The sequence below is a fragment of the Actinospineispora eucalypti genome (assembly GCF_039543365.1).
In the GTDB taxonomy this organism is placed as follows: Bacteria; Actinomycetota; Actinomycetes; order Mycobacteriales; family Pseudonocardiaceae; genus Pseudonocardia; species Pseudonocardia eucalypti.
Map to the genome: position 1 here is coordinate 1 of NZ_BAABJP010000058.1, position 57,671 is coordinate 57,671.

Consider the following 57,671-nt stretch of genomic DNA (forward strand, 5'->3'; position numbering starts at 1 on the left):
CCTCGAACGGCACCACCACCTGGAAGGTGTTGATGTCGTTCAACACCACGAACGCGCCACCACCGGGACGCGTGGCCGACAGGCCACCACCGGCGTTACCCGCCGAGTCCGACGTCGCCGCCGCACCCACACCCGGAATCGCCGCCCCACTACCCGGCGCCAACGCCGACGTCGGCGCCCCATTGCCCACATACTCGCCGACCACACCGGTCAACGCCGACACCGTGCCGGCCACCGGCGAGTACAACGTGGTGTTCTCCACATTGCGCTGCGCGTTCGCCACCTGCGCCCGCGCCGACTCGACCGCGCCTTCCTGCGCGTCGATGTTCGCCTCGCGGTCGGTGTCCTGCAACTCCTCGTTGTTCCGCGCGGTGATCAGGTTCAGCTTCTCCCGCTCCACCGTCACCTTGCCCGCCGCCCGCGCCGAATCCCGCGACGCCACCGCCGCATCGTAGGACTGCTTCGACGCCATATACGTCTGCTTGCGCGCGATGTAGGCGTCGCGGGCGTCCTTGCAGGGGCCGGCCTGCTCCATGAGGCTGCCCTGCTGGCCGGTGACCCCGCTGAGCAGCCCGCCCTGGCTGGGCTGGCCACTGGACGGGTCGTTCGCCGCGTCCGCCGCCGACTGGTCATCCGGAGCGGCCGGCGCCACCGGCATCCCGCAGGCCTTCTTGTAGGCCAGGTACGCCGCCTCCAGCGCCGCCTTGTCCATCTGCAGCTTCTTGCGGGCGTGGAACACCGCCGTGTCGTTCTGGTCGTTGACCGCGTCGACCTGCCGCTTGACCGCGTCGTAGATGTCCTTGGACTGGTTCTCCACCCGGCCGGCACCCTCTGCCTGGTTACCGTTCACGATCTTGTCCAGGTTGGCCTGCGCCTGGTCCAACAACCCCTGCAACCGGTTCAGCTCCTGCTTCGCCGGGAAGTCATCGATCTTGGCCACCAACTGGCCGGGCTGCACCTTGTCGCCCACCTTGACCGCAACCTCAACCAGCTTGCCGCCCGTGGTGAAGCCCAGGTTCTGCGAGGTAACCGCGGCGAGCGCGCCGGAGGCGGACACCTTCGTGGCCACACTTCCCCGCTCCACCTGCGCCGTCGGCGGCGCGGGTGTGTCACCACCACATGCCGTTGCCGCCGAGGCGACCATCAGGGCGAGCGACGCGACGGCTGCCGCGCGCACCCCTGAGCCGCCGCGGACCTTGGTCCGAGCCATGAACTGTCCTGCCTTTCGCGCGGTCCGCGACGTATCGGGGGATCGCGGACTAATTGGGGAGCAATTAGTGGTGGGTCTATGGGGTTGTGCTTGTACCGCTTATCCGTGCACCAAGGTCCGATTCTCCGGCGCGCGATCACTGACGATTGCACCGTCACGCAGCGTGATAATCCGCTTGGCGAAGTTGGCCACGTCGTGCTCATGCGTGATCAGTACGACGGTGCGGCCAGCGTCATTCAGTTCTACGAGCAGCTTCATGATTTCAACGGTTGAGGCGGTGTCCAGGTTACCGGTTGGCTCATCTGCCAGGATCATCACCGGATCGGTCACAATCGCCCGGGCGATAGCTACTCTCTGTTGCTGGCCACCGGAAAGTTCACTCGGCAAATGCCTCGTCCGGTCACTGAGCCCTACCTTGTCGAGGGCGTCGTGGGCTTTGCCCCGGCGATTGCCCATTCCGGCGTAGACCATGGGGAGCTCGACATTGCGCTGCGCCGTGGTGCGGGGGATCAGGTTGAAAGCCTGGAACACGAACCCGATCTTCCGGTTGCGGATGTCCGCGAGCTGGTTGTCGCTCAGCGTGCCGACGTCGATGCCGTCCAGCTTGTAGGTGCCCTCGGTGGGGACGTCGAGGCAACCCAGGATGTTCATCATGGTGCTCTTGCCGGAACCGGAGGGCCCCATGATCGCCACGAGGTCGCCGCCGTCGATCGACACGTTGACCCCGTCCAGCGCCCGCAGCTCTACGGTGCCCATCCGGTAGATCTTCGTGACGTTCTGGAGCTGGATCATCGGGTCCTCGCGCGAGTGGCTGAGCGTGCCTCTCAGGGGCAGAGTGACGCCCCCCTCCTTAGGCTAGGCTAACAGGGTGGACCGGCCAGCCCCAATAGGTAGAGCGGGTTAGGTACTTGTGTTGCGGGTGTTGTGCACTGTATGGAGCGTCCGGTCCCACCTGGTTCCGCTGCTGCCGGCCCTGCGTGCGCTGCTGACCGGCGGCGCGGACGTGCTGGTGGTGACCACCCCGGCGCTGGCCGGGGAGGTGGCGGCGACCGGAGCCCGCGCGGTCCCGATGCTGCGTGACCCGGAGGGTGCCTCGGACGGCCCCGACTACGGCTCGCCGCTGTCCAACGCGCTGGCCGCCGTGCAGGCGGCCGCCGGCCTGCGGCGGCGGGCGGACGAGCTGATCGAGCTGGCCCGGGAGTTCCGGCCGGACGTGGTGATCCGCGACGACACCGAGTTCGCCGGCTACCTGGCCGCCGAGCGCCTGGGGCTGCCGCTGGTCTGCCTGGCCGGCGCGATGAGCAATGCGCTGGACCCGGCGGCCATCTCGGTGGTGATCGACGACTACCGGCGCGACCTGGGCCTGCCGGCTCTGGCGGACCCCGGCGGGCTCTACCCGGGGCCGGTGCTGGACTACCTGCCCGAGGAGCTGTCCGTGGCGGTGCACCCGCCGAAGCGGGCGCTGCGGTTCCGCCAGCCGCAGTGGGACGAGCCGGACTCGGCGCTGCCGGAATCGGTGGCCGCCGCCCCGGCGGGGCGGCCGGTGGTGTTCGCCGCCATCGGCACCGCATGGCGCACCTGGCGGGAGCAGCCCGGCGGTAGCCGGCACGGGTCGGGCGCCCAGTTAGGCGCCCGACGGAAACACGGCGGAAGGCCCGGGGAAAGTCCCGAGGATGCCGTGCGCACCCTGTTGGACGCGCTCTCCCGGGTGGACTGTGCGGCGCTGGTTTCCACCGGTGGGATGGACTGCGCCGGGATGCCCCGCGCCGATCACGTCACGGTGCGCGACCTGGTGCCGCAGCGGCTGGTGCTGCAGGCGTCCGCGCTGTTCTGCACGCACGGCGGCTACAACAGCATCCGGGAGGCGGTGCGGGCCGGGGTGCCGATGCTGGTCCGCCCGTCCACCATGGACCAGCCCTCGAACGCCGAGGCGGTGGCCCGGCTGGGCCTCGGCTCGGTCACCCTGGGCCTGGGCGCCGACGAGCTGGCCGACCGGATCCGTCAGGCGCTGGCCGACACCGAGCTGGCCGAACGCGCCGCATGGGCGCGCCGCCGCACGCTGGCCCTCCCCCCGGTGGAGACCCTCCCCGACGTCCTGCACTCGGAGCTCCTACCCGCCTAACCCCTCCGCCCCACCCGCCATATCGCGGGCCACGCCCGCCCATATCGCTGGTTTCGGCAGCTCGTGTCGCGGGTTTCCCCGCACTCGGCGGACCGAACCCACGGACATGGGGCGGTGAAACCCGCGATATGGGGCGGTGAAACCCGCGACATGGGGCGGTGAAACCCGCGATATGGGTTAGGTGGCGGCGCGGGTGAGGGTGGGGGTGATCTGGTCGACCACCCAAGTCACGTTGAGGACCGAGGGGACGCGGAGGGCGGACAGGAGTGAGATGTCCACCTCCTGGTAGGTGCCTCGGGCTATGGCGGGCAGGGCGCGGACCAGGGGGCTGTCACGCACCGCCGCGGCCAGGTCGGGGGAGTTGGCGCCGACCAGCACGACATCGGCGTCCAGGCGTGACCACTGCTCGGGGGACAGCGACGTGGCCGCGTTGGGCAGCGTGTTGGAGTTGATGTCCCGCAGGCCCGGGGCGACACGCAGGCCCAGGGCGCGCAGCAGGTCGGTGGTGTTGTTGTCGCCGCCGACCACGGCCAGCGATCCCGGCTGGTTGGCCCAGGCGATGCTGATCGTCTTTCCTTCCAGGCCGGGGTGGGAGCCCAGGAAACCGGTGATCCGCCGCTGGGTGTCGGTGATCAGCTGCTCGGCTCGGGGTTCCAGGCCGACGGCCTTTGCGGCCAGGCGAAGCCGTTCCTGCCAGGAGTCGGTGAGCACGCCGCGGGCGTAGGTGACCGTGGGCGCGATCCGGGAGAGCTTGGCGTACTCGTCGGCGATGTTCGGCACCGAGCCGGCCAGGATCAGATCCGGGCGCAGCGCCGCCAGATGCTCCAGGTTGACCGCCTCGGTGGAGCTGAGCACGGCGGTCTGCTTCGGGTCCAGGCGGCCGCGCAACCACGGCGGGATGCCGTCCGCGGTGCCCCGGCCGCCCAGCACCGCGACCGGGGTGACGCCCAGCGCGTAGAGCGCGTCCGCGTCGTTGCCGCCGATCGCCACGATCCGCCGGGGCTGCCGGGGGACGGTGGTGCCGCCGAGGCCGTGGGCCATGGTCACCGGGAACGGCCCGCCTACGGGCTGGCCGGGCTCCGGTGAGGCCTCCGGTGAGGTCGCCGGCGGGGCCTCGCTCGCGCAGCCCGGGAGCGCGCCCGGACCGGCGATCAGGACCAGCACTGTGACGAGCGCCGTGCCGATCACCTGCCGCACTCGCATGGACATCCCTTCGCCGAGCCTGTATGCAGGTAAGCCTAAGCTAACTTGCTCGCCACGGCTGGAAGGACCTCATGCCCGACACGCCGCTCACCCGGCTGCAACGTGCATATGTGGCGGGCCGGCACCCGGCTTATCCGTGGGGCGGGCTGCCCGCGCACGACCACCGGGTCTACGCCGGTCCGCTGGACGTGGCGCGGCTGCGGGAGGCCTGGCGGGCGGCGGTGGCCCGGCACGAGATGCTGCGCGCGGTGATCGACCCGGAGCTGGGCACCCAGCGGGTCCTCGCCGAGGCCCCCGGGGACGGGATCGTGGTGCACGACCTGCGCGGGGCCGCCGACGCCGAGGTGCGCGCGGCGCGGGCCGAGCTCGCGGGGCGGCTGAGCCACGAGGAGCGGCCGCTGGACCGGTGGCCGCTGGTCGGGCTCGAGGTGCTGCTGACCGGCGACGGGGCCGACGAACTGCACGTGTCCTTCGACGCCACGGTGATCGACCTGGCCAGCTGGTGGACAGTGCTGGACGAGCTCACCGCCGACTACCGGGCGACCGGGTCCGCCCAACCCGCGCCGAGGGTGGGTTTCGCGGAGCACGAGCGGGTGCGCGCCGAGCGGGAGCGCACCGGCCGCCCGGCCGAGGAACGGGTGGCCGCGCTGCCCCCGGGGCCGCCGGTGCCGCCTCGGTACGACGCCCCGCCCCGGGTGGAGATCAACCACAGCCGGCTGGAGCCGGCGGAGTGGCGGTCGCTGCGGGATGCCTGCCGGGCCGCCAAGGTCGGCGAGACCGCCTTCGTGCTGGCGGTGCTGGCGCAGGTGATCGCGGCCTGGCGGGAGACGACCCGGTTCACGGTGAGCGTGCCGAGGGCGCACCGCGTGCCGTTCCATCCGGACGTGGCCCGGCTGGTCGGTCCGTTGTCCACGGTGTCGCTGGTGCCCTTCGACCTGCGCGAACGACGTTCGCTACTCGACGTGACCCGGGCAACCCAGCGGGCGCTGTGGGCCGAGCTGTCCGAGCCGGAGACCGACGGCATGGCGCTGGTGTCCGCGTTCACCGCCCGGCACGGCGGGCCCGACCGGGTGGCCGCGCCGATCGTGCTGACCGGCCTGCTCGGCCTGCGTGATCCGGCGAAACCGGTGCTCGGCGGCCTGGTGGAGACCGCCGTGCACACGCAGAACGCCCAGGTCGCGCTGGACGTGCGGTTCGACCGGCCGGCCGGCGCGCTGCGCATGGCCTGGCACGAGCGGGCCGGGGTGTTCGAACCGGACGAGGTCGCCGGGGTGGCCGCGGTGACCGAGCGGGTGCTGTCCGCGCTGGCCGCCGGCGAGCTGGACCAGGCCGGCGAGGACGCCGAGCTGCGCGCGGCGATCGCCCGCCTGCTCGCGCGGGTCTACCAGGTGTTACGCGCCTAACCGCGCGGAAAGCTTTGATCATGGAGGGGACCATGACCGATCAGGAACCGCTGCTGCGGGTGGCCGGGTTGCGCAAGGCGTTCGGCGATCACGCCGTACTGCGCGGCGTCGAGCTGACCGTGCGACCGGGGGAGCTCCTCGGCGTGCTCGGCCCGAACGGGGCCGGGAAGACCACGCTGATCAACATCGTCGCGACGCTGCTGCGCCCGGACGACGGCACGGTCACCGTGGCCGGCGCGGACGTGGTGGCCGAGCCGAAGCGGGTGCGCGCGGCGATCGGCGTCACCGGCCAGTACGCGGCGCTGGACGAGAAGCTCACCGGGCGGGAGAACCTGGTGCTCTTCGGCTCGCTGCTCGGGCTGTCCCGGGCCGCCGCGCGGGACCGGGCGACCGAGCTGCTGGAGCTGTTCGACCTGGTCGACGCGGCCGACAAGCGGGTGGAGGCGTACTCCGGCGGCATGCGCCGGCGGATCGACCTCGCGGTCAGCGTGGTCGTCGAGCCCAAGCTGCTGATCCTGGACGAGCCGACCACCGGCCTGGACCCGCGCAGCCGCCGGATGCTCTGGCGGGTGGTGAAGCGGCTGGCCGCGAGCGGCATCGGCGTGCTGCTCACCACCCAGTACCTGGAGGAGGCCGACCGGCTGGCCGACCGGGTGGTGGTGATCGACCACGGAGTGGTGCTGCAGGAGGGCACCCCGGCCGAGCTGAAGGCGCGCATCGCGGACACCGTCTGCTCGGTGGTGCCGGCCGACCCGGACCAGCTGGACGCGGTGCGCGAGGCGCTGGCGTCGTTGGGGGCCACGGTGGAGGCCGACAGCGGCCGGGTGGTGGTGCCCGCGCCGGACGGCCCGCGCACGCTGGCCGAGGCGATGTCCCGCACCGAGCGGGCCGGCATCGAGCTGTCCGACATCACGCTGCGCCGGCCCAGCCTGGACGAGGTGTTCCTGGCGCTCACCGAGAAGGCCCCGGTTCCGTGACCGCGGCGGTCTTCGCCGCCCCCGCCGGGCTGGGGCGGCAGGTGGCGTTGCATGCCGGACGGCAGGCGAAACGGCTGCTGGCCGACCGGGCCGGGCTGGTCGGCGTGGTGCTGGCGCCGGTCCTGTACTTCCTCGGCTTCTACGTGCCGCTGAGCGGAGCGATGAGCGCGCGCGGCCTGGACTACGGGCGGTACATCGGCCCCGCGCTGGTGGTGCAGTCCTGCATCTTCACCGCCATCGCCTCGGCCACCGCGCTGGCCGACGACGCGCGCGCCGGCCTCTTGCGCCGGGTGGCCAGCATGCCGGTGAGCGGCCAGGGGCCGCTGCTGGGCCGGTTGCTGGTGGACGTGGCCGCCGCGCTGGTCGGCGCGGTGGCGGCGTGCCTGACCGCCGCACTGGTCGGCTTCCGGTTCGCCTCGCTGGCCGGGGTGGTCGGGTTCGCGCTGGTCGTGGTGGCGTTCACGGTGGCCATGTCGCTGCTGTTCGTCGGGGTGGCGCTGCGCGCGTCGGACCCGGCGGGGGCCGCCGAGGCGCTGCTGGTGCCGCAGCTCCTGCTGTTGATGATCTCGACGGCGTTCATCCCGCTGGACGGCTTCCCCGGGTGGCTGCGGCCGGTGGTGGCCTGGCAGCCGGTGTCCCCGGTGCTGGCCGCGTTGCGCGGGTTCGCCGAGGGCGCTCCCGGGGGGTTCCCGGTGCTGGTGGCGTTCGTCTGGTGCGCGGTGCTGGCTCTGGCCGGGCTGTTGTTGGGGGCCGGCCGGCGGGTCGGGGGCTCGGATGCTTAGGGCCGGGTTGTTGCACGCGGAACGGGTGCTGCGCGGGTCGCGCCGGAACCCGGTGCTGGTGGTGCAGTCGCTGCTGTTCCCCGCGCTGCTGCTGGTGATGTTCCAGCTGGTGTTCTCCCGGGGGCTCACCGCGTTCGCGCCGGGGCGGGACGCCGGTGACCTGGTGGCGCTGATCGTGCTGGTCGGCTGCGTGTTCGGCGCGCTGGTGAGCGGCGCGGCGCTGTTCGACGAGCGGGAGTCCGGGCTGCTCGGCCGGTTCGCCACCATGCCGGTGCACCCCGGCTCGATGCTGCTCGGCCGGGTGCTGGCCGAGGTGGCCAGGGTGCTGGTGGCGGCGGTGCCGCTGGTGGCGGTCGGTTTCGCCTTCGGCATGCGGGTGCCGGCCGGCCCGTTCGGGCTGGCGCTGTTCTTCGGGGTGCTGGCGGTGCTCGCGGCGGTGGTCGGGGTGACCGTGTCCAGCCTCGCGGTGACCGGGGCCACCCGGTCCGGGTTGAACGTGCTGGCGCCGGTGTTCCTGGTGTTGATGTTCTTCAGCACCGGGTTCGCGCCGCTGGAGTCGTTCCCGGCCGGGCTGCGGCCGGTGGTCGCGTACCTGCCGTTCACCGCCGGCGTGGACGCGCTGCTGTGGTGCCTGCGCGGCGGGCCGCCGGACGCCCGGGTGGCGCTGGTGCCGCTGGCCTGGTGCGCGGTGGCGGTGGGGTTCTCCTGGTGGCTGTGGCGGGCGCGCGCGGCCGGCCGGATCTCCGGGGAGGACCGGGCATGAGCGCGCTGCGTACCCGCCGACCGGTGGCCCGCCCGGCCGGCCGCCTGCTGTGCTTCCCCTGGGCCGGGGCGTCGGCCAGCGTCTATCGGGATTGGGCGGCGGCCCTGCCGGCCGGGGTGGAACTGACCGCCGTGCAGTACCCGGGCCGGGAGGACCGGGGCCGCGAGCCGTTCGCCACCGACCTGCTCGAGCTGGCCGGCGAGGTGGTCGGCGAGTGGCTGGACCGGGTGGCCGACCCGACGGACGCCCCGCTGGTGCTGTTCGGGCACAGCATGGGCGCCAGCCTGGCCCTGGCCGCCGCGCGGATGTTCCAGGAGGACGCCCCGGGCGCGCTGCGCGGCCTGGTGGTCTCCGGTCGGGTTGCCCCCGGTTCGCCCGTGCGCGGGCGCCCGCTGGCCGACCTGGACGGGGTGGCCCGGGACCGCCGGCTGCTCGACTCGCTGCGCTCGGCGGTCTCCGCCGCCGTGGCTGCTCCGGGCGGTTCCGCGCTGCCACCCCCGGAGCTGGACGACGAGCTGTTGCGCGAGGTCCTGCTGCCCACCCTGCGCGCCGACCTGGAGATGTTGGCCGGGTACGACTCCCGGCCGGGCGAGCCGGTGGCGGCCGACCTGACCGTGTTCGTCGGCGACGCCGACACCTCGGTGCCGGTGTCCGCGACCGATGGGTGGGCCGGCCTGACCACCGGCCGGTTCGACCGGGTGGTGTTCCCGGGCGACCACTTCTACCTGGTGACCGAACGCGACCGGGTGTTGGCCGCCCTGGTCGCGCGCATGTCCCGCTGACCAGTCTGACCAGTCTGTGACCAGCCTGTGACCAGCAAGGAGCGTTGTCTTGAGTGCCCAGCCCACCGCCCCCGAGCACGAGGACGCCTCGGCCCGCCGCCGGGCGTTGATGCGCGAGCTGCTCGCCGAGCGATCCCTGTGCGCGGAGAAGTCGGGCCAGGACCGGATCCCGCGTGCCCCCCGCCCGGCGGACAGCTTCCCGTTGACCAGTACGCAGCGACGCATGTGGTTCGGCCAGCGGCTGAACCCGGACGACACGTCGGCCACGCTGTGCCGGGCGCTGCGGCTGCGCGGACCGCTGGACGTGGACGCGCTGGCCCGGGCCTGCGCCCGGTTGGTGGCGCGGCACGAGGTGCTGCGCAGCACCTTCGACGCCGAGGTGGACGGCGAGCCCCGGCAGCGGGTGCATGCGGCTCCCGGGCAGGTGCTCGAGGTGGTGGAAGGGGTGGGCGCGGCCGAGCTGGCGGAGCGGTTCGCCGGCCGGCCGTTTGACCTGGCCGCCGAGTTCCCGCTGCGGCTGGCGCTGTCCCGGCTGGGTGCTGATGATCACGTGTTGCTGCTGGTGGTGCACCACGTGGCCGCCGATGACGCCAGCTGGACGATTTTGGTCGACGAGCTGGCCGCCGGGTACCGGGCGGAGCGTTCCGGCGACCCGGACCGGCGCGCCGAGCCGGAGCTGCAGGTCGGCGACGTCGCGGTCTGGCAGGCCGGGCGGGCCGGCGGGCCGGACGAGCGGGAGGACCAGCTCTACTGGCGCGAGCGGCTGGACGGACTTCCCGAGCCGGTGGCCCCGCCCCGGGATTTCGAGCCCGAGCCGGTCGTGCCGCCCCGGGACTTCGAGCCTGTGCCGGTCGCGCCGCCCCGGGACTTCGTGCCCGAGCCGGTCGTGCGGCCCCGGGACTTCGTGCCCGAGCCGGGGGTCCTGTCTCGGGACTTTGTGCCCGAGCCCGGGGTCCTGTCCCGGGGCTCCCGGCCCGGGGCGGGGCGTACCTCAAACCCCGACTCGCCGTACCCGAATCCCCGACTCGCCGTACCTGAATCCCCGACTCGCCGTACCCAGATCCCCGACTCGCCGTACCTGGATGTGCGGCTCGGGGTGGCGGGGTGGGTTGGGGTCGAGATGGGCACGCGCGTCGATGAGGCGGTTTCGGGGCATGCGCGGGAGAGGGGGACCACTCCGTTCGCCGTGCTGCTCGGCGCGCTGGCGGTGGTCCTGCACCGGCGGACGGGGGCGACGGACATCTCGGTGGGGTCGCCGGTCAGCGGGCGGGACCGGGCGGAGCTGGCCGGGGTGGTCGGTGACTTCGGCAACACCGTGGTGCTGCGCGTCTCGCTGGCCGGCGACCCCGGGTTCGGCGAGCTGCTGGGCCGGGTGCGCGAGGTGGTGACCGGCGCGCTGGCCCACCAGGAGCTGCCGTTCGACGCGGTGGTGGAGCGGCTGAACCGCGATCGGGCCGGTCGAGTGGCCGCGGACGATCTGTTCCGGGTGATGTTCCTGACCTACGACGACCGGTTCGGTTCGGGTGAACCGTTCGGGCCGGAGATCGCGGTGGCCGAGGAGCGGGTGCCGGCGCACGCCAGCCAGTTCGACCTGACGGTGGCGATGAGCCGGGGCGCCGGCGGGCTGCACGCGGAGTCCACGTACCGGGGCGACCGGTACGCGCCGGAGACGGTGGCGTCACTGTTCCCGCAGGTCGCCGCCGTGCTGCTGGGGGACCCGGAGGTGCCGGTGAGCCGGCTGCCGTTGGGCGAGCCGCCGCCGGTCTCGGTGCCGCCGGCCGCTCCGGGACGCGAGCCCGCGCCGGTGCCGGTGGACGTGCCGCACCTGGCGGAGCGGGTGTCGGCCGAGCTGCTCGGCCGGGCGGCCAACCAGCTGACCAGGGAACTGCTCGCGCGAGGGGCCGGCCCGGAGCGTTCGGTGGTGGTCGCGCTGCCGCCGTCGGTGGCCATGGTCACCGCGCAGCTGGCGATCCACCAGGCCGGCGCGGTGCACGTGCCAGTGGACCCGCGCCACCCGGCGGTGCGCACCGCGCACGTGGTGGCCGGCGCCGACCCGCTGGTGGTGATCACCGAGCGGGCCATCGCGGAACGGCTGGGCGACGCGCTCGGTGACGCCCCGCACCTGCTGGTCGACGGCGCCGACGCGGTCCGGGTGGCCGAGCGGCCGGCCGGGCCGGTCGAGCCGGGCGAGCTGGTCCGCCCGCCGCACCCCGGCGACGCGGCCTACGTGATCCACACCTCCGGGTCCACCGGCCGGCCCAAGGGCGTGGTGGTGACCAGGGCGAACCTGGCCGCCATGCTCGCCGCCACCGACGCCGCCCTGCCCGGGTTCCTGGGGCCGGACGATGTGTGGTCGGTGACCCATTCGGCGGCGTTCGACTTCTCGGTCTGGGAGATCTGGGGCGCGATGTACCACGGCTCCCGCCTGGTCCTGGTGGACCCGGAGACCGTGCGCGAACCGCGCGCCCTGGCCCGGTTGGTCACCGAGCACGGCGTGACCGTGCTCAGCCAGACCCCCTCGGCCTTCGCCGGGCTGGTGGCCGCCGATGCCGAGGACCCCGGGCTGCTGGCCGGGTCGGCGCCGCGGCTGGTGTTGTTCGGCGGCGAGTCGCTCCCGCCGGAGCTGGTCCGGCGCTGGTACTCCCGGCACCCGGACCGGCGGCCTCTGCTGGTCAACATGTTCGGCATCACCGAGACCACGGTGCACGCCAGTGTCGCGGCGCTTTCCAGCGACGGGGTGGCCACGCTGCCCGGCGGCGCGGCGGGCACGCCGATCGGGCAGGCGCTGCCCGGCCAGTGGCTGGACGTGGTCGACCCGGCCGGCCGTCCGGTGCCCACCGGGGTGATCGGCGAGCTGTGGGTGGGCGGCCCGGGGGTGACCCGGGGTTACCTGGGTGACCCGGCCCGCACCGCCGCCCGGTTCGTCGCCGCGCCCGGCGGGCGGCGCCGCTACCGCAGCGGCGACCTGGCCCGGCGCGCCGCCGACGGCACGCTGCGCCACCTCGGCCGGATCGACGACCAGATCAGCCTGCGCGGTTACCGGATCGAGCCGGGGGAGGTGGCCGCCGCCGTCGGCGCGGTGCTGGACATCCCGGCCGCGCGGGTGGCCGTGCTGGTCCGCGAGGTGGCCGGGGACCCGAGGCTGGTCGCGGTCGTGGCCACCGAGGGGCTGGCGCCGGAGACGGTCGCCCGGCTGTCCGGCGTTGACTTATTGCGCGCAGAGCTGGCGGGTCGGCTCACCCAACCGATGGTGCCGTCCGCCTTCGCCACCGCGCCCCGGCTGCCGCTGACCGCCAGCGGGAAGCTGGACCGCCGGGAGCTGGCCGCGCTGCCGCTGGCCGGAGGCGGTTCCGGGGCCGCGCCAACCGCCGGGTCCCGCCCGCCCGAGGGGCCGGCGGAGCAGACCGTGGCCGCACTGTTCGCCGAGCTGCTCGGCGTGCCGGAGGCCCAGGTCGGCGCGGACAGCGACTTCTTCGCCCTGGGCGGGCACTCGCTGCTCGCGGTCCGCCTGGCCGCCGGCCTGCGCGCGGCGTTCCCCGCCGGTGACGGCCGGATCGACGTGCGCACCGTTTTCGACGCCCCCACCGTGGCCGGCATCGCCCGGCTGGCCACCGAGGGCGAGACCGGGCCGGACACGCCGGCACTTCTCGCGCGGGCCAGGCCGGAGCGGGTGCCGGTGGCCGAGCTGGCGCACGGGCTGTGGTTCCTGCACCGGGTGGACCCGGCCAGCCCGGCCTACCACGTGCCCATCGGGCTGGAGCTGTCCGGCGCGCTGGACGTGCCGGCGCTGCGAGCCGCGCTGAACGACGTGGTGGCCCGGCAGGAGAGCCTGCGCACCATCTACCCGCGCGGCCCCCAGGGCGCCGAGCAGGTGGTATTGCCTCGATACGACCTGGAGCTCGCCGAACACGCCGACCTGGCCGAGGAGGAGCTGGACGCGCTGCTGGCCGAGCCGTTCGACCTGGCCACCGCGCCCCCGGTGCGCGCGTTGCTGACCAGGTGCGGCCCCGACCGGCACACGCTGATGCTCTGCCTTCACCACATCGCCGCCGACGAGGGCTCGCTGGGCCCGCTGCTGGCCGACCTGGGCACGGCCTACGCCGCCCGGGCGGCCGGCGGTGAACCGGACTGGGCGCCGCTGCCGGTGCACTACGCCGACTGGGCGCTGTGGCACCGCGAGCTACTGGACACCGGCGAGCGGCGGGCCAGCCAGCGGGACTACTGGACCCGCACCCTGGCCGGCGTCCCGGAGCGCCTCGAGCTGCCGCTGGACCGCCCCCGCCCGGCCACGGGTCGGGCGCCCGGTTCGGCGCCCGATGGCAACACCGCCGGCGCCCGGGTGGACGTGCGGATCGACCCGGAGCTGCGCGCCGGCCTGGCTCGGCTGGCCGCCGAGCACGGGGTGAGCACCTTCATGGTGTTGCACGCCGCGCTGGCCACGCTGCTCACCCGGTTCGGCGCGGGGGAGGACATCACGGTCGGCTCGCCGGTCGGCCGGCGCACCGACGCCGCACTGGCCGGTGTGGTCGGTTACCTGGTGAACACCGTGGTGCTGCGCACCGACACCGGCGGCGACCCGAGCTTTGCCGAGCTGCTCGCGCGGGTGCGGCGGACCGCACTGGACGCCTACGCGCACGCCGACCTGCCGTTCGAGCAGGTGGTGGAGGCGGTCGCGCCGCGCCGCGGTACTTCGAGCACCCCGCTGTTCCAGGTGATGTTGTCCTACGCGGCCGGCGCACTGCCGGAGCCCTCGTTCCCCGGCCTGGTGGCGGAGGTCGCACCCCGGGCCACCGCGACCGCCAAGTTCGACCTGACCCTGAACCTGGCCGAAACCACCACCCCAGCACGCCGATTCAGTGACTCCAGCACACTGGTTCAGTCACTTCAGCCCACCGGCGCCGCGATCGAGGGCATCCTGGCCTACCGAACCGACGTGTTCGACCGGCCCACCGCCGAGCGCCTGGTCGCCGCGCTGCTCGCGGTGCTGCGCCAGGCCTGCGCCGACCCGGCCCGGCCGATCGGCGAGCTGGACGTGCTCGGCCCGGACCGGGCCCGGGTGGTGCGCGAGTGGAACGACACCGCCGCGCCGGTGCCCGCCGAGAACGTGCTGGACCAGATCCGCGCGGCCGCCGCCGCCCGGCCGGACGCGCCGGCCGTGGTCACCGCCGCCGGGGAGACGCTGGGCTACCGGGAGCTCCTGGACCGCGCCGACCGGGTGGCCACGCTGATCCACCGCCGGTTGGGCGCCGCGCCGGGCCGGGAACGCTACGTCGGGGTTCTGCTGCCCCGGAGTCCGGAGCTGGTCGCCGCGCTGCTCGGCGTGCTGGCCGCCGACGCGGCCTTCGTGCCGATCGACGCCGGCCTGCCCGCCGCCCGGGTGGCCGAGCTGGCCGCCGGCCTGGACGGCGTGCTCACCGATGCCACGCACCGCCCCAAGCTGGGCGAACGCGAGGGCGTCATCGAGCTGGACCTTGGCGGCGTACCGGCGGATCCGCCGCCTCGGCGGGGTCGGGGCGCCCACGGGCCGGACGGGCTGCGGGCCGCCTACGTCATCCACACGTCGGGTTCCAGCGGCGTGCCGAAGAGCGCGGTCATCCTGCACCGGGCCATCGCCAGCCGGATGGCCTGGCAGCGGGCCAAGCTGTCGCTGGGCGCGTCCGACGCGGTGCTGCACAAGGCGCCGCTGACCTTCGACATCTCCATCAACGAGCTGCTGCTGCCGCTCACCGCCGGTGCCCGGCTGGTGCTGGCCGAACCCGACCGGCACGGCGACCTGGCCCACCTGGTGGACGTGATCGACCGGCACCGCGTGACCTTCGTCTACCTGGTCGCCTCGATGCTCGAGGTGCTGCTGGACACGCCGTCCTTCGCGTCCCGGGCGGGCAGCCTGCGCCACCTGTGGTGCGGCGGGGAGAAGCTCACCGCCGAGCTGCTCTCGCGCACCCGGGCCGCGCTGCCGGTCACCCTCTACCACGGCTACGGCCCGGCCGAGGCGACCATCGGGGTCTGCTCGGAGACCCACCCGGCCGCCGACCCGGGGGAGATCACCGAGGTCACCCTGGGCCGGCCCAACCCGAACACCGCGCTGTACGTGCTGGACGCCCGGTTGCGGCCGGTGCCGCCCGGGGTGCCCGGCGAGCTGTACATCGGCGGAATCCTGCTGGGCCGGGGTTACCGGGCGGACCCGAAACGCACCGCCGAGCGGTTCGTCGCCAGCCCGTTCACGCGCGGGGAACGCCTGTACGCCACCGGGGACCTGGCGCGGTACCGGGCCGATGGCCGGCTGGAGTTCCTCGGCCGGCGGGACAACCAGGTGAAGGTGCGCGGCGCCCGGGTGGAGCTGGAGGAGGTGGAGGCGGTGCTGGCCGCCCATCCGGGCGTGCGCCGGGCCGCCGCCGTGCTGGTGCCTCGGCCGGCGGACCGACAGGCCTCGGGGCCGATCGACCCGGGACGCGACGCCCGGCTGGCCGTGGCCTGGGTGCCCGAGCCGTCGGGGTCACCGGACCGGGCCGGAGCGCTGGACTGGTTGCGCGAGCGGCTGCCCGCCGCCGCGGTGCCCACGCTGGCCGCGCCGGTCACCGAGCTGCCGCTGCGGCCGTCCGGCAAGGTGGACCGGGCCTTACTCGCCGGCTGGCTGGCTGCCTCCGCGCCGGAAGCCGACACCCGGCCGCCGGAGCCGCCGGAGGGCGAGCTGGAGGAACAGATCGCCCAGGTGTGGGCGGACGCGCTCGGCGTGCCCTACGAGCGGATCGGCGCCCGGCACGGGTTCTTCGAACTGGGTGGGAACTCGCTGCTCATGGTCATGGTGCAACAACGCCTGGCCGAACGCATCGGCCGCGAGCCCGCGCTGCTCGACCTGCTCGCGCACCCCACGGTGAGCGAGCTCGCCGCGCTGCTGGAGGGCGCGGGGCGGGATGGAGAGGACAGTGCGGCGCCCGATCCCGCGCTGCAACGCGCCAGGGAGCGAGCCGGCCGGGCCCGGCGCGCGGCCGGGAGGAGGACCCGTGGCTGATTCACCCGTGGCCGAGACGTACGACGAGGAACTCGACATCGCGGTGGTCGGCATGGCCACCCGGTTCTCCGGCGCGGAGGACCTGGACGCGTTCTGGCGGTTGCTGCTGGAGGGCCGGGACGGCGGCCGGCAGGCCACCGAGGAGGAGTTCTTCGCCGCCGGCGGCACCGAGGCCGAGCTGAAGGACCCAGACTTGGTGCTGCGCTACTCGGCGATCGACGGCATCGAGCGGCTGGACGCGGAGTACTTCGGGTTCAGCCCGGCCGAGGCGGAGCTGGTGGACCCGCAGCACCGGCTGTTCCTGGAGATCGCGCACCGGGCGCTGGAGCACGCCGGGCACGACCCGGCCGACCCGGACCGGGTGGTCGGGGTGTACGCCGGCTCCGGCCTGGCCAGCTACCTGCTGCGCAACGTGATGCCCTGGTACCAGGACTCGCAGGCCGACCTGATGACCCTGGCCACCGGCAACGCGCCCAGCACCCTGGCCACCCGGGTGGCCTACCGGCTGGGTCTGACCGGGCCGGCGATGGCGGTGGCCACCGCGTGCTCCACCTCGCTGGTCGCGGTGCACCTGGCCTGCCAGGACCTGATCGGGCTGCGCGCCGATGTGGCGCTGGCCGGCGGGGCGACGCTGAACCCGGCCGCCCGCCGGGGCTACCGGTGGGTGGATGCCGGGCTGATGTCGGCCGACGGCCGGTGCCGGCCGTTCGACGCGGCCGCCACCGGGATGGCCGGCGGTGACGGGGTCGCGGCAGTGGTGCTCAAGCGGCTGGCCGACGCCCGCGCCGACGGGGACACCATTTACGGCGTGATCGCCGGCACGGCGGTGAACAACGACGGCCGGCGCAAGGTCGGCTACGCCGCGCCGAGCACCCAGGGTCAGGCGGAAGTGATCGTCGCCGCGCACGCGGCGGCCGGGCTGACGGCGGCGGACATCGACTACGTGGAGGCCCACGGCACCGGGACCGCCGTCGGCGACCCGGTGGAGGTGGCCGCGCTGACCTCGGCCTTCCGTTCCGACGGCGCGCCGCCGGAGAGCTGCGGCCTGGGCGCGGTGAAGTCCAACATCGGGCACACCGACACGGCCGCCGGCGTGGCCGGACTGATCAAGACGGTGCTGGCGCTGCACCACGAGCGGATTCCCGCCACCGCGCACTACACCGAGCCCAACCCGCTGATCGACTTCGCCGGCGGGCCGTTCCGGGTGGTCGCCGAGGAAACCCCGTGGCCTCGCGGGGAACGCCCCCGGGCGGCCGGGGTCAGCTCGTTTGGCATCGGCGGCACCAACGCGCACGTGGTGGTGCGCGAGGCCCCCCGCCCGCCGGACCGCCCGGACCCGACCGACGAGCCGCAGCTGCTGCTGCTCTCCGCCCAATCCCCGGAGGCGCTCCGGGACAGCTGCGCCGAACTGGCCGGGCACCTGCGCACGCACCCCGGGCTGGACCTGGCCGACGTGGCCCGCACCCTGCACGAGGGCCGCCGGGCCGGCCCGTACCGGGCCTCCGTGGTGGCCCCGGGCCGGTGGGGTGACGCGGTCGCCGCGACGGCCTCGCTGCTCGACGCCCAGGCCGTCGCGCTGGCGTCCGCGCCGGTGGAGCCGGCCCGGTCGGCCCGTCCGGTGGTGCTGCTGTTCGGCGGGGCGGGAGCGGTGCCCGGGGACGTGGTCGCCGAGATGGCCCGGTTCAACCGGCCGTTCGCGGACGCACTGTCCTCGGCCGGCCGGCTGTTGGGTACCGAGCTCGGGGAGTTGATCACCTCCGGCCGCCTGCCGGACCCGGTGGACGACGAGGCCGGGCTTTCGCCGGCGGCGGTGCTCGCGGTGGAGTTCGCGCTCACCGACCTGCTCCGCTCGGTGGGCATCACGCCGACCAGGGTGCTCGGGCACAGCCTCGGCGAGTACGCGGCCGCCGCCGTGGCCGGGGTGATGGACCGGGCCGAGGCGGTGCGCCTGGTCGCCCGGCGGCAGGTGCTGCTCGACGCGACCCACCCGGACGGCGCCGGCGAGGCCGTGCTGGCCGACCCTTCGGAGCTGGGCGAGCTGCCGGACGGACTGACCCTGGCGGTGCACACCGCGCCGGGTTCCTGCCTGGTCTCCGGCACCCGGGCCGACCTGGACACCTGGCTGGCCGGGCTGCCCGACGTCCCCCACCGCCCGCTGCCGGTCCGCTGCGCCCCACACTCACCCCTCCTGAAACCGGCCCGCGCCCCCCTCCGCACCCTGCTCGCGGCGGTGCCCCTGACCGCCCCCCGCCTGCCCTGGGTAACCACCGTCACCGGCGCCGCGGCCACCGAAGAACGAGCCCGCGACGTGGAGTCCTGGCTCCGCCACACCCTGGAACCCGTCGACTTCGCCACTGCCCTGCGCGCCGCCGCCGGCCGAGCCAAACCCGCCTTCATCGAGGTAGGCCCCGGCCGCACCGCCGCCCGCGCCGCCCGCACAGTCCTAGGCCCCCCCACAGTGGCCGTCCCCCTCCTCCCCTCCCCCATATCGCTGGCCCCCACAGCCCATGTCGCTGATTCAGACGGGCCGAGTCGCGGATTTCACCCGGCGGTAACCGCCTTGCTGACCTCGTTGGGCGCGCTGTGGTGCGCCGGCGTGGACCTGGACGGCACCGCGTTGCGCCCGCCGGACGCGCGCAAGGTCCCGTTGCCCGGCCACCCGTGGTACCGCCGCCGGTACTGGATCGACCCGCCGGCGCCCGGCGCGGTCACCCCGGCCCCGGGCGGGCGGATCCCGGCCGGGGCCGACCCCGAGCCCACGGGTCGAGCGAAACCGGCTGGGCCGGCGGGGGCAGGGGTTCCGAGGCCGGCACTGCCCAACCCGTACGTGCCGCCGGAGACCGACCGGCAGCGCCAGCTGGTGGAGCTGTGCGGCGCGGTGCTCGGCTACACCGGCATCGGCCTGGACGACGACGTGTTCGCGCTCGGCGCGGACTCGCTGACCGCGTTCCGGCTGGTGCAGCGCACGCGCGCGGAGTTCGGCGCGGCGCCCCCGCTGCGCGAGTTCCTGGAAGACCCGAGGGTGCGCAACCTGGAACGAGAGCCCGAGCCCACCGCCGAGGAGCGCAGGTGATCGAACCCGTCACCCTCACCGCCGGCGATGGTTGCGTCCTGCACGGCGTGCGCCGGCCCGCCGGCCCGCCGGGGGCGCCGACGGTGCTGGTCGTGCACTCGGCCAACCAGACGCACCGGGCCATGTTGCCGCTGGCCGCCCGGCTGGCCGCGCGGGCCGAGGTTGTGCTGCCGGACCTGCGGGGCTTCGGTGACTCGGTCTGCCCGGATCCGGCGGCGCACACCTGGGACCGCCTGGCCGCCGACATCCGGGAGTGGGTGGCGGCGATCCGGGAGCGCACCGGGGGACCGGTGCTGCTGGCCGGGTTCGCCCTCGGTGCCGGCGTGGCGGTCCGCGCGGCGGCCGATGCGGAAGCTCAGATCGGGACGAATGCCGGGACGAATGCCGGGACGAATGCCGGAGCGGGCGCCTCGGCCGATGCGCTCGCGGTGATCTCCCCGCACCACATGCCGGGCGAACCGGTCGACCCGGCGGTGGCCGCGCGCAACCGGGGTCTGGCCGACCTGATCGAGCGGGACGGGCGGGACGCGGTGCTGGAACCGTGGCTGGCCTCGCTGCGACCCCACCTGGCCGAACCCCTGCGCCGGGACATCGGGCTCACCGACCAGGCCAGCCTGATCGCCTCGTTCCGGGGGTTGGCGGCGACCAGCCCGGTCACCGACGCCGACGTCGTCCGGCGAGCCGGCCGGGCGGTGCGGCGCCTGTTGGTGGTGCCGGGCGACGACCCGTCGCACCCGGCCGAGGTGGGCGCGCGGTACGCCGAGCTGTTCGGTGAGGTCGGTGTGCCGACGTTGTCCGGTGCGCTGGCCGGCGTGCGGCAGCCGTCCGCCGAGCGGTGGGCCGAGGCGGTCGCCGAGCCGTTGCTGGCGCTGATTGGGACGATGACCGCGGAGTGCTGAAACCTCCGACTCGGTGTGCTGAAACCCCCGACTCGCGGTGATGAAACCCCCGACTCGGTGTGCTGAAACCTCCGACTCGCGGTGATGGAACCTCCGACTCGCGGTGATGGAAGCGCTGGCTCGCCGGGGTGGGTTAGCGGGTCAGGACCGTTGACCAGGTGCGGAGGGTGGGGAGCTCGGCCAGGTCGGCTAGGCGTATGTCGTGCGCGCCTCGTTCGCGCCAGAGCTCGACCAGGCGCATCAGGCGTAACGAGTCGAGGCCCTGGTCGAAGAGGTCGGCGTCCGGGTCCAGCTCGGACGGCTCGCAGTCGAGCAGGTCGGCCACGTCGGTGCGCAGGCGGTCCAGGCTCAGCTCGGCGGCCATCACACCGCCGCCGGTTTCTGGTCGCCGGGCACCCGTGACGCCAGCACATCCAGGGTGTCCGCCGTGGTGACCGCCGCGCCACAGCGCTGCGCCACGTACTCCACCGCCTGCTCGTGGTGGCGGCGGGAGAAGTCGGCCACCGCGTCGGCCACCAGGAACGGCCGCACGTCGCGCATGAACGCCTCCACCGCCGTGGCCTGGCAGCCGATGTGCGCGTAAACCCCGGTGATCAGCAACTGGTCCCGTCCCAGCTCGGCCAGCTGCTCGGCGAAGCTGCTGCGCTGGAAGGCGCTGTAGCGCCACTTGGTCAGCTTCCGGTCGCCGGGCCGGGGGGCCAGCTCGGGGATGATCTCCTCGGCGCGCGGGTCGGCGTCGATCACCGCACCGATGCCCTCACCCCAGAACTCGGTGAGCAGGCCCCGGTCCCGGGTGCTCTGCCGGCCCGGCTGCGCGGTGTAGAAGACCGGCACGCCGCGCTCGCGGCAGGCGGCCAGCAGCGTCACCGTGTTGCGCACCAGGCCGCGCACCGGGTCGGCGTCCGCCGCGAACGGGGCCAGGAAGTACCGCTGCATGTCGTGCACCAGCAACGCCGCCCGGTCCGGGTCGGGGCGCCAGTCCACCCGGCCCGCCGGCAGCTCGTCGGCCTTGGGCAACGCATAGGACGTGATCCGCGGCAGGGACATCTCTCACCTCTCCAGTTCTGGCCGGGCGCGCAGTGCGGCCCGAAGCTCTCGTTTGCTGGTCTTGCCGACGCCGGTGACCGGGAACCGCTCCACCACGAGCACCCGGTCCGGCACCTTGAATGTGGCCACCCCGCGCTCCCGCACGAACCGGCGCAGCTGGCGTTCCGTGGGCGCCTCCGACCCGGCCGCCGGGATCACGTAGGCGCAGCTGCGCTCGCCGAGGAACTCGTCGGGCAGCGACACCACGGCCGCGTCCAGCACCGAGGGGTGGGCCATCAGGTGGTCCTCCACCTCCTCGGCGGCGATCTTCTCGCCGCCCCGGTTGATCTGGTCCTTCACCCGGCCGACCACCTCGAGGTGGCCGGTCGGCAGCCGGCGGACCAGGTCGCCGGTGCGGTAGAAGCCGTCCGCGGTGAACGCGGTGGCGTTGTACTCGGCCGCCCGGAAGTAGCCCCGGATCGTGTAGGGACCCCGGGTGAGCAGTGCGCCGGCCTCGCCGTCCGGCACCGGTTCGTCGCGCGCGTCGACGACGCGGATCTCGTCGTCCGGGGAGATCGGCCGGCCCTGGGAGCGCACTACCAGCTCTTCCGGGTCGTCCAGCCGGGTGTAGTTGACCAGCCCCTCGGCCATCCCGAACACCTGCTGCACCGCGCAGCCCAGCGCCGGGCCGATCCGCCCGGCCAGCTCCGGGCCGCACTTGGCCCCGCCCACCTGTAGCACGGCCAGGCTGGACAGGTCGTAGCGGTTGCGCGCGTCGGCGGCCACCCAGGCGGCGGCCAGCGGCGGCACCACCCCGGTGATGGTCACCCGCTCGCGCTCGACCAGCTCGAACACCGTGTCCGCGTCCGGGTTGGGCGCCAGCACGGTGGTCGCCCCGGCGTGCAGCGCGCCGAGCACGCCGGGGGAGCTGAGCGGGAAGTTGTGCGCCACCGGCAGCGCGGCCAGGTACACGCTCTCCGGGCGCAGGCCGCAGATCCGGGCGCTCTCCCGGACGCTGTACAGGTAGTCGTCGTGGGTGCGCGGGATCAGCTTGGGCAGCCCGGTGCTGCCGCCGGACAGCTGCAGGAACGCCACTGCGGCCGGGTCCGGATCGGGCAGCTCCACCGGGTCGGCGTCCACTTCGGTGAACGGCACGGCGCCGGCGGCCCGGGCCGCCTCCGGGTCCCCGACCACCACCACCCGGCGAACCGAGGCCACCGCGTGGGCCACCCGCCGGGCCGTGCCGGCGTGGTCGTGGCGCTGGTGCCGGTCGACGGTGATGATCGCGGCGGCGTCGGTCTGCTCGGTGAAGTGGCCCAGCTCGCGCTCCCGGTGCGCGGGCAGCGCGAACACCGGCCAGGCGCCCAGCCGGAACAGCGCGAAGATGACCGACAGGAACTCCGGCGCATTGGGCAGCTGGAGCACTACCCGGTCGCCGGCACCCAGGCCCAGCCCGGCGAGGCCGGCGGCCAGCCGGTGCGCGCGCCGGTCCAGCTCGCGGTAGGTCCAGCGCGCCCAGCCGTCTGTGTTGCAGTCGGGCGCCGAACTGGGCGCCCGACCCGGGGCGCCGGCTTCGCCGGCGGAGGCGCCGTCGGGCGCCGAACCGGGCGCCCGACCCGAGGCGCCGGCTTCGCAGTCGGGCGCCGGGCTGGGGTCGGCGGGCCGGCCGACCACGGCGGTCCGGTCGCCGTGCGCCTGCGCGAGCGCGGTGAGCAGTGCGCCGAAGCTCTGGCCGCGCCAGTGGCCGGCCGCCCGGTAGCGGGCGGCGGTCGCCGCCGGCCACGGGGTGTGATCGGGTCCCACGGTAGAACGCCCCTCCTGAAAAGCCACCAGCCTCACCGCCGTCACGCGCCCAACGTCGCGCCGCCGTCCACGGTGAGGGTCTGCAATGTGATGTGCCGGGACGCGTCCCCGGCCAGGAACAGCACCGCGTCGGCCACGTCGGCCGGGTCGGCGATGCGGCCCAGCGGAATGCCCAGGCGGTACGAGTCGAGCGAGCCGGTGATCATGCCGGCCGCGCCGGCGCCGTCGTCCGGGTCCGGCCACAGCGCGCGCTGCATCGGGGTGTCGGTGGAGCCGGGGCAGACCACGTTGCAGCGCACCGCCGGGGCCAGCTCGAGGCCCAGGCCGCGGGTGATCATGACCGCCGCCGCCTTGGACGCGGCGTACGCGGCCATGCCGACCCTGGGCACGGCGGCCGAGTTGGACGCGACGGTCACGATGCTGCCCCGGCCCCTGGCGTACATCCGGTGGCCCACCGCCCGTCCGACGTGCCAGACCCCGGACGCGTTGGTGGCCAGGCAGGCGGCCCAGTCCTCGTCGGCCAGCTCCAGGATCGGGCCGGTGCGCAGCACGCCGGCCACGTTGGCCAGTACTTCGGTCGGTCCCAGCGCGGCTTCCGCCTCGGCCACGGCCTCGCCGACCTGGCCGGCGTCCGACACGTCCGCGACCAGCGCGTGTGTCTCGGCACCCAGGTCGCGCAGCCGGTCGGCGGTGTCCCGCACGCCGGCGTCGCGGTCCAGCACGGCGACCCGGTGGCCGGCCTCGGCCAGCGCGAGCGCCACGGCCGCGCCGATGCCCCGGGCCGCCCCGGTGACGAGAGCGGCGCCCGGTTCGGGCGTCCTCAGTGACACGGTTCCCCCTCCGCGTTAATAAGGTAAGCCTATCCTTATGTCACGGCCGGGTGCTTTGCAAGAGAGTTCTTGCCTAGATAGCTAAGGCTAACCAAATCTTTGACGGCGCAGGCGGCCGCCGGGGTCGATGGGGTCCATGAGACACCTGGGGCGCGAGGTAATTGCCCGATCGTGCCTGGTTGGCGGGGGTGCGGCGGCCGGACCCGGTCACGCGGCGGCTCCGGGGCTGGGCTGACCGGCGCTTAATGTGCTCCGATCATTCGCCGATTCAGAGTAGTCGGAAAGCTATTATCAGTTACTCGGGTCACCCTTCTGGACCTGTCGCGAAGGATGACGTCAGTGCTTACGATGGGTCTCTCATCTACTCATTCCCGCGGCTATCTGAGGAGCTCGAAGTCATGCGTGAGAACAGTGCCGTGGCGGCACGGATTTCCGACTCGGTACACCTTCGTGAGCTGCAGACGATATTCCCGCTCCGGCGCTATAGCGACGAGACCACGGCTACCGAGGTCGCCGACTGGATGCGTGAGGTTTACGCCAACAGCTACGCGGCGGACCAGCTGGAGTATTTCATTTCGCAAAACGTCCGAGATGTCGTTCTGTCGGGATTTCCAAAAGCGGCAAGCCGTCATCGTGTGGTATGGCTCATGAAGTACTACGAGGCACTCACCGCGGTCGACGACGCGGCCAACTCGCGCTACCGGATGACCGAGCGCGAGGCGCTGCACATGGTCGAGGAGCTGGAGCGGTCGATCCACGGCCGGCCGGTCGAGTTCGCCACCGACATCTCCCGGGTCATGGCCGAATGTATCCAGGGTATGCAGGTCGACATGTCCGAGGGTCTGTCCGGGCGGTTCGTGGACACCTTCCAGATCTACCTCGACCGGCTGCGCCGCGAACTGATCCACCCGGGCAGCCACGCGATGGATCTGGATACCGTGGAGGAGTTCTCCAGCTTCCGTTTCGAGAACTACTCCGGCCCTTGCATTCTTACGCAGCTCGAATACGCGGTGGGTGCGGACATCACCGAGCAGCAGATCACCGACCCGGACGTGGAGAAGATCGGCCGAATGGCGATCTACCACTCCCAGATCGTGAACGACCTCACATCCTTCGGTCGTGAGTCGAATCACGGCGAGCACTGCAATCTCGCCTACTTCCTCATCCTCAAGGAGGAAATGAAGCTGCAGGAGGCGTTCGACCAGCTGTGTGACCAGGCGGAGCGGTACGACGAGGAGTTCTGGCGGCTGCGCAAGCGCATTCTGTCCGGTCCGCTGGCATTCGACGATGACGTCCTCACCTACATTCACGGGCTGGAATACATGATTCCCGGCTTCGACATGTGGCACTTCATGACGAACCGCTTCCGGAACCCCGAGTATGTTTGGGACGGCCTCGCGTACAGCACCTTCGACACCTCCGACAAGCCGCAGAACTACCTGCCGAAACAGCGCACCTCGTAGCCGACCGGGGAGGGAGCCGATGGGCGAGCTCCCCGACTGGTCCGGGCTGGCCCACGCGGAACCCGGGCGGCTGGCGTTCGCCAAGCCGGACTGCCCGACCGGCTACCTGGCCCAGCTGGTCGAGCCGTTCCGCCGAGTCAGGCGTGGGCTCGCCGGGCGAGGGCCGCGTCGATGCGGGCCTCGTAGCCGGCGCGCAGGTCCTGCTCCATCCGGCGCAGCAGGTCCTGCGAGCCCTTGCCCACCCACATCCCGAACTCGGCGACGTACCCGCGCAGCGCCTGCTCCGCCTCGGCGCGGCGGGTGGCCAGCTTGCGGGTCCGCTCCTCGCGCACGGCCAACCCGGCCATCAGCGCCGCCGGAAGCAGGCCCAGGGCGAGCGGCAGGTCCAGGCCGACGAAGTGGCTCAGCATGAAGTACATGACGAAGCCCAGGTAGCCCCGGAGTACCACGTTCATCACGCCCCCGGTGCGCGCCGCCTCCGGCCCCTTCGGGGCCTCGGCCAGGGAGACCGCGAGGTCGGTCGGCGGGGCGGGCACCGGCGGGTCGATGACCTGCGTGGTGCCCAGGCGCAGCCGCTCGGCGGAGCGGAGCGAGATCGCCCGCATCGACCCGGCGGCGAGCAGGTGGTTCTCCCGCATCTCGAAGGCCAGGCGATCGCGCAGCCAGCCGGCGAGCGCCGGCCAGTCCTTGGCCGGGTCCAGCTGGCCGACCGTCTCCTCGACCGCCACGAGCACCTGCTGAACGCGCCGGCGCAGGTCGAAGTCCACGTCGCTGTACACGGCGGCCAGCTCGTCGGAGAGCTGCTCGCGCCACATCGCGGCACGTTCCGGCAGCGGCATGACGTAGCGTTCGCGCGGCCGCTCGGCGGGCCGCTCGGGCCGGCGGGGGACCAGGACCAGCGCCCGGGTCTCGCGCGCGTCCGGTTCCGGTTGCGTAGTCATCTGGGGGTCCCCTCGTCGGTAGGCATCCACTGTCCGCCCGGGGGCCACGCGGGAGTACGGCGTTGTAACGCCGCTGTATGGGTACTTCGACACACTCGCCCGGCGGCGGTAAATCTGCACGGCCGTTGTGTGCACTTGTGCACGGAACTCCGGGCCCTCTCCGGTCAGAATTTGCCGGAGGAAAAGGAGAAGACCATGAAACGCGGGCCCCTGTTGACCCTGTTGGTGGTTGTCGTCCTCGCGCTGGGCCTGCTGGCCGTGAACATGATGCGCGGGACCAACAACCCGACCCCGACCGCCGCCGCCGGCACCCCGCCGGCCGCCCCGGCCGCCCCGGCCGCGCCACCGGCCGCCGCGCCGGCCGCCCCGAACGCCCAAGCCGGCGGGAACGCCCAGGCTGACCCGAACGCGGCCGCGCCGAACGCCCAGGCGCCGAATGCTCAGGCCGGGCCGGGGGCGCCGCTACCGGAGGCGTTCCCCGAGGACGCGAAGTACACCGGCAAGACCGAGGAACCCTCGAACATCGCCATCGCGGTGACCGTCCGGAACAACCAGGTCTCCGCCTATCTGTGCAACGGCAAGGACGTCGAGGCCTGGTACCAGGGCAGCGTGCTGAACGGCGGCAAGATCGACGCCTCGGGCAAGAACGGCAACAAGCTGACCGGCTCGCTGTCCGACGGCAAGCTGTCCGGCACGGTCTCCGCGAAGGGCAGGTCCTGGGAGTACTCCGCCGACGCGGCGAAGGCCCCGGCCGGGCTGTACCGGTCCAAGAACGGCTCGCGCACCTCGGGCTGGATCAAGGACTCGTACGGCAACGTGACCGGCCTGGCCAACGAGGGCGGCGCGCCGATGCCCGCCGCCCCGCTGGAGGGCGCGAACGCCCAGTACGTCGGCGGCGGCGACCTCGTGGTCAGCCGCTAGCCCCCGCCCGCCGAACCCGCCCAACCCGCCGAACGCTGAGCCACGGAGACCCCCATGACCTGTCCGTACCCGGCCCCTGAGCCGCCGAGGAACCCCGGCGGCCCGACCGCCCAACCGCCGAGGAACCCCGGCGGCCCGACCACCCAGCCGCCGAGGAACCCTGGTGGCCCGACCGTCGAGCCGCCGAGGAGCCCCGGCGGCCCGAGCGACGCCCTGTTCCGTCCGCGTCCCGAGCCGCCGCCACCGCCGAAGCCGCCGCGCCGGTCCGACCCGTGGGCCGCCGCGCTGCTGGTGCCGCTGGCGGTGGGCTGCGGCGTGGCCGTGCTGCTCGGGGTGTACGGCCGCCTGCACGAGCCCACCGGCTTCGCCATCAACGTGGCCGGGTTCAGCAGCGGCCTCTACGTGAAGGCCTGGCTGACCACCGCCGCGACGCTGCTGGCCGTCGTCCAGGTGGTGTCGGGGGCAGCGCTCTACGGACGGTTGCGGCTGAACTCGCTGCGTTCGGTGATGCCCGCGCTGCACCGCTGGTCCGGCCGGCTGGCCGTGCTGCTCACCGTGCCGGTGATGGTGCACTGCCTGTTCGCGCTGGGCTTCGAGTACGGCACCCCCCGGGTGCTGGTGCACTCGGTGCTCGGCTGCGCGTTCTACGGCGCCTTCGTGGCCAAGATGCTGGCGTTGACCAAGCGCGGCCTGCCCGGCTGGGCCATTCCGGTGCTCGGGTCGGCGCTGTTCACTGTGTTGGTGGGGCTCTGGTTGACCTCCAGCCTGTGGGTCTTCGGCACCAAGGGGCTGCACTTCTGATGGGCTACCAGCTTGCCGTCGACCTGGGTACCAGCCATCTCGCGGCCGCGTACGGCCGGAAGGACCGGATAGCGCCCCTGCCGCTCGGCGAGGCCGGGCCGGTGGTGCCGGCCAGCCTCGGCTGGGCATCCGCGCCGGTGGTGGCCGAGGAGGCCGAACGGCTGGCCGCCACCGACCCCCGCTCCGTGCTGCGGGCGCTGAAGCGCCGGCTGGGCGATCCGACCCCGCTGCCCTTCGGGGACGAGCGGCACTCGGTCGAGTCGCTGTTGGGCCGGTTGCTCCGTCACGCCCTGGACCGGGGCGAGCGATTCCACGGGGCCGCCCCGGAGTCCCTGGTGCTGACCCACCCGGCCAGCTGGGGGCCGTACCGGCGCCGGGCGCTGACCGAGGCTGGTCGGCTGGCCGGTGCGCCCGAGGTGCACCTGGTCGGTGAGGCGCACGCGGCGGCGGAGGAGTTCCACGCCCGCCGGCCGGTGCGGGAGGACCAGTTCGTCGCGGTCTACGACCTGGGCGGCGGCATGTTCGACGCCGCGCTGCTGCGCCGCACCCCGGTCGGGTTCGCCCTGGTCGGAACCCCGGAGGGATACGAAAACATCGGCGGCACGGACTTCGACGACGCCGTGCTGCGCTACGTCACCGAACGGGTCGGCGGCGCCACCCTCGACGGCCTGGACCTGGCCGACCCGGCCGCCGCCGCCGCGATGGAGCGGTTGCGCCGGGACTGCGTGCGGGCCAAGGAGGCGCTGGCGAGCCGGCCCGAGGTGATGATCCCGGTGTCGCTGCCCGGGCGGCGCATGGAGGTGCCGCTGGACCGGCCGACGTTCGAGGCGTTGGTGGAGGAACCGGTGGGCGCCACCGTGGAGGCGCTGGGCAAGGTGCTGGAAGGCGCTCAGGAGGGACAGCTCGCCGCCGTGCTGCTGGTGGGCGGGTCGACCCTGATGCCGCTGGTCCCTCGGGCGATCACCGGTGGCCTCGGCGTGTCACCCGCGCTGCTCGACACGTCGCCGCACGGCAAGCACTCGGTGGCCCTGGGCGCGGTGCTGAGCCTGCACGCCCCGGGCGCGCCCGCCGCCACCCTGCTGGACACCCCCGCGGCGGGTTCCTCCGATGGAGCCGAGGGGGACCAGGTCGCCGGCGCGCCGGACGCCGGCGCACGAGCGGCGGCCGATCCGCCGTCCGCCGTGCCGGTGAAGGTGTTGCTGGCCGGGGTGCTGTTGGTCGCCCTCGCGCTGATCACGGTCATCGCGGTGCGCGCGGTCATTGCGGTCACCTAGGTCGTTGCCGAGGGTTTCCTGATCATCCTACTTCGGCGCCCGGAAGCCGCCGATCTTCTGCTCGAGCAGCTCGGCCAGCCGCAGCGGGGTCCGGTCCTCGAACATCGGACCGATGAGCTGCACTCCCACCGGCAGGCCCTCGGGCGACCGGCCCGCCGGTATGGCGGTGGCGGGCAGGCCGGGCATGGTGGCCAGGCCGGCCCAGACGAGCTGGTCGAAGTACGGATGCCCGACGCCGTCGATGTCCAGTCGGCGTTGCATCGGATCGGGGTTGTGGTCGTGCGGGAACGCCGGAGTGGGCGTGATCGGGCACACCACGGCGTCGAACTCGGCGAACAGCCGCCGCCAGCCGTGGCGGTGCAGCTCACGGCGGTTGTTCGCCTCGATCCAGTCGCGATGGCTGAACACCATGGCGCGCAGCCGCGCGGCGTCGAGGCTCTGATCGCCCGCGCCCAGCCCGGCGGCGCGGGCCCGTAGCTGCTCGGGTGGCTCGACGGGAAAACGCGCGACGGAGCCCGAGAACAGCAACCGCGTGTAGAGGATCGCGGCTTCGGCCAGGTCGGGCGGCAGCGGACTGCGCCGTTCGACGCGGGCGCCGCCGTCGGCCAGCGCGTCGGCCACCCGGTGCACCCCCGCCCGCACGGCGGACCCGGTCGGAATGAACGGATGGTCGTCGAGGACCAGGACCCGGAAGTCGCGCAGCCGTTCGTGGCGCGCGGGCGGCAGCGTCAAGTCGTACGCGAGGCCGAGCGTCAGTGGGTCCGGTCCGGCCATGACGTCGAGCAGCAGCGTGAGGTCGCGGGCGCTACGCGCCATCGGACCGACGACGGCGAGGTCAAGGTCGACCGGCAGAGCCGGCTCGGCCGGCGCGACCATGCCGCGGGTTGCCGCCAGCCCGAGTGTCGGCTTGTGCGCGTAGACACCGCAGAAATGCGCGGGGGTGCGCAGCGAACCGCCGAGGTCGGAGCCGATGGACAGCGCGCCGAATCCGGACGCCAGTGCCGCCGCTGATCCGCCGGAGGATCCGCCCGGCGTGCGATCGTGATCCCACGGATTGTTGGTGGTGCCGTAGATCTCGTTGAAGCTCTGGATATCTTGCAGCCCCAAGGGCACATTCGTCTTACCCAGCACCACGGCGCCCGCGGCCTTGAGCCGCGACACCTGTATCGCGTCCTCGGCCGGCATATGGTCCCGGTACCGCGGCATGCCCCAGTTCGTGGGCAGCCCGGCGATGTTGTAGCACTCTTTGACCGTCACCGGAATGCCGAGCAGCGGCCGGTCCTCGCCGCGAGCCCGCGCCCGGTCGGCGCCGCGCGCGGCGGCCCGCGCCCGGTCGAAGTCCGGCACACAGATCGCGTTGACCGCCTTGTCGTCCCGCTCGATCCGGGCGATCGCCTCGTCCGCCAGTTCCACCGCGGTCACTTCACCGGCACGCAGGGCAGCCGCGATTTCTTCGGCCGTCCGAAAAGTCCACTCCATGAATTCGACCGTATCGACCCCTGGGACGGGCCATAAAATATCGCTTCGCGCAATGGGATGGGCGTCTCGATGCTCATCATGTTCGGATTCCGCTTAGCCAAGGTTTCGCGCTGGTCGTTTTCGGCCGGCCGGTTCGGCGTGGGTTGGGAAGATGGCCTGGTCGGCGGCGCGGTGGTCGCCCTGCCGCGGTTCCCGTTCCGAGCAGCCGGCTTTGCTACCGGGTGTGACCGGTGGCGGTCGCGTTCGGCCCGCTCGGTTCCTCGAGGTCGACACGAGTCTGGTTTTTTCAAGATCGAAGCAGAATGGTGTCGCACTCGATGGAGATCCGCCGCGGAATTGCCGCGCGGGCGCGGCGGTCGGCGAGTGGCTGGCGGGGATGCCCGTCACCCAACCCGGCTGAGGCGCGCACGCCGGAGCGGCGGGCACATTGCGTACCCGCCGCTCCGGTTGGTGCCGGACTACGACCACGACCCCCACAGCCGGCCGCGAGCCCGACGGGTCCAACTACTCAGTGGTGGTAGTTGCTGTAGTCGTAGTCGTAGCTCTTGTACTTGTAGCTGGACTTGTAGTCGTGGTCATCCTTGTAGTCGTACTTGTAGCTGCTCTTGTCCGAGTAGTGGCCCTTGCCGTTCCAGTAGTCGTCCTTGCCCCAGTGGCCACCCTTGTCGCTCCAGTGGCCGCCCTTGGAGCCATTCCAGTGGTGACCCTTGCCGCTGTCGTGACCGTCATGGCCACGGTGGCCGCTCTGGTAGTGGTAGTACGACATCGTTGCTCCCTCTTGGTTCCCCGGCTCGACCGCCGGGGCTGCCTGCTGTTCTGACGGGAACAACTATCCGTGCGCGGAGCGTCGGCCAGTAGGCCGTTGTACCGGCCCTGAGCAGGTACTTCTACACAGAGAGGTGGCCGCCCCGCCGGCGCAGCTCGGCGAGGTTGAGCACCACGATGGTGCGCCGCTGGGTGCGCAGGCAGCCCCGGTCGCGCAGCGCGCGCAGAGCCTTCGCGGTGGCCTCCCGGGACGAGCCGACCCAACTGGCCAGCTCGTCCTGGGTGAGCGGCACGGTGATCCGGATGCCTTCGGGAACGGGCTCGCCGTGCCGTTCGGCCAGCTCGACCAGCCGGCGGGCCACCCGGCCCAGGGTGTCGTGCACCCCGAACTCGATCCGCTTGCGGTCCGCGTCGCGCAGCCGGGCGGTCAGCATGCGCACCAGCAGCCACATCAGCCTCGGCCGGTCGCGCAGGAAGGCGGTGAACTCGTTGGCGCCCACGGTGAGCAGCTCCACCGGCTCCAGCGCGGTCACCGAGGCCGAGCGGGGCGCCTCGTCGATCGCCGACAGCTCGCCCAGCAGCGCGCCGGGACCCCGGATGGCCAGCACGCTCTCCGTGCCGTCCCGCGCGGTGGAGAACACCTTCACCCGGCCGGCCAGCACGATGATCACGTTGTCCGAGCGGGTGCCCTCGATGAAGATCGGTGCGCCGCTCTTCACCTGCCGGCGGTGGCCCACCCGGTGCAGGTCGGTGCGCTCCTGCTCGGTCAGTTGGCCGCCGAGCTCGGCGCCGGGGGTCTCCGGCTGGGTGCTCATGCCGGCCGCCCGCCCAACGAGTGCAGCACGAAGGCCCGCACCTCGTCCTGCTTGCCCTTGAGCGCGAGCGCGCCGAGCGCGGTGACCTCGGCCGGGATCTCGCCGAGGCCCCGGTAGGTGGACTCGCCGATGACCACGGTGCCCGGCTGGGCCACCGTCTGCAGCCGGGCGGCCACGTTCACCGCGTCGCCCATGGCGTTGAAGTTGCGCAGTTGCTCGCCCCCGATGTTGCCGACCAGCGCGGCGCCCGTGTTGACCCCTACGCGGAATCTTGGCGCTTCCGGATCATCGGCGGCAAGCGCGGCGATGGCGTCCTGCATGGCCAGCGCGGCGCGCGCCGCCCGCGCCGGGTGGTCGGGCTGCCGCACGGGCGCGTTGAACAGCGCCATCATCGCGTCGCCGACGAACTGGACCACGGTGCCGCCCTCGGCCAGCACCTCCTTGGTGGCGGCGGCGAAGTAGCGGTTCAGCAGCTCCACGATCTCGCCCGGGGTGACCCGCTCGGAGAACGTGGTGAACCCGCGCAGGTCGGCGAACAGGGCGGTGACCTCGACCTGCGCCCCACCCAGCGCGGCCTGGGCGGGGTCGGCGATCAGCGCGGTGGCCACGTCCGGGGACATGTACTGCCGGAAGAGGCCGTCGATCTGCCGGTACAGCCGGGCGTTCTCCAGGGTTACCGAGAGCTGCGCGGACAGCGACTCGAGCAGCGCGGTGTCCCGCTGGTCGAACCGGCCCCAGGCCCGGCGCAGGTGAAGTACCCCGGCCGGCCGGCCCTTCACCACCAGCGGCAGCGCCATGCCGCCCGCGCCGTCGTCCGCCGGCGCCCGGGTGCCCAGGGCCCGCGAGCAGGCGTCGGCCTCCGCCGGCAGCGGCTCGGTGAGCTGGCTGGACAGGTTGGCCGGGAAACGCAGCCGGCCGTCGGTGACCAGGCCGATCCGCACGCTGTGGTTGACGAACCCCTCGGTGATCCGGGCCAGGCTCTGCTCCAGCAGCTCCCGTTCGGCGAGGATGACGCTCGCCTGCTGCCCGATGCCGACCATGGTGTGCAGCTTGGCCAGCTGGGCCCGTTCGCCGGCCAGCGCCTCGGCCGCGCGACCGAGCACCGCCGTCTGCCCCTCGGTCAGCCCGAACCGGGCGGCCAGACCGGCACTGATCAGCTGGATCTCCTCGGTCAGCCCGGGGTTGTCCAGCGACTCGCGCCGGCGCATCGCGGTGACCAGCGCCTCCAGGGCCGCGCCGTACTCGCCGCGCAGCCGGGCGATGGTCTGCTCGCTGCCCACCCCGTCGAACAGGCCGGCCGACGTGCCCTCCCGGCGGTACTGGATGTGGGCGCTGTACGCGACGTAGCCGAAGCCGAGCAGCATCAGCAGGTGCCACAGCCACCAGGACAGGTGCCACAGGTGCCCGATCGGGATGGCCAGCAGGGCCTCGGCCAGCAGCAGGTGCGCGGTGAGCACGCTGAGCAGCACCACGCTGTACCGGCGCTGGTAGTCCCGGAAGCAACGGAACGCCGCGTAGCCGAACAGCGGAACGCCGACGACGGTGAGCGGCCAGAGCAGCGCGTCGACCTGCGCCTGGGTGGGCCGGCCGGCCAGCGGCGGCACCTCGAGCAGGGTGGCGGCGCCCCAGGCGAGCATCACCAGCAGCAGCGCGGCGCGGATCGCGCGGCCGTGCCGCAGGAACACCGGCGACGGGCGGCGCGGCGCGGACAGCGCGGCGAACAGCCCGGACAGCGCCAGCCCCACCGAAACGCCGAACTCGAACCCCGGGTTGTCCTGGGCCAGGAAGATGCCCGGCGTGGCCAGCGCGTGCATCAGCAGGAACCCGGACGAGCTGACGAACACCAGGCCGACCAGGAACAGCCGCGCGTCGCCGCGTCGCCGCGCCGCCTCGTTCACCAGCAGGCCCACCGCGGTGCTGATCAGTGCGGCCGCCGCGACCAGCGCGAAGTGTGCGCCCTGGTAGAGCCATTTGACGTCCAGGTCGGGCTGGGCCACCAGCAGCCAGAGGCCGATCAGCGGCAGCGCCATGTGGAACGCCCACACCAGTGGCCGGGCCAGCGACTTCGTGGTTGCCGGCTCGTACCCCTCGACCGTCACGCCCGCCGACCCTACCGACCACCCGCGCCCCGTGCCCCCACCCGCCCATATCGCGGGTATCCCCGGCTCGTGTCGCGGGTTTTGCCCGCTCATGTCGCCGTTCTGCCCTTGACAGCCGGCGGCCCGCTGGTGCGCAATGGACGCGCGAATCGCGCACTTTCGGAGGTCAAAGTTGATCGAATCGAGCAGTGTGTGAGACCGCGCGACCGCCGGGACCTGATCTACGCCGAGCTGCTCGCCGGCCGGGGCACGGTCGCCGAACTGTGCGCCCTGCTGGGTGTCTCCGCCGCCACGGTCCGCCGGGACCTGCGGCTACTCACCGACCAGGGCCGGGCCACCCGCACCTACGGCGGCGCGGTCACCGGGCCGCTCCCGCTGGAGCGCACGCTCGGGCAGAAGGAGCGGCGGGCCGAGGCGGAGAAGGATGCGATCGCCCGCTGCGCGGCGGCCGAGGTCCGCGACGGCGAGGTGCTGATCCTGGATGCCGGCACCACCACCGGCCGGCTGGCCCACCACCTGGCCGAGCGGGACGGGCTGACCGTGCTGACCAACGGGATCAACACCCTGGTCACGCTCAGCCATCGCCCCTCCATCACCCTGATCACCCTCGGCGGCCAGCTCCGGCACACCAGTCAGGCACTGGTCGGGCCGCTGGCCGAGGAGACGCTGCGGCACGTGGTCGCGGACCGGGTGTTCCTGGGCGCGGACGGGGTGCTGGCCGAGCGCGGGCTGTCCTGCCCGACGCTGGAGCAGGCGTCGCTGAAGGCGCTGATGGCCTCCCGGGCCCGGGCGGTCTACGTGCTGGCCGACCACACCAAGCTGGGCGCCGCGCCGTTCCCCTTCTTCGCCCCGCTGACCACGCCGGCCACGCTGATCACCGACGCCGGCGCGCCCGCCTCGGCGGTGGCCGCGCTGGACCAGGACCCGCACCTTCGGGTGCGCCTGGCCTCCGGGGTGGCCCGGCCGTGACCGGCCCGCAGGTCGGCGTGCTGGCCGACGACCTGACCGGCGCACTGGCCAGCGCGGCCATGCTGCGCGAGTCCGGGCTGCCGACCTCGGTGCGCTGGCGGCGCGAGGAGCCACCGGCCAGGGCCGGCGGGCTGGTGGTGGACATGCGGACCCGCGACTACGGCGCCGACCCCCGGGAGCGCGCCGCGTCCTGGGCGGCCTACCTGCGCTCGGTGGGGGCGGAACGGATCGAGCTGCGCATCGACTCGACGCTGCGCGGCGCGCCGGCGCTCGAGCTCGAAGGCGTCGTCGCCGGCGCCGGGTTGGCCGATCCGTGGTTGCTCGCCGTTCCGGCGTTCCCGTCGGCCGGCCGGACCGTGGTCGGCGGGTGCCTGCACGCCCCGGGCGTGCGGCCGCCGGTGCACGGGATGCCGGTCGGGCCGGCGCTGTTCGGCCCGGCGCGGGTCGCGTCGCTGGGGCGGGACGTGCTGGACGCCGGCCCGGACGCGGTGCTCGCGGCCATGCTGTCGGCCGGCGGGCCCCGTTTCGCCGCGGACGGCGAGACCGAGGAACACCTGCGCACCATGGCCGAGGTCGCCGGCCGGCTGGTCGAGGACGGCCAGCCGCTGATCACCGTTTCGCCCGGGGCCTGGCTGCGCCACCACCGCGGTGCCGCCCGCCCGCGCTACCCGCTGGTCGTGCTGTCCAGCCCGACCGAGACCAACCGCGAGCAGCTGGCCACCCTGGGCGAGCGGTATCCGGCGCTGGCCTTCCCGGCCGGCGAGCTGCTGGCCGGTGAGTGCGCGCCGGACTGGGCGGCGTTGACCGGGCCGCCTCGGGCCGTACCCGAAAGCCCGACACACCGTGCACGAAACCCCGACTCGCCGGTGTTGGTGGTGGAGACGCTGGGGGCGGCGACCCGGGATGCCGGGCCGGCGTGGGTGCAGTCCACGGTGGCGGCCAAGGCGGCGGCGTGGCTGGTCGAGGAGGCCGCGCGGCACGGGGTGGACTGCGGCGGGATCGTGGTCGGCGGCGGGGCCACCGGGTCGGCGCTGATGGACGCGCTGGGCGTGCCGGCACTGGACGCCGAGGCGGAGATCGCCCCGCTGTGCCCGCGCTCGCGGGTCACCGCCGGCCGCTGGGCCGGCCTGCCGGTGATCACCAAGGGCGGCCTGGTCGGCGGCCCGGAGACTTTGTCCCAACTGGTTGCCGCGCTACTCAAGGAGATCGGATGAACCCACCCGTCATCGGGCTGACCATGGGCGACCCGGCCGGAGTCGGCCCGGAGATCACCGTCGCCGCGCTGGCCGACCCCTCCCTGCGCGGCCTGGCCCGGCCGCTGGTGGTGGCCGACGCGGGCGTCATCGAGCGGGCGATCCAGGCGGCCGGGCTGCCGCTCGAGGTGCGCCGGGTGGCCGGTCCCGAGGACGTCACCGGCGAACACGACGTCGTGCACGTGCTGGACCTGGACAACCTGGGCGATGTGGAGTTCGGCCGGGTGCGGGGCGAGTACGGGGCGGCGGCGGTGGAGTCCATCGAGGTCACCTGCGCGCTGGCCCGCGAGGGCCGGATCGACGCCGTGGTCACCGCGCCGATCAACAAGGAGGCCATCCGCGCCGGCGGGTCCGGCTTCCCCGGGCACACCGAGATGCTCGGCTCGCTGTTCGGGGTGCCGCCGGCCCAGGTGGTCACCATGTTCGTGCTGGAGAAGCTGCGCATCTTCTTCCTCACCCGGCACCACCCGCTCGCCACCGCGATAGCCCAGCTGACGACCGAGCAGGTGCGGGACGGGCTGCTGCGGGTCAACGAGTTGCTGGGCGAGCTGGGTTTCACCGACCCGCACATCGCGCTGGCCGCGCTCAACCCGCACGCCGGGGAGAACGGGCTGATCGGCAGCGAGGAGAACGAGATCCTCGGACCCGCGGTGGCCGCCGCGCGCGCCCGGGGAGTGGATGCCGTCGGCCCGGTGCCGGCCGACGCGGTGTTCTTCCAGGCCCGGCAGGGCCGCTACGACGGGGTGCTGTCGCTCTACCACGACCAGGGCCACATCGCGGCCAAGACGGTGGACTTCTTCGGCACCGTGAGCTGCACGCTCGGGCTGCCGGTGCTGCGGGCCTCGGTGGACCACGGCACCGCTTTCGACATCGCCGGCAAGGGCATCGCGGACCCGGGCGGCCAGGTCGCCGCGATGCGGGTGGCCGCCGAGCTGGCGCCGGGGGTGCTGCGGGTCCGAGGCCGCAAACCCGCCCCCACGCCGATTCAGTCACCTCAGCACGGTGATTCAGTCACTTCAGCAGGAGGGCAGCAGTGAGCGCGACGATCTACACCGACTCGGACGCCGACCAGACCGCGCTGGACGGACGCGTGGTGGCAGTGCTCGGCCACGGCAACCAGGGCGCCGCGCAGGCGGCCAACCTGCGCGACAGCGGCATCGAGATGATCGTGGGCAACCGCGACGACGAGTACCTGGCGCCGGCCCGGGACGCGGGCTTTGCGGTGTTCTCCATCGCCGAGGCGGCGCGGCGGGCCGACGTGGCGCTGCTGCTGATCCCCGACGAGGTGCAGCCTTCGGTGTTTGCTGAACAGATTGCCCCCGGGCTGACCAGCGGGAACACCCTGGTTGTCGCGTCCGGTTACAACGTGGCGTTCGGCCTGCTGGACGTACCGGCCGGGGTGGACGTGGTGATGGTGGCGCCTCGGATGATCGGCGCCGCCGTGCGCACCCGGTACGAGCGCCGGGTGGGTTACCCGTGTTTCGTGTCCGCCGAGCGGGACGCCACCGGCGATGCTCTGCGCACCGCGCTGGCGGTGGCGAAGGGGATCGGCGGCACCCAGGCCGGCGCGGTGGCGTCCTCGGCGCGGGAGGAGGCGGCGCTGGACCTGTTCTCCGAGCAGGCCATCTGGCCGGCCATCATGAGCGTCTTCCAGACCGCCTACCAGGTGCTGCACGCGGAGGGCTTCTCCGACGAGGCGATCCTGAACGAGCTGTACCTGTCCGGCGAGCCGGCGGAGATCTTCGCGCGGGTGGCCCGGTCGGGGCTGCTCGGGCAGCTGGGGCTGCACTCGCAGACCAGCCAGTACGGCCAGCTGCGCGGCCTGGGCCGGCTGGACCCCAGTGAGCTGGCCCGGCGGTTCACCGGGGTGCTGCGCGACGACATCCTGTCCGGCGACTTCGCCCGCGAGTGGTCGGCGGCCGACCCCGAGCGGCGCCTGGCCGAGCTGCGCGCGCACGCCGAGCAACACCCGCTGGCCGCCGCCGAACGCGCCCTGCTCGCTGAACAGCCCTGACCGATCCCTGCCAGCCCCACCCGCCTCTCCGTCGCGGGTACCACTCAGCACGCTATGGCTCTGCGTGGAAATACGCGACATTCGGGAGTGGCGTGCTCTGAGGGCGCCCTTCGGCGCTAGCCCTACACAAGGTCAACAGGGCATGAGGGCCGCCCGTGTGAACGGGAGTGGCCGCCGTGTCCTGATGATCATGACATCGGCCGGGAGTCGAGCGCCGGCCCACCGGATGTGCCGGTAATCGGAACACCCGGTGTCGCATATTTCCACGCAGAGCCATAGCGCGCTCAGCGGTACCCGGCAGGGAGAGCGGCAAGGGGTAAGGAGAGCTGAGGCTCAGGGCGGGGAAGTGTGGGGCGTCAGTGGCGCCGGCGCGTCGTAGGGTCGGGCAATGGACCTCAGCCGCCTTGCCTCGATCATCGACCAGCACGAGGACCGGGACAGCGCCGGCGAGTATCGCTCGGTCAACCCGAGCCGGTTGGACGACACCGTCGCCACCGTGCGGCTGGGTGACGCCGAGACGTTCCGCCGCGCCGCGCGCTCGGCCCGGGCCGCCCAGGTGGGCTGGGCGGACGTGCCGGCGCCGGTGCGCGGCCGGGTGGTGGCGAGCATCGGGCGCCTGGTCGAGGCCAACAAGGAGGCCCTGTCCCAACTGGTCACCCGGGAGATCGGCAAGCCGATCGCGGAGGCTCGGGGCGAGGTGCAGGAGATCATCGACACCTGCGACTTCTTCCTCGGCGAGGGCCGGCGGCTGTACGGCCAGACGGTGCCCTCGGAGATGCCGGACAAGCAGCTGTTCACCTTCCGGGTACCGGTCGGGGTGGCCGCCGTGATCACCGCCGGCAACTTTCCGGTGGCGGTGCCGTCCTGGTACCTGGTGCCGGCGCTGCTGTGCGGCAACGCGGTGGTGTGGAAGCCGGCGGAGTACGCCTCGGCCACCGCGCGCGCGTTCGCCGAGCTGGTCTGGCGGGCCGGTGTGCCGAGCGGCGTGCTGAACCTGGTGCACGCGGACGGCGCGAGCACCTTCGAGGGCCTGGAGCTGGCGCTGGCCGAGCGGCTGGTGGACAAGGTCGGCTTCACCGGGTCCAGTGCGGTCGGCGCGAAGGTCGGCGAGCTGTGCGGCCGGCACCTGCAGTCCGCCTGCCTGGAACTGGGCGGGAAGAACCCGATGGTGGTCGCGCCGGACGCGGACCTGGACCTGGCGGTGCAGGGCGCGCTGTTCTCCGGGTACGGCACCGCCGGCCAGCGCTGCACCAGCCTGGGCACGGTGATCGCGCACGCGGACGTGCACGACGAGTTCGTCCGCCGGTTCGACGCGGCGGTGCGCGCGGCCGCGATCGGCGACCCCACCGGGGACGTGCTGTACGGCCCGATGCTGGACCAGCGGTTCGCGGACAACTTCGAGAAGATCCTCGGTTGGGTCGCCACCCACCACCGGGTGCTGGGGTCCGGCGGCGTGGGCCGGATCGACGCGGCCAACCCCCGGGACGGCTTCCTCGGCGACCCGGCGGCCGGGCTGTACTACCACCCGGTGCTGCTGGACGGCGTGCGGCCGGGCGACGAGGTGTTCGGCCAGGAGACGTTCGGCCCGGTGGTCGGGGTGACCACCTACCGGCACCTGGACGAGGCGGTCGAGCTGGCCAATGCCCCGGGTTACGGGCTGTCCGCCGCCGTGTACACCAACGACCCGGGCACCGCGTTCCGGTTCCGCCAGCGGGTCGGCGCCGGCATGGTGAGCGTGAACAACTCCACCTCCGGCGCGGAGGCGCACCTCCCGTTCGGCGGCAACGGGCGGTCGGGCAACGGCAGCCGCCAGTCCGGCATCTGGGTGCTCGACCAGTTCACCCGCTGGCAGTCGATGAACTGGGACTTCTCCGGTTCGCTGCAGAAGGCGCAGATGGACACCGCGACGATCGAGCCGGACCTGGACTTCCGCCTGTGACGGGCACCGAAAGTGCCGAGGTCGTGGTGATCGGCGGCGGGGTGATCGGCACCAGCGCGGCCTTCCACCTGGCCGAGGCGGGCGTGCGGGTGCTGCTGCTGGAACGCGGCGAGCTGGCCGGCGGCAGTACCAGCAAGGCGGCCGGCGGGGTGCGGGCGCAGTTCTCCGACCCGGTGAACATCGCGCTGGGCCAGCGCAGCCTGGACGCGTTCGCGCGCTTCGCCGAGCGGCCCGGCGCGGAGATCGACCTGAAGCGGCACGGCTACCTGTTCCTGCTGGACAACGCCGGCGACGTGGCCGCGTTCGAGCGGAACGTCGCGGTGCAGAACGAGATGGGTGTGCCCAGCCGGATGCTCGGCGTCGCCGAGGCCAAGGAGCTGTCCCCGTTCGTCGCCGCCGACGGTCTGCTGGCCGCCGCCTACTCGCCCGCCGACGGGCACTGCACCCCGGAGGCGGTGGTGCACGGTTACGCGGCCGGCGCCCGCCAGCACGGCGCGGTGATCCGCCGGTACTGCGCGGTGACCGGGATCGAGGCGTCCGGCGGGGAGATCACCGCGGTTCGCACCGAGGCCGGGGACGTGCGTACCGACACGGTGATCTGTGCGGCCGGGGCGTGGTCGGCGGCGGTGGGGGAGATGGCCGGCGTCGAGCTGCCGGTGCGGCCGCTGCGCCGGCAGGTGCTGGTCAGCGAGCCGATCCCGGATCTGCCGCCCCGGCTGGCGTTCACCATCGACTTCGGGACCAGCTTCTACTTCCACGACGAGGGCGCCGGGCTGCTGATGGGCATGTCCGACCCGGACGAGGAGTTCGGCTTCCGCACCGAACGCGACGACGCCTGGCTGGGCCGGTTCGGCGCCGTGGTCGCCCGGCGGGCGCCCCGGCTGGCCGAGGTGGGCATCGCGCACGGCTGGGCCGGGCTGTACGAGATGACCCCGGACCACAACGCGGTGGTCGGCGAGGCGGCCGGCGCGAGCCGGTTCCTCTACGCCACCGGGTTCTCCGGACACGGCTTCCTGCAGGGGCCGGCGATCGGCGAGGTGCTGCGCGACCTGGTGCTCGGCCACACCCCCGTGGTGGACGTCTCCGCGCTGGACGTCCGACGATTCGCCGCCGACCAGGCGAGACCGGAGCTGAACTGTGTCTGACCTTTTGCGGGACGTGGACGAGTGGGGGCCGGAGAAGGTCGTCTGCGTGTCCGACTCGCGGACCGGCATGCGCGGCGTGTTGGTGGTCGACAACACCGCGCGCGGGTCCGGCAAGGGCGGCACCCGGATGAGCCCCACGGTGAGCGTCGGCGAGATCGCCCGGCTGGCCCGGGTGATGACCTGGAAATGGGCCGGGGTGGACATGTTCCACGGCGGCGCCAAGGCCGGCATCCTGGCCGACCCGACCGCGCCGGACAAGGAGCGGGTGCTGCGCGCGTTCGTGCGCAAGCTGGCCGACCAGATCCCGTCCTCGTACGTTGCCGGCCTGGACATGGGCATGACCGAGGCGGACGCGGCGATCATCCAGGACGAGCTGGGCGACCGGGGCGCCGCCGTCGGCGTGCCCGAGGAACTGGGCGGGGTGCCGTACGACGCGCTGGGCGTCACCGGCTACGGGGTGGCCGAGGCGGTGGACGAGGCGCTGCGCCGGGCCGACCGCGAGGTGAAGGGCGCGCGGGTGGCCATCCAGGGCTTCGGCGCGGTCGGGCTGGCCGCCGCCCGGCGGCTGGACGAGCTGGGCGCAACGGTGGTCGCGCTGTCCACCGCGCGCGGCGCGGTGCACGACCCGGACGGCCTGGACGCCGCGCGCTGGCTGGCCCTGCGGGAGGAGGCCGGCGACGACTGCGTGCTGGCGGCGCCGCCCGAGCTGCGCGTCGCGGCGGGGGAGGAACTGCTGGTCGACTGCGACGTGCTCATCCCGGCGGCGGTGCAGGACGTGATCGACGCCCGCCTGGCCGCCCGGCTGCGGGTCACCCTGGTGGTGGAGGGCGCCAACCTGCCCACCACTCCCGAGGCCCGCCAGGTGCTGGCCGACCGACGGGTCACCGTGGTGCCCGACTTCATCGCCAACGCCGGGGGCGCGGTGGCGGCGGGATTCGCCATGGACGCCCGCTACTCGGCCTTCCGCCCCGATCCCGCGGCCATCTTCGCCACCGTCTCGGCCAAGATGCGCGCGAACACGGTGACCGTCCTGGACTACGCCGAAACGGCCGGCATGCTCCCGCACCAGGCGGCCCTGCACCTGGCCCAGGACCGCGTCCGCACCGCCATGCACCTCCGCGGCCGCCTCCCCACCCCCACCCCCACCCCGACCTGATTCAGTGGGTTCAGCACACTGGTTCAGTCACTTCAGCACGTTGATTCAGTCACTTCAGCAGTTTCTCCGGGCCGCCGTCGGCGCGGGTAACCGCCAAAAGTGACTGAATCAAGGTGCTGAACCCACTGAATCAGGAGTGGGGCGGGTCCGGGTTAAGGTCGGGCCGTGCTCAACCCGATCCACCTGCGGACGCTGCGGGAGTGTGTGGGCACCGGGTCGTTCGCGGAGGCCGCGCGCAACCTCGGCTACACGTCCTCGGCGGTGTCCCAGCAGATGTTCCTGCTGGAGCGGGCGATCGGTGCGCCGCTGTTCGAGCGGTCCGCGCGCAGCGTGCGGGCCACGGCGGTGGCCGCGCTGCTGGCCGAGCGCAGTGCGGCCGTGCTCGCCGCGCTGACCACCCTGGAGCGGGAGGCCAGGGCGATGGTGGCCGGTGAGGCCGGCACCCTGCGGCTGGCCAGCTTCGCCACCGCGAACGCCCGGGTGGTGCCGGCCGCGCTGGCCGACGTGGTGTCCCGCCGGCCGGGCGCCGAGGTACACCTGGACGAGGGCGAGCCGGACGACGTGCTGGGCGGGGTGCGCAGCGGCGCGCTGGACGCCGCCGTGGTGTTCGACTACGACCTCGCGCCCAAGGACTGGCCGGTGGAGCTGACCCGCACCGAGCTGTTGGCCGAGCCGTTCCTGCTCGCCGTGCCCACCGAGCACCGGCTGGCCGGGCGCACCGAGGTGGACCTGGCCGAGTGCCGCGGGGAGACCTGGATCTGCACCAACCCGGACACCGCCGGCGCCCGTTCGCTGGCCCGGCTGGCCAGCGAAGCGGGTTTCCAGCCCCGGATCATCTTCCGCAGCAACGACTACACGGTGATCCGGGACCTGGTGTCGCGCGGCCTCGGCGTGGCCATGCTGCCCGGGCTGGCCTGGCCGGACGGCGGGGTGGCCAGGGTGCGGCTGGCCGGCCGCGCGCCGCACCGGTTCGTGCTGGCGCTGCACCGGCCGAACAACACCAACCCGTTGCTCCCGCTGGCCCTGGACTGCCTGGCCCGGGCGTGCGCCGAGTACGCCGAGGATCAGGGCGGGTGGGGCTGAGCCCGAGCGACCGCCGCGCTGGTGGGACTTGGCGCCGGCGGCGCCGGCAGGCCAGGGTGGTAGTCGATGAGCGAGCCGATCGACGACCACTTCCGGACCGCCGTCGCCACCTTCGCGGCGACCACCGCCGAGCTGCCGACCGGGCTGCCCGCCGAGACCGCGCTGGCCCTGTTCGACGCCCAGGTGGGCAGCCGGCAGCTGGACCTGATGGCCCGCGAGCTGGGCAAGGCCGGCCAGGGCTACTACAGCATCGGCTCGTCGGGGCACGAGGGGAACGCGGCGGTCGCGGCGGCGCTGCGGGTCACCGACCCGGCGCTGCTGCACTACCGGTCCGGCGGGTTCTACCTGGCCCGGGCGGCTCAGGTGCCCGGGCACGACGGGTTGCGGGACGTGCTGCTGGGCATCGTGGCGGCCGCCGAGGAACCGATCGCCGGCGGCCGGCACAAGGTGTTCGGCCACAAGGCGCTGAACATCGTGCCGCAGACCTCCACGATCGCCTCCCACCTGCCGAGGGCGCTCGGGCTGGCGTTCGGCATCGAGCGCGCGGCCAAGCTCCGCCGGGAGACCGAGTGGCCGGCCGACTCGGTGGTGGTGTGCAGCTTCGGTGACGCCTCGGCCAACCACTCCACCGCGGCCGGCGCGATCAACTCGGCAGTGTACTGCGGCTACCAGGGGCTGCCGGTGCCGTTGCTGCTGGTGTGCGAGGACAACGGGATCGGCATCAGCGTGCGCACCCCGGCCGGCTGGATCCGGCACGCCTACGGGTCGCGGCCGGGGCTGCGCTACTTCGAGGCGGACGGCTCCGACCTCGGCGACGCGCTGGCCACCGCGCGGGCGGCGGCGGAGTGGGTGCGGGCCAACCGCGCGCCCGCGTTCCTGCGGCTGCGGACCGTGCGGTTGATGGGGCACGCCGGGTCGGACGTGGAGTCGGCGTACCGGTCGGCGGCCGAGATCAACGCCGACTATGCCGACGACCCGGTGACCCGCACGGCGGAGCTGCTGGTCGGTGCGGGCGTGCTGACCGCCGAGCAGGCGCTCCAGCGGTACCTGGACGCCGGTGCGCGGGTGCGGGAGCTGGCCGGCCAGGTGATCGGGCTGCCCAAGCTCACCTCGGCCGCCCAGGTGATCGAGCCGCTCGCGCCCTCGCGCCCGGACCGGGGGTCGGCGGCCGACCCGCCGCCCCCCGACGACGCCCGCGCACCCGCCACCCTCGCCCAGTCGATCAACACCGCGCTGGGAGACGTGCTCGCCGCCGACCCGGGCGCACTGGTCTTCGGCGAGGACGTGGCGGTCAAGGGCGGCGTGTACGGGGTGACCCGCGGTCTGCGCAAGCGGTTCGGCGCGGCCAGGGTGTTCGACTCGCCGCTGGACGAGCAGAGCGTGCTCGGCACGGCGCTGGGCACCGCGCTGGCCGGTTTCCTGCCCATCGCGGAGATCCAGTACCTGGCCTACCTGCACAACGCGGCCGACCAGCTGCGCGGCGAGGCGGCCACGCTGGGGTTCTTCTCCCAGGGGCAGTACCGCAACCCGATGCTGGTGCGCATCGCCGGCTACGGCTACCAGCGCGGCTTCGGCGGGCACTTCCACAACGACAATGCGGTGGCCGCGCTGCGCGACATCCCCGGCCTGGTGGTGGCGTCCCCGTCCCGGCCGGACGACGCCGCCGCCATGTTGCGCGGCTGCGCGGCGGCGGCCAGGGCGGACGGCCGGGTGTGCGTCTTCCTCGAGCCGATCGCCCTTTACCACACCCGTGACCTGCACGAACCTGGTGACGACGGCTGGCTGGCCGCCGACCCGGGCGGGTCGGTGCCGCTGGGTTCGCCCCGGGTGCACGGCCACGGCGAGGACCTGACGATGGTCAGCTTCGGCAACGGCGTGCGGATGAGCCTGCGGGTGGCCCGCCGGTTGTCCGAGCGGGGGATCGGCTGCCGGGTGCTGGACCTGCGCTGGCTGGCCCCGCTGCCGGTGGAAGCCGTGCTGCGCGAGGCCCGGCGCACCGGGCGGGTTCTGGTGGTGGACGAGACCCGGTTCACCGGCGGGGTGGCCGAGCCGCTGCTGGCCGCGCTGGTGGACGGCTGCTTCGGCGGCGCGGTCGCCCGGGTGACCAGCGCGGACAGCTTCATCCCGCTCGGCCCGGCGGCGCACCGGGTGCTGCTCTCGGAGGAGGAGATCGAGAAGGCCGCCGTCCGGCTGTGTGAGTAGGGCCACCGGCCTCCCGGCGGTACCCTTGAACGGTGACCGCCGCGCATGCCTACGAGCTTCCGCCCGACTCCGCCGCTCCGGCGGAGGCGGTGAAGGCCGCTGCCTCGGGCGAGGTCGTCTATCTGACCCGGGACGGGCGGGCGACGGCCGCGATCGTGCCGCCTGACGTTGCCGCCGCCGGCGCCGCCGCGATCCAGGCTCTGGAGGACGCGGCGGATATCCGCGCGGCGGAGGCGGCGCTTGCGGATTCGGGGCCCACAATCCCGCACGAAGAGGTCATGGCGATGTACGCCGATGACCTGGCCGCGTACCCGGAGACCGAAGAAGACCGGTGACGAGTCGCTACCGTATCGAATGGAACAGACCCGCACTGAAGGCACTTGATCGTTTGGATCGACCGGTACGCGTGCGGATCCTGCGGAAGGTTGAGTCGCTCGGGGCCGACCCGCGTCCGCCGGGCGTGCTCCGGTTGACCGGGCAGCGGGAGCTGTGGCGTTTGCGGTGGGTGACTATCGCGTCATCTACACGATCCAGGACAGCAAACTGATCATCACTGTGGTCGACGTCGGCGGCCGGGGAAGCATCTACCGAGAGCTCTGACCGCCCACGGCGGCGGACCGTCTCGCTGTTCGGGCCTTAATATTCTGTTGCAGTTATATTCCGGCCACAGTATATTAGCGGAGTGACCAGCGCTTTCGAGGTGCTTGCCGAGCCGACCCGGCGACGGATGCTGGACCTGCTGCTCGAGCGGCCCCGGCTGGTCGGCGAGCTGACCGAAGAGCTCGGGCTGAGCCAGCCGGGTACCTCGAAGCACCTGAAGGTGCTGCGCGAGGCCGGCCTGGTACGGGTCCGCCCGGATGCGCAGCGCCGCTGGTACGAGCTGCGCCCGGCACCGCTGGCCGAGCTGGACGCCTGGCTGGCGCCCTACCGCCGGTACTGGGAGTCGCAGCTCGACGCGTTGGAGAGCTACCTGGACCGCATGCCCGACGACCCCGATGGAGAGGACCCAGCATGACCGACACCTCGCTGTACGCGGACGGCGACCGCACCGCCATCCGGATCGAGCGCCGGCTCGGCCACCCGCCGGAGAAGGTGTGGCGGGCGCTCACCGAGCCGTCGCACCTGAACCAGTGGTTCCCGTTCGACGTGGAACCCGAGCTGGTCGTGGGCGGCGCGGTGCGCTTCGCGGAGAAGGGCGAAGGCCAGACCCTGAGCGGCAAGATCACCGAGCTGGACCCGCCCAGGGTCATCGCCTACACCTGGGAGGAGGACCACCTGCGCTGGGAGGTGCGGCCCTCGGACGGGGGCAGCCTGCTGGTGCTCACCCACACCGTGGCCGACCACTACGGTTCGGCCAGCTTCGCCACCGGCTGGCACGCCTGCATCGACGGCATGCTGGACGTGCTGGCCGGGCGCCCGGTCGCGGATCCGGACCGGGCCGCGATGGACGCGGGTCACGAGCGGTTCATCGGCGTCCTCGGGCTGGACGCGGGGACCGTGGACAACACCGGCGAGGGTTGGCGGGTGCGGTTCGAGCGGCAGTTGGTCCGGCCGGCCGAGGCGGCCTGGGCGGCGCTGGTCGGCCCGTCCGTCCCGGTGGTGGGTGGGCCGGTGCCGGACGGTTGCCTGGTGGCCGAGTTCGCCGCCGGGCCGGTGGCCGAGTCGCGGGCCGGCGAGGCGCTGGCCTACGACTGGCTGTTCGACGGTGCGCCGGCCGGCGGGGTGCGCATCGAACTGGGCCAGGGCACCGGACACGGCGCCCGGCTGGTCCTCACCCAGACCGGCCCGGCCGACCGCACCGCCGAACGCGACGCCGCCCTCAAGCTCTGGCGCGACCGCATCGAGCGCCTGGCCGCCGACCTGGCGGTCGGCTCGTGAGTGCCGAGTGACGCCATAGCGGTCATCGCCACTCACGAGGGCGAGCGTCAGCTCGCCCAGGAAGGTTTGCGCTTCTCCAGGAAGGCCTGGATGCCTTCCTGCGCCTCCGGCGAGGCGAAACGCTCGGCGGAGAAGGCGCTCATGGCGGCCAGGTCGTCCGCGATGGTGGCGGTCACGGCGCGGCGCAGCAGCTCCTTGGTGCCGGCCAGCGCGGACGGGGCACCCAGGCGCAGCATGCCGGCGTACCTCGCCACCTCGGCGTCCAGCGTCTCGGCCGGCACTGCCTTGGTGATCAGCCCGATCTCCGCCGCGCGCCGGGCGGAGAAGGTCTCCCCGGTCAGCGCCAACTCGTGCAGCGCCGACGGGTCCACCTTGGGCACCAGCGGAACCGTGATCACCGCCGGGATCACGCCGATGCGCACCTCGGTGAGCGCGAACGACACCCCCTCGGCGGCCAGGGCGAAGTCGCTGCACGCCACCAGGCCGAGGCCGCCGGCGCGGGCCGGGCCGGCCAGCCGGGAGATCACCGGCTTGGGTGAGGTCCAGATGGTCCGCAGCAGCTCGGGGACCTCGTTCACGCCCTGGTTGCTCACCCCGGCGCCCCGCGACTCCTTCAGGTCCATGCCGGCGCAGAACACCGTGCCGGTGTGCGTCAGCACGACGACCCTGGTCTCGGCGGAGTCGATCGCCGTGCGCAGGTGGCCGAGCAGCTCGCCGCGCAGCTGGGCGGACAGCGCGTTGCGGTTGGCCGGCGAGTCCAGGGTGACGGTGGCAACGCCGGGGTCGATCTCCAGATGCACGAGTTCGGTCATGCCGGGACGTTAGCGCGTGTTCACGGCGGCGGCCCGGTGGTCGTGCCGATCCGCACCCGCACCGGCAGGGTGCGGTCGGCCGGTTGGCCGCCGGCCAGCAGCTCCATCACGGCGGCCGCGCCGAGCCGCCCCTTCTCGTCCGACGGCTGGACCACGGTGGACAGCAGCTCGGGCGCGAGCCACGGCAGGTCGGCGCCGTCGAAGCCGGCGATGCTCACGTCCTCGGGCACCCGCAGGCCCAGCTCGCGGGCCGCGCGGAGCACCCCGGCGGCCAGGATGTCGCTCTGCGCCATGACCAGCGTGGGCCGCGAGTCGGCCGGCACGTCCAGCACGATCCGGCCGGCGATGGCGCCCTCGTCGACCGAGTTGCTCGCGGTCTCGATCGCCGGCACCCGGCCGAACACCTCGAACACGCCGTCCAGCCGGTGCCGCACATCCCGGTAGTGGTTGCGCGTGCGCCAGCCGTCGTCGATCCAGCCCCGGGTGCCGTCCAGGCGCAGCGGCATGGTCACCGTGGCCACCCGGCGGTGGCCCAGCCGGTGCAGCTCGCGGGCCAGCTCGGTGATGCCGGACAGCTCCTCGATGTCGATCAGCGTGACCCCGTCCACCACCGGGCCGTCCAGTGCCACCAGCGGCACCCCGCGCTGATGCAGCAGCTCCAACGCCGGGTCGCCCTCCTGGCCGCAGGTGGCGAAGATCGCCGCGTCCAGCGGGATACGCCCGAGCTGCTCCAGCCCGGGCCGGCCGGTGTCGCCGGGCAACAGCAGCAGCCCGACGCCGTGCGGACCCAGGCCCTCGGCGATGCCGTCCAGCAGCTGCACGGCCACCGGGTCGCGGAAGGCGTAGAGCAGCCGCTCGCCGATGAACGCGCCGACCACTCCGCTGCGGCCCCGGCGCAGCGAGGCGGCCAGCGGGTCGGGCCCGGCGTAGCCGAGCTCACGCGCGGCGGTGAACACCCGCTCGCGGGTCTCGGCGGCGACCTTCGGGCTGCCGGCGAAGGCCAGCGAGGCGGTGGACGGGGAGACGTTGGCGCGCGCGGCCACCGAGGCCAGGGTCGGTCGCGGGTGTGCTGCCACGGCCAAGACCGTAGTCGTTGCCTTGACTTGCCATGTCGTTAAGTGGAGCGCTACAGTTGCCAACATGGAAACTCAATCCTCCACACCTGACCCGACCGCCGCCAAGGCCGCCCTGCGGGACGTGCACATCGCCCGCGACCGCCTGGCCGACCGAATCGAAACGCCCTGGTGGTACCGGGTGGCCCTGGGTCTGTCCATGGCCTTCACCTTCATCGCCATCGGCAGCGGCAGCGAACCCGTCGCGCTGATCGGCGGGATCGTCGGCTGCGCGGTGATCCCGTCCGTGCTGATGTGGGCGGCCAGTCGCTCCACCGGCGTGTCCATGGACCGCTACCGTTCGGCGCCGGCGAACCTCTACGCCCTCGGGCTGTTCGCGCTCGCCGGGCTCGGCCTGTGGCTGCGCTTCGGGCTGGGGCTGACCTGGGCGATGATCCCGGCCGGACTGCTCGCGCTGGCTCTCACCCTGGTCATGGAGCCGCGGATCGACGTGGCCGCGCGGGGCAACCTGCGGTCCGACCGGTGAGCGGGCGCACTCCCGAGCCGGTCTTCGACGAGGTCATCCACGCGGCCAACCGGCTGCAGATCTGCGCCATGCTGGCCTCCGTCGACTCGCTCGCGTTCGCGGCGGTACGGGACGCGCTGGAGGTCAGCGACCCGGTGCTGAGCAAGCACGTCAAGATCCTGCAGGAGGCGGGCTACGTGTCGATGACCAAGGCTCCGTCCGGCTCTCGCATCCGCACCTGGCTGTCCCTCACTCCGGCCGGCCGTGCCGCCCTGGAGGGGCACCTGGCCGAACTGCGGCGGATCGCCGCGCTGGCCAGCGCCGAGGTGTGAGTGTCACCCGCTGTAATGGCTAGTTTACCCGACTCACGCTGCGTAGCGCTTCGCTAAGTTCGCCCTAAGAAAGACTTGAGTCTGTGGTCCCAATCACCGCCCCCTGCTAACTTCCCGTTAAGCAAAAGACAGGCTTCGGCTTGAGGGGGCATCCATGGCGGTCGACCTTTTGGTTGAGCGTTTGACTTTACCGGAATTGCTCGGTGGGTCGAATTCTCAGAAAGTGTCAACCGGTGAATCGGCCGGCGGTATAACGCCACTCAGTCTGGACGCAAATCCGGTGGTGGAGCGATTCCTCACCGGACTTGGATTCGGCGTTTTCGACCGATCGGGGCTGACCGCGCCTTACGGCCGCAACGACGTCTGGGCCGGCCCGACCAGCACCGGGGACCAGATTTTCGTCAAACGGCTCAGCGGCCGCACGGCGGACGTGGTGGCCCGGATGCGCCGGCTGCACCTGTTCGAGGAGGTGTTCCGGGCGCAGCCGGGCCGCCCGTTCGACGTCCCGGAGTACCTCGGCCGGGACCTCGAGCACGGGCTCGTCGCCTACCGGATGATCACCGGCGCGACCGGTGGTGCCGGCCGGATGGTGGACGAGACGTTCGACGACGCGATGGCCCGGCAGACCGGTGAGGCGGTTGCCTCGGTGCACGCGATGGTGGTTCCCGATGGCATCCAGCTGGACGGTTCGCTGCCCGATCTGCCGTCACTCGACCTGGTCAACGGCCTGCCACTGGCCGTTTACGAGAACGTCAGCCACGGCGAGCTGGAGGCCTGGCGGCTGCAGCAGAACGACCTGCCCTTGGTGCGTGCGCTGGCCGGGCTGCGCCAGCGGGAGGTGCTGGCGACCCGGGTGCCGGCGCACTGCGACCTGCGGGTGGACCAGCTGTTGTTCTCCGGCGGTCGCCTGGTGCTCACCGACTGGGAGGAGTTCCGGCTGGCCGACCCGGCGCGCGACGTGGGCAGCTTCGCCGGCGAGTGGCTCTACCGCTCGGTGCTGGACATCGTCACTCCGCGCGGCGGGGCGAGCCCCGACGGCGTCGGCCTCGACCACCACGCGGTGCTGCGTCTCGGTGTCGCCAAGCTCGAGCGGCTGCGCCCCAGAATTGAGAGTTTCTGGTCCGGTTACCGTTCGGTCAGCGAGTCGGTAAATAGTGACTTCATGGTTCGGGCCACCGCCTTTGCCGGCTGGCACATGCTCGATCGGTTACTTGCCGGTAGTGCCTACCGGGGACTGTTGTCGGGAATTGAACGAGCCGCCGCTGGGATCGGTCGGAACGTTTTGTTGAACCCTGAACGGTTCGCTTCCGCGATCGGCCTGGCCAGCTGATGGGTGGCCTGAATAGCGTCGCCGAAACTAATTCGGTGGCCGCTGCGGCGGAGTGTGTCGAGCTGAGTGAAGACCTCCTCAGCGGCCGGGTTGGTCACCGTGAGTTGACGGCGGACAGCCCCCGTGAGCTCCAGGCCAAGATGGCGGCGGCGGTGTACGACGTGCTGCACGCCGGCCAGGGACCCCGGCCGCCGGGGCACCCCCTGCAGCTGCGCGACCGGGAGTTCGAGGAGCAGCTCGGTGGGCGCTGCGCGCACCGCACCACCCCGGTGCGCGGCCGGGTGTGCGAGCCGGTGATACCCGCGCTGGCCGGCCCGGAGGGCTGCGTCCTGGTGGAGCACGCCGGGGTGCGGATCTGGGTGCCGGCCCAGGTGTTGGAGGCGGACGAGCCGGGCCCGCGGGTGCGCCCCGGCGGCACCGCGCCGGGCAGCCCGGTCCGGTTCAGCCACGCGGCGATCCGGCCCGCGCTTTCCCCCGGGTTCTACGTGCTGGACGGCAGCCGGGGTGCCGGGTGGGCCGAGCCGATGCTGCGGGTCTACGTGCACCTGGTCGACCCGTCGGCCGCGCTGGACGTGTGGCAGGCGGCGGTGGCCGGGCTGGAGGAGGGCGGCGCCGAGTACCGCGTCAAGATCCTCTCCGCGCCGGAGCTGTACCCGAGGCGGGACTCGCTGGTCATGTACCTGCCGTCGGCCCATTGGGGGGTGTTGCCCGGCCTGGTGGACCGCCTGGCCGGGCAACCGGGCCTGGGCGAGGAGACCTCGCTGTTCGCCGAGCGACTTGCGCCCGGCATCGCGCTGGCCTTCGAACCCGCCGACCCCGACCCGAACCGCCGGGGCCTCAGCTTCGGCCAGCACCGGGCCTCGGTGCTGATCGAGGCGCTGTTCCGGGCGGCGCGGACCGGCGCCGACCGCGGCGTTGCGGTCACCGAGGCATTCCTGGCCGCGCACATCGACCCGGCCAGGCCGTACCGCAACACCGACTCACCGGTGCACCAGATCGCCCGCTCGACCGAGCACGGCTGATGCGGTTGCAGGGCGTGCACCGCGTGCGTGCACGTCCTGTTCGCGGATCAGCAATCGGCGAACGAAAAGTAATTATCAGAGGGGAACACAGAAATGGACAACCAGCTGAATCTCGTCGACCTGGTGGCCGGCTACCAGGCCTACACCAGCGTCGACGAGCTGAACGTGGCCGCGGCGGTGGACGCCCCGGCGACCAGCCCGGTGTGCGCGGCCTCCGTGGCCAGCTCGGGCTGGTGCGCGGGCGCCGCCGGCGGGGCCGCCGCCGGTATCTCCTACCACCTGGGCTGCTGAGATGGAACAGGATCTGCTGGTTCAGGAGATGATCACCGGTTACCGCGCCTACGCGGAGCCGGAGGAGTTCGAGATGGCCGCCTCCGTGGCGGCGCCCGCGACCTCGCCGTTCTGCGGTGCGGCCGCGAGCTTCCTGTTCAGCTACGCCACCACCTACGGCCCGGGCACCAGGCGCTGACCCGGACCGAGGGAGGGAGACGGAAATGGAACAGGACCTCCTGGTTCAGGAGATGATCACCGGTTACCGCGCCTACGCGGAGCCGGAGGAGTTCGAGACGGCGGCCTCCGTGGCGCCGCCGGCGACCTCGCCGTTCTGCGGTGCGGTGGCCAGCTTCATGGTCAGCTACGTGACCACCTACGGCCCGGGCAAGGGCTGATCTCTCGGTAAGTAGGCCGGCCGGCACGCCTGATTACGTCCCCTGTCGCGATCAGCCGTGCCGGCCCGGTCCCACCTGCCCAAATCACCGTCGGCGAAGCCGGCGGGCTGGGGCGGGCGCCCAGTTCGGCGCCCGACGGCGACACAGCCCCGAAGGAGGCCAAGGATGTCCCACCCGGAGGCGGTCAACACCCTGATGCGGATGGCGGATCTGCTTGCGCCGAACGCGATTCGGGTTGCCGCCACGCTAGAACTTGTTGACCACATCGACGACGGCGCCGACACCGCCCCGGTGCTGGCCGAGCGCACCCGGACCGACCCGGTCATGCTGGGCAAGCTGCTGCGCGTGCTCGCCGAGCTGCGCCTGCTGGAACGCAGCCAGGGCGAGGACCTGGACCACGACCGCTACCGGGTGGCCGAGCTGGGCGCCCCGCTGCGCCGGGCGCACCCCTACTCCGTCGGCCGGTACCTGAGCAGCACCGGCCTGTTCGGCCGGGCCGAGCTGGGCCTGGTCGGCCTGCTGGAGACCATCCGGTCCGGCGTCCCGGCGTACCGCGCCGCGTTCGGCCGGGAGTACTGGGAAGACGTCAACAACGACCCAGCCTTCGCCGACGCACTGCGCGTCGAGGGGGCCAGGGACATCGGCTGGGACGCCGAGGTGATCATCGATTCCTACGACTGGTCCTCGGTCGGCTCGGTCACCGACGTCGGCGGCAACAACGGCACGCTGCTGATCGCGCTGCTGCGGGCGCACCCGCACCTGCGGGGCACGGTGCTGGACCTGCCGGGCAACGCCCGGCTGGCCGAGGGCAAGCTCCAGGCGGCCGGGCTGACCGACCGGGCGCGCGCGGTGGCCGGCAGCTTCTTCGACCCGCTGCCCGGGGGCAGCGACGTGTACCTGCTGTCCGGAATCCTGGGGGACTGGCGCGACGAGGACGCGGTGCTCATCCTGGGCCGCTGCGCCGAGGCCGCGGTGGCGACCGGACCGGGCGGCCGGGTCCTGCTCGCCGACATCAAGCTGGAGGTCCCGGTCGGGGACCTCACGTCGGCCACGCTGGACCTTTCGCTGGCATCCACCGTGCCGGCGCCGCTGCGCACGCCCGCGCAGCTGGCCGCGTTGGCCGAGCGGGCCGGGCTGGCCGTGAGCTGGACCGGGCCGGAGACGCCGCTGCGCAGCCTGTTGGAACTGCGCGCCGCGCACGTCCCGGGTCAGCGCAACTCAATCGAGGGGGATGGTTCCGTTGTTGCGGTTTGACGAGCTGCGCAAGAGCTACGGGGAGAAGTCGGTGCTGCGCGGGCTCACCTTCGAGGTGCGGCCCGGTGAGATGTTCGGTTTCTGCGGGGCGAACGGCGCCGGCAAGACCACCGCGATGCGCATCGCACTGGGCATGGCCACCGCCGACTCGGGTGCGGTCAGCTGGGCCGGCCGGTCGATCGGGGTGGCCGAGCGCGAGCGGATCGGCTACATGCCCGAGGAACGCGGGCTGTACGGCCGGATGAAGCCCGCCGACCAGCTGGTCTACCTGGCCCGGCTGAGCGGCATGAAGGCCGCCGTGGCCCGGGCCAGGGCGAACGAGTGGCTGGAGCGGCTGAACGTCAAGATGCGGCCGGCCGACACGCTGGACAAGCTCTCGCTGGGCAACCAGCAGAAGGTGCAGCTGATCGCCTCGGTGATCCACGAGCCCGAGGTGCTCATCCTGGACGAGCCGTTCTCCGGGCTGGACCCGGTGGCCACCGACACCCTCGCCGATGTCCTCGACGACATCCGCGCCACCGGCGTGCCGGTGCTGTTCTCCAGCCACCAGCTGGATCTGGTGGAGCGGCTGTGCCAGCGGGTCGGGATCATGTCCGGCGGCGCGCTGGTCGCCGTGGGCGGGGTGGAGGAGCTGCGCCGGGCGCACGGGCAGCGCCGGCTGGCTATCACCCTGAGCGACCCGGTCACCCCGGAGTGGCCGGCCCGGCTGCCGGTCGGCCGGATCATCCAGCGGGACGCCGCCGCAATGCTCGCCGAGATCGGCCCGGACCACCGGCTGGACGAGATCGTCTCGGCCGCCCAGGCGCTGGGCACCATCCGCCACCTGTCCGTGGTGGAGCCGACGCTGTTCGACATCTTCCGGAATGTGGTGAGCGCATGAACACCCGGACCGAAGCCAAGACGACCGAACCGACCCGCGCCGAGCGCGCCACCGCCAACCCCGGGCCGGCGCCCGCCGCCGGCTCGGCCGGCCGGGGTGGCGTGAAACTTCTGGGCCTGGTGGCTCAGCGGGAGGTCCTGACCCAGCTGCGGCGCAGCGAGTTCTGGGGCTCGCTGATCATCATGGTGCTCGTGGTGGCCGTGTCCATCGGCGCGCAGAGCGTGTTCACCGGCGGTGGGTCGGACTTCCGGGTGGCCGTGGTGCACGCGCCGGGCAACGCCGACCTGGGTGCCGCCCTGGCCGAGCGGCCCGCCGCCGACGGCGGACGGCTCATCCTGCTGCCTTGGCCGTCCGACGGCGTCGCGGAGGCGGCGGTGCGGGCCGAGGAGGCGGACCTGGCGGTGCTCGCGGACGGCTCGGCGGTCTACCTGGACCGGCTGCCCCCGGCGCTGGGTGAGGCACTCCGGGTGGCCGCCGGCACGGCGAGCACCCGCGCCGCGCTGGCCGCGCGGGGCCTGGAGCCGGCGGCGATCGCCGAGGTGCTGGCCAGGGGCGAGCCCCGGCTGCGCGCGCTGGACCCGGACGCCAACCGGGCGGTGCAGCGGATGGTGATCGCGCTGATCGGCATCTTGTCGATGTTCATGCTGATGTTCGCCTTCGGCCAGACCATCGCGCAGGGCGTGCAGGAGGAGAAGAACAGCCGAGTGGTCGAGGTGCTGCTGGCCAAGGTGCGCGCCTCCCAACTGCTCGCCGGGAAGGTGCTCGGCCTCGGCGTGGTGGTGTTGGTGCAGATCCTGGTGCTGGTGGTGTCCGGGTTCGTCGCGGCGCTCTGCCTGGACCTGATCGCGGTGCCCGCCGACGCGGCCGAGGTCGGCCTGCTGGTGCTGCTCTGGTTCATCCCGGGGTACTTCCTGTTCGCCACGCTGTGGGCGGTGGCCGGCGCGCTGGTCTCTCGGCCGGAGGACATCAACAACGCCGCCGGCCCGGTGAGCGCACTGATGACGGTGGGGCTGCTCGGGTGCCTGTTCCCGTACAGCGGCATGGCGCCGGAGGCCGGTGACCTGCTGTCCATGGTGCCCGGGTTCTCGTGGTCGATGATGCCGATGCGGATGGCCGCCGGCCCGGTGCCCTGGTGGCAGGTGGCGGTGGCGGTCGTGCTGCTCGCCCTGGCCGTCGCCGCGCTGCTGAGGGTGGCCGGCCGGATCTACGTCGGCGGCATGCTCAGCGGCGGCGGGGCCTCAAGGCGCGGGCCGCGCTGCGCGCCGCCAAGGAAAGCGGGCTGGCATGAGCGAGTCATCGGTTCCGGGAACCCCCGGGGAGGTCCGGCTGCGGCTGGGCCGGGACCTGGTCAACGGCCGGTGGGGCACCTGCGTGCTGATCGGCGTGCTGATGCTGGTGTCCGTGGCGGCCACGCTGGCGCTGCCGCTGGTGGTCACCGCGATGATCGAGGCGGTGCAGCGGAACGAGTCGCTGACCGGGGTCGGCGTGGTGATGGTCGCGGTCGGGCTGGGGGCCGCGGTCGCCGGGGCGCTGTCCACCAACCTGCTGTGCCGGCTGGGCGAGGGGCTGGTCGCGCGGCTGCGCACCCGGGTGGTGGAGCACGCGCTGCGCATGCGGCCGGGGGACGTGCGGGCCGAGGGCAGCGGCAACATCGCCGGCCGGCTGGGCGCGGACGCCATGCAGATCAGGGCGGCCACCGACATCGTGCCGCTG

At 73.2% G+C, this 57,671-nt stretch carries 50 protein-coding genes and 1 pseudogene (1 of these 51 running past the window's edge); 37 read left to right on the plus strand and 14 right to left on the minus strand.

The window, feature by feature from the left end; translation table 11 throughout:
• On the minus strand, positions 1-1,210 hold a 1,210-nt coding region (locus ABEB12_RS37655; RefSeq protein ID WP_345703497.1), incomplete at its 3' end, for an HlyD family secretion protein.
• A gap of 99 nt (positions 1,211-1,309) precedes the next feature.
• Positions 1,310-2,002, minus strand: a complete 693-nt coding sequence (locus ABEB12_RS37660) for an ATP-binding cassette domain-containing protein (RefSeq protein WP_185059902.1) — start codon at positions 2,000-2,002, stop codon at positions 1,310-1,312.
• A gap of 130 nt (positions 2,003-2,132) precedes the next feature.
• Between ABEB12_RS37660 and ABEB12_RS37665 the strand changes: the two genes are divergently transcribed.
• Positions 2,133-3,332 carry a nucleotide disphospho-sugar-binding domain-containing protein gene (locus tag ABEB12_RS37665; protein WP_185059903.1) on the plus strand — a complete coding sequence of 400 codons (1,200 nt, stop codon included), beginning with the start codon at positions 2,133-2,135 and terminating at the stop codon, positions 3,330-3,332.
• A gap of 177 nt (positions 3,333-3,509) precedes the next feature.
• Here the strand turns inward: ABEB12_RS37665 and ABEB12_RS37670 are convergent, their stop codons facing one another.
• The gene (locus ABEB12_RS37670) at positions 3,510-4,535 is read right to left on the minus strand and encodes an ABC transporter substrate-binding protein (RefSeq protein WP_185059904.1); all 1,026 of its coding nucleotides are present in this window, start codon (positions 4,533-4,535) and stop codon (positions 3,510-3,512) included.
• 71 nt (positions 4,536-4,606) lie between these two features.
• Here ABEB12_RS37670 and ABEB12_RS37675 point away from each other — a divergent pair, with 71 nt between their 5' ends.
• From ABEB12_RS37675 to ABEB12_RS37710, 8 genes are read left to right on the plus strand one after another with little or no spacing between them, the layout of a single operon-like run.
• Positions 4,607-5,938: a condensation domain-containing protein gene (locus ABEB12_RS37675; RefSeq protein ID WP_185059905.1), complete on the plus strand. Its 1,332-nt coding sequence runs from the start codon at positions 4,607-4,609 to the stop codon at positions 5,936-5,938.
• A 32-nt stretch (positions 5,939-5,970) separates the two neighbouring features.
• Positions 5,971-6,915, plus strand: coding sequence for an ATP-binding cassette domain-containing protein (locus tag ABEB12_RS37680; RefSeq protein ID WP_185059906.1), 945 nt, complete (start codon positions 5,971-5,973; stop codon positions 6,913-6,915).
• Positions 6,912-7,697, plus strand: coding sequence for an ABC transporter permease (locus tag ABEB12_RS37685; protein ID WP_185059907.1), 786 nt, complete (start codon positions 6,912-6,914; stop codon positions 7,695-7,697). The genes ABEB12_RS37680 and ABEB12_RS37685 overlap by 4 nt, the downstream gene beginning before the upstream one ends.
• Positions 7,690-8,460 carry an ABC transporter permease gene (locus ABEB12_RS37690; RefSeq protein ID WP_185059908.1) on the plus strand — a complete coding sequence of 257 codons (771 nt, stop codon included), beginning with the start codon at positions 7,690-7,692 and terminating at the stop codon, positions 8,458-8,460. Before ABEB12_RS37685 ends, ABEB12_RS37690 begins: the two co-directional genes overlap by 8 nt.
• Entirely contained in the window at positions 8,457-9,242 is a 786-nt protein-coding gene (locus tag ABEB12_RS37695; protein WP_185059909.1) for an alpha/beta fold hydrolase, read from the plus strand. Before ABEB12_RS37690 ends, ABEB12_RS37695 begins: the two co-directional genes overlap by 4 nt.
• 49 nt (positions 9,243-9,291) lie before the next feature.
• Positions 9,292-16,254: a non-ribosomal peptide synthetase gene (locus ABEB12_RS37700; RefSeq protein WP_185059910.1), complete on the plus strand. Its 6,963-nt coding sequence runs from the start codon at positions 9,292-9,294 to the stop codon at positions 16,252-16,254.
• Complete coding sequence (locus ABEB12_RS37705) at positions 16,247-19,327, plus strand: beta-ketoacyl synthase N-terminal-like domain-containing protein (RefSeq protein ID WP_185059911.1); 3,081 nt, start codon at positions 16,247-16,249, stop codon at positions 19,325-19,327. The genes ABEB12_RS37700 and ABEB12_RS37705 overlap by 8 nt, the downstream gene beginning before the upstream one ends.
• Positions 19,324-20,226 carry an alpha/beta fold hydrolase gene (locus ABEB12_RS37710; protein ID WP_185059912.1) on the plus strand — a complete coding sequence of 301 codons (903 nt, stop codon included), beginning with the start codon at positions 19,324-19,326 and terminating at the stop codon, positions 20,224-20,226. Before ABEB12_RS37705 ends, ABEB12_RS37710 begins: the two co-directional genes overlap by 4 nt.
• Before the next feature lie 133 nt (positions 20,227-20,359).
• Here the strand turns inward: ABEB12_RS37710 and ABEB12_RS37715 are convergent, their stop codons facing one another.
• The 4 genes from ABEB12_RS37715 to ABEB12_RS37730 are packed head-to-tail and all read right to left on the minus strand — an operon-like array spanning position 20,360 to position 23,885.
• Positions 20,360-20,590: a phosphopantetheine-binding protein gene (locus tag ABEB12_RS37715; protein WP_185059913.1), complete on the minus strand. Its 231-nt coding sequence runs from the start codon at positions 20,588-20,590 to the stop codon at positions 20,360-20,362.
• Positions 20,590-21,273, minus strand: coding sequence for an isochorismatase family protein (locus ABEB12_RS37720; protein WP_185059914.1), 684 nt, complete (start codon positions 21,271-21,273; stop codon positions 20,590-20,592). Before ABEB12_RS37720 ends, ABEB12_RS37715 begins: the two co-directional genes overlap by 1 nt.
• Positions 21,274-21,276: 3 nt before the next feature.
• The gene (locus ABEB12_RS37725; RefSeq protein ID WP_345703498.1) at positions 21,277-23,055 is read right to left on the minus strand and encodes a (2,3-dihydroxybenzoyl)adenylate synthase; all 1,779 of its coding nucleotides are present in this window, start codon (positions 23,053-23,055) and stop codon (positions 21,277-21,279) included.
• A 41-nt stretch (positions 23,056-23,096) separates the two neighbouring features.
• Positions 23,097-23,885 (minus strand): 2,3-dihydro-2,3-dihydroxybenzoate dehydrogenase, encoded by a 789-nt coding sequence (locus ABEB12_RS37730; RefSeq protein WP_185059915.1) that lies wholly within the window; start codon positions 23,883-23,885, stop codon positions 23,097-23,099.
• A gap of 398 nt (positions 23,886-24,283) precedes the next feature.
• On the opposite strand from ABEB12_RS37730, the gene ABEB12_RS37735 reads away from it, so the two are divergent.
• Positions 24,284-25,348: a terpene synthase family protein gene (locus ABEB12_RS37735; RefSeq protein ID WP_185059916.1), complete on the plus strand. Its 1,065-nt coding sequence runs from the start codon at positions 24,284-24,286 to the stop codon at positions 25,346-25,348.
• A 137-nt stretch (positions 25,349-25,485) separates the two neighbouring features.
• On the opposite strand, the gene ABEB12_RS37740 is transcribed toward ABEB12_RS37735, so the two are convergent.
• A complete protein-coding gene (locus ABEB12_RS37740; RefSeq protein ID WP_185059917.1) occupies positions 25,486-26,289 on the minus strand; it encodes a hypothetical protein in 804 nt (267 codons plus the stop codon).
• Between the two features lie 195 nt (positions 26,290-26,484).
• Here ABEB12_RS37740 and ABEB12_RS37745 point away from each other — a divergent pair, with 195 nt between their 5' ends.
• The 3 genes from ABEB12_RS37745 to ABEB12_RS37755 are packed head-to-tail and all read left to right on the plus strand — an operon-like array spanning position 26,485 to position 29,285.
• Positions 26,485-27,210: a hypothetical protein gene (locus tag ABEB12_RS37745; protein ID WP_185059918.1), complete on the plus strand. Its 726-nt coding sequence runs from the start codon at positions 26,485-26,487 to the stop codon at positions 27,208-27,210.
• A 54-nt stretch (positions 27,211-27,264) separates the two neighbouring features.
• Entirely contained in the window at positions 27,265-28,011 is a 747-nt protein-coding gene (locus ABEB12_RS37750; RefSeq protein ID WP_221497608.1) for a DUF6529 family protein, read from the plus strand.
• A complete protein-coding gene (locus tag ABEB12_RS37755; protein WP_185059919.1) occupies positions 28,011-29,285 on the plus strand; it encodes an Hsp70 family protein in 1,275 nt (424 codons plus the stop codon). Before ABEB12_RS37750 ends, ABEB12_RS37755 begins: the two co-directional genes overlap by 1 nt.
• A gap of 27 nt (positions 29,286-29,312) precedes the next feature.
• On the opposite strand, the gene ABEB12_RS37760 is transcribed toward ABEB12_RS37755, so the two are convergent.
• The 4 genes from ABEB12_RS37760 to ABEB12_RS37775 all read right to left on the minus strand — a co-directional run bounded on the left by ABEB12_RS37760 (position 29,313) and on the right by ABEB12_RS37775 (position 34,443).
• The gene (locus ABEB12_RS37760) at positions 29,313-30,764 is read right to left on the minus strand and encodes an amidase (protein ID WP_185059920.1); all 1,452 of its coding nucleotides are present in this window, start codon (positions 30,762-30,764) and stop codon (positions 29,313-29,315) included.
• Between the two features lie 508 nt (positions 30,765-31,272).
• A complete protein-coding gene (locus tag ABEB12_RS37765; RefSeq protein ID WP_185059921.1) occupies positions 31,273-31,530 on the minus strand; it encodes a hypothetical protein in 258 nt (85 codons plus the stop codon).
• A 121-nt stretch (positions 31,531-31,651) separates the two neighbouring features.
• Positions 31,652-32,344, minus strand: a complete 693-nt coding sequence (locus ABEB12_RS37770; RefSeq protein WP_185059922.1) for a cyclic nucleotide-binding domain-containing protein — start codon at positions 32,342-32,344, stop codon at positions 31,652-31,654.
• Positions 32,341-34,443, minus strand: a complete 2,103-nt coding sequence (locus ABEB12_RS37775; RefSeq protein WP_221497609.1) for an adenylate/guanylate cyclase domain-containing protein — start codon at positions 34,441-34,443, stop codon at positions 32,341-32,343. The genes ABEB12_RS37770 and ABEB12_RS37775 overlap by 4 nt, the downstream gene beginning before the upstream one ends.
• 192 nt (positions 34,444-34,635) lie before the next feature.
• On the opposite strand from ABEB12_RS37775, the gene ABEB12_RS37780 reads away from it, so the two are divergent.
• From ABEB12_RS37780 to ABEB12_RS37840, 13 genes are all read left to right on the plus strand, one after another.
• Positions 34,636-35,412, plus strand: a complete 777-nt coding sequence (locus ABEB12_RS37780; protein ID WP_221497610.1) for a DeoR family transcriptional regulator — start codon at positions 34,636-34,638, stop codon at positions 35,410-35,412.
• Positions 35,409-36,626, plus strand: a complete 1,218-nt coding sequence (locus ABEB12_RS37785) for a four-carbon acid sugar kinase family protein (RefSeq protein WP_185059923.1) — start codon at positions 35,409-35,411, stop codon at positions 36,624-36,626. The genes ABEB12_RS37780 and ABEB12_RS37785 overlap by 4 nt, the downstream gene beginning before the upstream one ends.
• Positions 36,623-37,702, plus strand: a complete 1,080-nt coding sequence (pdxA, locus tag ABEB12_RS37790; RefSeq protein WP_185059924.1) for a 4-hydroxythreonine-4-phosphate dehydrogenase PdxA — start codon at positions 36,623-36,625, stop codon at positions 37,700-37,702. The genes ABEB12_RS37785 and pdxA overlap by 4 nt, the downstream gene beginning before the upstream one ends.
• Positions 37,699-38,679 (plus strand): NAD(P)-binding domain-containing protein, encoded by a 981-nt coding sequence (locus tag ABEB12_RS37795; protein WP_185059925.1) that lies wholly within the window; start codon positions 37,699-37,701, stop codon positions 38,677-38,679. The genes pdxA and ABEB12_RS37795 overlap by 4 nt, the downstream gene beginning before the upstream one ends.
• A gap of 388 nt (positions 38,680-39,067) precedes the next feature.
• Positions 39,068-40,618 carry an aldehyde dehydrogenase family protein gene (locus tag ABEB12_RS37800; protein ID WP_185059926.1) on the plus strand — a complete coding sequence of 517 codons (1,551 nt, stop codon included), beginning with the start codon at positions 39,068-39,070 and terminating at the stop codon, positions 40,616-40,618.
• The gene (locus ABEB12_RS37805; RefSeq protein WP_185059927.1) at positions 40,615-41,763 is read left to right on the plus strand and encodes an FAD-dependent oxidoreductase; all 1,149 of its coding nucleotides are present in this window, start codon (positions 40,615-40,617) and stop codon (positions 41,761-41,763) included. The genes ABEB12_RS37800 and ABEB12_RS37805 overlap by 4 nt, the downstream gene beginning before the upstream one ends.
• Positions 41,756-42,919, plus strand: coding sequence for a Glu/Leu/Phe/Val dehydrogenase (locus ABEB12_RS37810; protein WP_185059928.1), 1,164 nt, complete (start codon positions 41,756-41,758; stop codon positions 42,917-42,919). Before ABEB12_RS37805 ends, ABEB12_RS37810 begins: the two co-directional genes overlap by 8 nt.
• A 165-nt stretch (positions 42,920-43,084) precedes the next feature.
• A complete protein-coding gene (locus tag ABEB12_RS37815) occupies positions 43,085-44,002 on the plus strand; it encodes a LysR substrate-binding domain-containing protein (protein WP_185059929.1) in 918 nt (305 codons plus the stop codon).
• Between the two features lie 66 nt (positions 44,003-44,068).
• Positions 44,069-46,204: a thiamine pyrophosphate-dependent enzyme gene (locus ABEB12_RS37820; RefSeq protein WP_185059930.1), complete on the plus strand. Its 2,136-nt coding sequence runs from the start codon at positions 44,069-44,071 to the stop codon at positions 46,202-46,204.
• A gap of 32 nt (positions 46,205-46,236) precedes the next feature.
• Positions 46,237-46,539, plus strand: coding sequence for a hypothetical protein (locus ABEB12_RS37825; RefSeq protein WP_185059931.1), 303 nt, complete (start codon positions 46,237-46,239; stop codon positions 46,537-46,539).
• 154 nt (positions 46,540-46,693) lie between these two features.
• Positions 46,694-46,804, plus strand: coding sequence for a type II toxin-antitoxin system RelE family toxin (locus ABEB12_RS37830; RefSeq protein ID WP_345703499.1), 111 nt, complete (start codon positions 46,694-46,696; stop codon positions 46,802-46,804).
• 82 nt (positions 46,805-46,886) lie between these two features.
• Complete coding sequence (locus ABEB12_RS37835) at positions 46,887-47,219, plus strand: metalloregulator ArsR/SmtB family transcription factor (protein ID WP_185059932.1); 333 nt, start codon at positions 46,887-46,889, stop codon at positions 47,217-47,219.
• Complete coding sequence (locus ABEB12_RS37840) at positions 47,216-48,082, plus strand: SRPBCC domain-containing protein (RefSeq protein ID WP_185059933.1); 867 nt, start codon at positions 47,216-47,218, stop codon at positions 48,080-48,082. Before ABEB12_RS37835 ends, ABEB12_RS37840 begins: the two co-directional genes overlap by 4 nt.
• 47 nt (positions 48,083-48,129) lie before the next feature.
• Here ABEB12_RS37840 and ABEB12_RS37845 read toward each other — a convergent pair whose 3' ends face one another.
• Both ABEB12_RS37845 and ABEB12_RS37850 read right to left on the minus strand, forming a co-directional pair.
• The gene (locus tag ABEB12_RS37845) at positions 48,130-48,894 is read right to left on the minus strand and encodes an enoyl-CoA hydratase-related protein (RefSeq protein ID WP_185059934.1); all 765 of its coding nucleotides are present in this window, start codon (positions 48,892-48,894) and stop codon (positions 48,130-48,132) included.
• A 20-nt stretch (positions 48,895-48,914) separates the two neighbouring features.
• On the minus strand, positions 48,915-49,970 hold the full coding sequence (locus ABEB12_RS37850; protein ID WP_345703500.1) for a LacI family DNA-binding transcriptional regulator: 1,056 nt from the start codon (positions 49,968-49,970) through the stop codon (positions 48,915-48,917).
• Between the two features lie 64 nt (positions 49,971-50,034).
• Between ABEB12_RS37850 and ABEB12_RS37855 the strand changes: the two genes are divergently transcribed.
• The 11 genes and pseudogenes from ABEB12_RS37855 to ABEB12_RS37910 form a co-directional block, all read left to right on the plus strand.
• Positions 50,035-50,493, plus strand: coding sequence for a hypothetical protein (locus tag ABEB12_RS37855; RefSeq protein WP_185059936.1), 459 nt, complete (start codon positions 50,035-50,037; stop codon positions 50,491-50,493).
• Positions 50,490-50,804: a transcriptional regulator gene (locus ABEB12_RS37860; protein WP_345703501.1), complete on the plus strand. Its 315-nt coding sequence runs from the start codon at positions 50,490-50,492 to the stop codon at positions 50,802-50,804. Before ABEB12_RS37855 ends, ABEB12_RS37860 begins: the two co-directional genes overlap by 4 nt.
• Before the next feature lie 280 nt (positions 50,805-51,084).
• On the plus strand, positions 51,085-52,134 hold the full coding sequence (gene lxmK, locus ABEB12_RS37865; RefSeq protein ID WP_221497611.1) for a class V lanthionine synthetase subunit LxmK: 1,050 nt from the start codon (positions 51,085-51,087) through the stop codon (positions 52,132-52,134).
• Between the two features lie 104 nt (positions 52,135-52,238).
• Entirely contained in the window at positions 52,239-53,156 is a 918-nt protein-coding gene (locus ABEB12_RS37870; RefSeq protein WP_345703502.1) for a T3SS effector HopA1 family protein, read from the plus strand.
• A gap of 93 nt (positions 53,157-53,249) precedes the next feature.
• A complete protein-coding gene (locus ABEB12_RS37875; protein ID WP_185059939.1) occupies positions 53,250-53,447 on the plus strand; it encodes an LxmA leader domain family RiPP in 198 nt (65 codons plus the stop codon).
• 1 nt (position 53,448) lies between these two features.
• Positions 53,449-53,625: an LxmA leader domain family RiPP gene (locus ABEB12_RS37880; protein ID WP_185059940.1), complete on the plus strand. Its 177-nt coding sequence runs from the start codon at positions 53,449-53,451 to the stop codon at positions 53,623-53,625.
• A gap of 25 nt (positions 53,626-53,650) precedes the next feature.
• Positions 53,651-53,824 carry a hypothetical protein gene (locus ABEB12_RS37885; protein ID WP_185059941.1) on the plus strand — a complete coding sequence of 58 codons (174 nt, stop codon included), beginning with the start codon at positions 53,651-53,653 and terminating at the stop codon, positions 53,822-53,824.
• 165 nt (positions 53,825-53,989) lie between these two features.
• The gene (locus ABEB12_RS37890) at positions 53,990-55,078 is read left to right on the plus strand and encodes a methyltransferase (RefSeq protein ID WP_185059942.1); all 1,089 of its coding nucleotides are present in this window, start codon (positions 53,990-53,992) and stop codon (positions 55,076-55,078) included.
• Entirely contained in the window at positions 55,056-55,958 is a 903-nt protein-coding gene (locus ABEB12_RS37895) for an ATP-binding cassette domain-containing protein (protein ID WP_185059943.1), read from the plus strand. The genes ABEB12_RS37890 and ABEB12_RS37895 overlap by 23 nt, the downstream gene beginning before the upstream one ends.
• Positions 55,955-57,085, plus strand: a pseudogene (locus tag ABEB12_RS42310) (ABC transporter permease); the annotation flags it as partial. The gene ABEB12_RS37895 and the pseudogene ABEB12_RS42310, both read left to right, overlap by 4 nt.
• Positions 57,086-57,242: 157 nt before the next feature.
• A protein-coding gene (locus ABEB12_RS37910; protein WP_185059944.1) for an ATP-binding cassette domain-containing protein crosses the window boundary here: on the plus strand, positions 57,243-57,671 show its beginning. The gene runs 1,359 nt beyond the window's last position; 429 of the gene's 1,788 nt are visible here — the first part of the coding sequence; the start codon lies at positions 57,243-57,245; its stop codon lies off the right edge, out of view.

Coding starts and splice junctions, on each gene's coding strand:
- ABEB12_RS37660 (WP_185059902.1), bottom strand. CDS start 2,002: ATGATCCAGCTCCAGAACGTCACGAAGATCTACCGGATGGGCACCGTA.
- ABEB12_RS37670 (WP_185059904.1), bottom strand. CDS start 4,535: ATGCGAGTGCGGCAGGTGATCGGCACGGCGCTCGTCACAGTGCTGGTC.
- ABEB12_RS37675 (WP_185059905.1), top strand. CDS start 4,607: ATGCCCGACACGCCGCTCACCCGGCTGCAACGTGCATATGTGGCGGGC.
- ABEB12_RS37680 (WP_185059906.1), top strand. CDS start 5,971: ATGACCGATCAGGAACCGCTGCTGCGGGTGGCCGGGTTGCGCAAGGCG.
- ABEB12_RS37690 (WP_185059908.1), top strand. CDS start 7,690: ATGCTTAGGGCCGGGTTGTTGCACGCGGAACGGGTGCTGCGCGGGTCG.
- ABEB12_RS37695 (WP_185059909.1), top strand. CDS start 8,457: ATGAGCGCGCTGCGTACCCGCCGACCGGTGGCCCGCCCGGCCGGCCGC.
- ABEB12_RS37715 (WP_185059913.1), bottom strand. CDS start 20,590: ATGGCCGCCGAGCTGAGCCTGGACCGCCTGCGCACCGACGTGGCCGAC.
- ABEB12_RS37720 (WP_185059914.1), bottom strand. CDS start 21,273: ATGTCCCTGCCGCGGATCACGTCCTATGCGTTGCCCAAGGCCGACGAG.
- ABEB12_RS37735 (WP_185059916.1), top strand. CDS start 24,284: ATGCGTGAGAACAGTGCCGTGGCGGCACGGATTTCCGACTCGGTACAC.
- ABEB12_RS37740 (WP_185059917.1), bottom strand. CDS start 26,289: ATGACTACGCAACCGGAACCGGACGCGCGCGAGACCCGGGCGCTGGTC.
- ABEB12_RS37745 (WP_185059918.1), top strand. CDS start 26,485: ATGAAACGCGGGCCCCTGTTGACCCTGTTGGTGGTTGTCGTCCTCGCG.
- ABEB12_RS37750 (WP_221497608.1), top strand. CDS start 27,265: ATGACCTGTCCGTACCCGGCCCCTGAGCCGCCGAGGAACCCCGGCGGC.
- ABEB12_RS37755 (WP_185059919.1), top strand. CDS start 28,011: ATGGGCTACCAGCTTGCCGTCGACCTGGGTACCAGCCATCTCGCGGCC.
- ABEB12_RS37760 (WP_185059920.1), bottom strand. CDS start 30,764: ATGGAGTGGACTTTTCGGACGGCCGAAGAAATCGCGGCTGCCCTGCGT.
- ABEB12_RS37765 (WP_185059921.1), bottom strand. CDS start 31,530: ATGTCGTACTACCACTACCAGAGCGGCCACCGTGGCCATGACGGTCAC.
- ABEB12_RS37770 (WP_185059922.1), bottom strand. CDS start 32,344: ATGAGCACCCAGCCGGAGACCCCCGGCGCCGAGCTCGGCGGCCAACTG.
- pdxA (WP_185059924.1), top strand. CDS start 36,623: ATGAACCCACCCGTCATCGGGCTGACCATGGGCGACCCGGCCGGAGTC.
- ABEB12_RS37800 (WP_185059926.1), top strand. CDS start 39,068: ATGGACCTCAGCCGCCTTGCCTCGATCATCGACCAGCACGAGGACCGG.
- ABEB12_RS37820 (WP_185059930.1), top strand. CDS start 44,069: ATGAGCGAGCCGATCGACGACCACTTCCGGACCGCCGTCGCCACCTTC.
- ABEB12_RS37840 (WP_185059933.1), top strand. CDS start 47,216: ATGACCGACACCTCGCTGTACGCGGACGGCGACCGCACCGCCATCCGG.
- ABEB12_RS37845 (WP_185059934.1), bottom strand. CDS start 48,894: ATGACCGAACTCGTGCATCTGGAGATCGACCCCGGCGTTGCCACCGTC.
- ABEB12_RS37855 (WP_185059936.1), top strand. CDS start 50,035: ATGGAAACTCAATCCTCCACACCTGACCCGACCGCCGCCAAGGCCGCC.
- ABEB12_RS37875 (WP_185059939.1), top strand. CDS start 53,250: ATGGACAACCAGCTGAATCTCGTCGACCTGGTGGCCGGCTACCAGGCC.
- ABEB12_RS37880 (WP_185059940.1), top strand. CDS start 53,449: ATGGAACAGGATCTGCTGGTTCAGGAGATGATCACCGGTTACCGCGCC.
- ABEB12_RS37885 (WP_185059941.1), top strand. CDS start 53,651: ATGGAACAGGACCTCCTGGTTCAGGAGATGATCACCGGTTACCGCGCC.
- ABEB12_RS37890 (WP_185059942.1), top strand. CDS start 53,990: ATGTCCCACCCGGAGGCGGTCAACACCCTGATGCGGATGGCGGATCTG.
- ABEB12_RS37895 (WP_185059943.1), top strand. CDS start 55,056: ATGGTTCCGTTGTTGCGGTTTGACGAGCTGCGCAAGAGCTACGGGGAG.